This window comes from Campylobacter gracilis (genome assembly GCF_001190745.1).
GTDB classification, from domain to species: domain Bacteria; phylum Campylobacterota; class Campylobacteria; order Campylobacterales; family Campylobacteraceae; genus Campylobacter_B; species Campylobacter_B gracilis.
Genome location: NZ_CP012196.1, coordinates 334,711 through 390,488 on the forward strand (window position 1 = coordinate 334,711; position 55,778 = coordinate 390,488).

The window sequence follows — 55,778 nt, forward strand, 5'->3', positions numbered from 1 at the left end:
TGCAGATCAAAAAGATGGTCGAAGCGCGCGTGCCGATTTTTGGAATTTGCCTAGGTCATCAGCTGCTAAGCAACGCGATGGGGTATGAGACCTACAAGCTGAAATTCGGCCAGCACGGCGCAAACCACCCAGTGCAAAATCTGCGCACCAAATCGATTGAGATCACCGCGCAAAACCACAACTACAACGTTCCAGAGACGATTGCGCAGATCTGTGAGATCACGCACCGAAATCTTTTCGACGGCACGATCGAGGGGGTGCGCTACAAAGACTATCCCGTATTTTCGGTGCAGCATCACCCAGAAGCCAGCGCGGGGCCTACCGAGAGCAAATATATCTTCAAAGAATTTCTTGAGATTTTATGATTTTTAAAATTTTGCCCGTATGAAATTTTACCGCGGTCGCGCGGTAAAATTTTAAATTTACGGCAAGCTTTAAATTTTAATGCGGTCTTTGCGTCGTAAATTTAAAGCCCGTCGCAGTCTGGATGATTGCAGGCTGGAGCGGTACGCAAAGTGTGCTTTTGCGGGCTGAGGATTGCCGCGGTGATTTTGGATTAAGCAGCTTTTTGGATGAAACGAATCTGTGCTAGTCGCGGTTTTAAATTTAAACCAGCTGCGCGCTGCATGCTTTTCATTCGTGTGATTTCGTGTCCGTATAACTTCTAAGCTCGCAGCTAAATTTCATGCGTTTTAAATTTAAAAATTGGGCTTGGTGCGCTTAGCCCTTTCAAAACAGATCCTGCGGTACATTTAGCATGGCTTCAAGCTCTTAAATTTGACGAACCATTTTGTTGCCGTTAAAAGTTACGCTAGTAAGCTGCCTTGCCGTCCGTAAAATTTTATCTAACGCCGTTTACCCACTAAAACCTTATCAGTGCTGTTTCATTTCCCTCTAAAAGCCATTTGCCTAAAATAAAATTCCGCTCCGCCGCGTAGTGAAATTTTACCTGCGCTAGCTTTAAAATTTTACTTTCAGTCGTTATTAAATCTCTTTCGCACCGATAAGATTTAGCCCGCATCACTTTAAATTTTGCCCATTCCTAGGCTGCAGTTTTTATCCACGCTTGTTTTTTAATCCCGCCCATATTTGCGCCTAAAATAAGAGTTGTGTTACTTTATGAAATTAAATTTTTAACTTAACATTATTTTAAGCTCAATAAAAGAGAAAATTTGAAAGAATTTCGTTTGAAATTTCGCCTTGAGGGGTCTGCTATGAGCTGCGCTTTAAAAGAGCTGGACGTCTTGCTAGTCGAGGATGATACTAAATTACTAGCCTCGCTGCATAAGGCGTTTGAGGGTATTTTTAATAACGTTTACAATGCCCAAAACGGGCTTGAAGGTGTAAAAAAATTCAAAAAATTTAGTCCTAATCTCGTCATTACCGACATTCTAATGCCGATCGAGGATGGGCTTGAGATGATACGTCAGATTAAGCAGATCTTTCCACATGCCCCTATCGTGGTGCTTAGCGGCTTCAGTAGGGAGGAGCAGCTAAAAGGCGTTATGGAGATTGGCGTCGAGCGGTATTACTTTAAACCGGTAGATATCGCCGCATTTGTGTTAGAGATAAGTGCGCTAATGAAGTCTAAGCTGGACTCTGTACGAGTCGTAAATATGGGCGCAGGCTACGTATTTGACGGGCTTCGCTGTATTTTGCTGAAGGATGGCGAGCAGATCGTGCTTACTAAAAAGGAGCTTTCTTTTGTCTCGCTGCTAGCCAGTCGCGTGGGCGAGCTGGTGCTTTACGACGAGATCAAGCATTATGTCTGGACCGAAGGAGCCGTGAGCGGTACGGCGCTTCGTACCTTCGTCAAGCGTATCCGCGATAAAGTGAGTGGAGAAATCATAAAAAACGTCCCGAGCCTGGGATACAAGATCGAGCTTGAGCCCGCTTAAATTTGATCGCGTTTTTGCCGCTTTGTAATTTATCGAATTGCACTCGTAAAATTTTGCGTTTAAATATGCCGCGATTAATGCGGAGCGAGGTAGAATTCCGCGCTCAAAGCGCCATAGATTAAAATTTTACGCTCATCCGAAATTTGCTAAATTTGACTTGATAAAATTTAGCCTCTCAAGCTTTTCAAAAACTTCTTTGCTTAAAAGCCCAAACTAAAAATTTCTTGCTAAAATATCGCAAAATTCCGCGTTCTGCGAATCGCTCTAAAGGATTTGTTTTGAAAAATTTGCCCTCTAAAAATCTCTTTGTCTACACTAGCTCGCGTGCGCTACGCGCGGCGCTGCAAAACGAGAGCGGCGGCGTGTTGGCGCCCAGGATTACGTTGGCGGAATTCTACGAAAAGGCGCTTTTTGTGCCGGATCTTGTCGCTTGCGGTGAGATAGACCGCGCGCTTTTTATGAAACAAGCGGTGAGCGAGAGCAAGCGCGCGGGCGAGAGGCTTAAATTCCCTAACGAGCTTTACGAGTTTATGCGCAACCGCGAGTATCTTTTCGGTTTTTTCAAGGAGCTTGCGACGGAGCGCGTGAGTATCGATGCGCTCGATCTTAGCGACACCTACGCGTGGTACGCCGAGCATTTTGAAATTCTGCGAAAGCTAGCGGGGGCGTATGCAAGGATTTTGCGCGAGCATGGATTTTACGACGAGATCACGCTGCCCGCGCTTTATGAGCTAAACGAGTCCTATCTGCGCGGATTTGAACGGATAGAAATTAACATCGACGGCAATCCTAGCGCATTTGAGTTCGAGGTTTTTAAGCGCGCTGCGGAGCTGAGCGAGGTCGTACTGAGCTTTAGAGCCACGACTTTAAATTCCAAGCCCGTGCGCGCGGTGGAGGAGCTTTGCGGCATAAGCCTAGAGTTAGGTTTTGCCTACCGCGTAAATCTTAGTACGGGTGAAATTTCAAGCCGAGAGCTGCTAAGCGTGGGCGGAGCGGTTGTGTGTAGAGGCTTTGAGCTGCGAAGCTTGCAGGCGAGCTACGTTTTTGAAAAAATTTCATCCTTTGTGCGCGCGGGCATCGCGCCGGAGAGCATCGCGGTGATTTTGCCCGACGAGAGCTTTGCCGGCACGCTGCGGCTTTATGACGAGCGCATCGCAAGGGCTCGCGGCTCGCACCGCATGCTAAATTTTGCGATGGGAGAGAAGCTTAAAGATAACCTATTTTATGTAACGCTAGAGAAAATTTCGCAATGCTTAAAAGAAGCACGCACGCCGAAATTTGGCGTAGATTACCGCGCATTCAAAAGTCCGGATGGAGGATTTTTGGATGCGGAGGATTCCGCAGTACAGCAAAATTTAGCGCTAGGGAATTTCGCTTCTGATAATTCTGCATCGCAAAATTTCGCACAGCAAAATTCCGCGTTTGATTGCGAAATTTTTTCAAATTCTAAAACGGATTTAAATTTTATGTCTGCACGAGAGTTTGAAAATACGGAAAATTTTGAAATTCTGCGCGAAATTTCGGCGGAACGCGCGAATAGCGCGGAGGAGCAAAGTTTTTCGCTAGATCTTGCAGAGTTTCAAGAGCCCTTGGAGTGTGCGCAGCAGCGCGATTATTCGGTTAGTGCAAAACGGCAGGAGCCTTCAAGGAAGCAGCAAGGGAGCCTACGATACTCTATGCAACTGGAGCATATAGAGCTTGAGGAAGAAGATGGGTATTCAAAAAGCCCTAAACAGCGCGATCGCTTTAGGCGCTCTAAAATACGCGAGGGCGCAGATGAGTATCCGCAGCGCTCAAACCCACAGGAGCTTGATCTATTTTTTGCGAGTGTGGGCGTGGATGAGGCACTTTTTGGTGAGTTCGCATGCGATTTTGCAAAGCAAGTAAGCTTCGAGCATTTCGAGGCGCTAATTACCAAGCTCGCCTGTTTACCCAAAATTAGTGACGCGCTGCTGCAAGAAAAGCTAAAAGAGCCGCTATATCTAATTAAAATTTTGCTTCGAAAATTTAAGGACGAAAACCTAAGCTTGGGCAATCTAATCGATCTTTTTTTGTTAGAAATTTCGCGCATTAAGCTTGATGATGTTCGTGGCGGAAAGGTCACGGTAATGGGGCTTTTAGAGAGCCGTGGGCTACAATTTGACGGCGTGATAATCCCCGATTTTAACGATGATCTGGTGCCAAAGCGCAGTAGCGGAGAGATGTTTTTAAACTCCGCTTTGCGCGCTAGAGCGGGGCTCATCAGCCACGCAGACCGCGAAAATTTGCAAAGATTTTACTACGACGGCTTGCTAAGAGGCGCTAAAAAAAGCGCGATTTGCTATCTGCAAAGCGTCGAGAAACTGCCTTCGCGGTTTTTGAAAAGCTTTGAAGTGCAACAAGACGCGGAATTTTCGCAGGAGGATTATTTGCGGCTTTTTGGGAGAGAGGAATTTAAGCCCGCCTTATGCGGACAAGAAGATCCCGTGGCTCGCCATGATTTTTTTGCCGAGGAGCTGTCGTTTTCGCGGCTGGATACGTTTTTAGAATGCAAGAGGAAGTATTATTACCGCTACGTTTTCGGGCTGAAGGAGGGGCTAAAATTTGGCGAGGATAATGCGCTTTTAGGTAAAATTTTACATACGAGTTTTCAGCGTTTATATGAGCGAGCAGGAATGAAATTTAGTATGGAAAAATTCCGCTCTATTTATTCGCAGCTTGCGCGAGAAGCGGGCATCGCGCGCTTTGATGTGGAGCTTGAGCTAAAAGCTGTAGAAAAGCTAGCTAGGCTTTTGGAAGGGCATGAGCAAATTTGGAGCTTTAGCGGTAGTGAAGTATCGCTAAAAGGCGAGCTTGACGGAGTGCGGCTGAGCGGGCGGATCGACCGTATCGACGAAGATAAGGCAGGGCGGAAGTTCATCATCGATTACAAACGTGGTTCAGCTAAAAAGCATATGGAAAAATTTCAGCTTACGTTTTATCGCGCGCTTTTAGCCCAGGAATGCGAATGCGCCTATCTGTCGCTAAAAGATTGCGCGTTTGCAGCTCCTGGCGACAAAACGCCTAGCTTAGAAAATCTGCGCGAGACGCTAAGCTCTATCGGCAAGGAATTTGCAAGCGAGGTTGCTTTTACGCGCACGGAGGCGGTGCAAAGCTGCGAATACTGCGATTATAAAATCATTTGCAAGGGGCAGATCGATGGCAAAATTTGAAAATTATCTGGCGCTTGAAGCAAGCGCAGGCAGCGGCAAGACCTTCAATCTCGCAGTAAGGTTCATCGAGCTGGTGCTAAAAGGCGAGCCGATCAATGAAATTTTAGCTCTTACTTTTACCAAAAAAGCTGCTGCTGAGATGAAAACGCGCATCGTGGAGAAATTTCAAAATTTGCTTATCGTGCGCGACGGCGCTCTTGTGCCAAGCCCCGAGCTGGCGCAAATTTGCGAGGATCTGAATATGAGCGCGGATGAGGTTTTGGCGGCGCAGCGGCGCCTACTACCTAAATTTTTAAACGAGAGCCTAAACGTCTTTACCTTTGATGCGTTTTTTGCAAAGGCTCTGCGCTCGTTTGCGCTAAATAGCGGCATCGATCCCGGATTTGAAAACGATGAAAGCATACTAGGCGTGCAGCAGCGGGAGTTTTTAAGCGCGATCTGTAAAGACGGCGCCATTTTAAGGGAGGTCGTGGATTATGTAAGCGACTCGGGAATGACAAAGAGCGAGTTTTTAAATAGCTTGCAAAGCATTTGGAGAGGCGATATAAGCATAAATCTGCCCACGCTTCCTGCAAGCTCGGCGCTAGCAGAGATAAATGAAATTTTATCCTGCTTGCAAAAAGCGGCGAGAGATGCGGGCGTAAGCGCTGGAGCCGTAAATGGGCTAAGCCCTGTTAGCGATTTGTCAAAATTATCTTCGGGTTTCATTCTTTCGGCTCTTGCCAACGGCAGCTTCGATTATCCGCGCTCGCAGCTTAAAAAAATTTCGCATTTTGACGGCGAGTTAGCAAGGCTAAAAGACGCCGTAGCTCGCGAAATAGCGTGGATGGATGCGACATATGCGGTTAAGCTGGCAGGACTAATTAAAATTTATGCCGAAGCGCTTAAATCGGTGCAGCGCAAAAGCGGCAAGCTCACGTTCGGTGATGTCACTGCAGCCGTGCACTCGCTGCTAAATCCAAGCGCAGAGGCGTTACAGGGCAACCGCGAGCTTTTGTATTTCAGGCTCGATTCTAAAATCACACATATTTTAATTGACGAATTCCAAGATACCGACATTTGCCAGTATGAAATTATGCTGCCGCTAATCTCTGAGGCGCTTGCTGGCAAAGGAGCGGAAGAGCGCTGCGGTAGCTTTTTTTACGTAGGCGATAAAAAACAGAGCATCTATAAATTTCGCGGCGCAGAGAGAAAAATTTTTGATATTTTGCGCGAGCAGTTTAGTCAAATCAAAACGCAGAGCCTGCCGCGCAATTATCGCAGTTTAAAACTTATCGTAAAATTTGTAAATGAGATCTTGCGCGATAAATTTGCGTCTTATGAAGATCAAATCGCGGCAAATAAGCTAGATAGCGATCTGCCTGCTTCGGTGCTGCAAAAAATCAAGGACTATCCGCTTTCTCATCCGCGAATGCCGCTATTTGAGGTACAAAGCGACGATTACGGCTATGTAGCAGCGTTTTCATACGACGACGTGCTAAAGGGGGCTGCGGAGCAAGCGCGCAGGCTTGTTGAGGAGTGCGGCGTGAGAGCTGATGATATCGCGATTTTATGCTGGAAAAACGAGCATGTAAGCGCACTAAAAGAGATGCTATCAGAATTCTGCGAGGTTTGCAGCGGCTCAAATAAGGCTCTGCGTTGCAGCGAGCAGGTAAATGCCGTAATTCAATACGCGAAATTTTGCGTAGGTGGCGATGAAATTTATCTACGAAACGCCGAAGCGATTTTAGGGAGGCGGCTTAAAAAAATAGCGGCCGATCTGCATAAAAATGCGCAAAAAACGGCAGAATTTATCGCTAGCGCGCTGAAATTAAATTTTGTCGATCCGGATCTACTGCTATTTTTTGAGACGCTGGCAAAATTTAATAGTTTTAGCGAGTATCTGTTTGCAAACGACGAAACGGAGGTATTTGCCAAGGAAGAAAGCGGCATTAAAATTATGACCGTGCATAAGTCCAAGGGGCTTCAGTTTCCGCATGTAATCGTCTGCGACCGCATCGGAGGAAAAGACCGGGGCGAGAGCTCAAAGCTCGCGACGGACTATGATTTTACCACGCATAAGTGGAGAATTTTTTATAAATTTGCGAGCAGAAAGAGCCTGGATGCGGAATTTGCAGCATTAATGGATGAAAACGATCGCTCTGCGCATGAAGAGGACATAAACAAGCTCTACGTGGCATTTACTCGCGCTGAACGCTCGCTCATCATCGTAAAACGCTCCGAGTCAAAAATAGATCAATACAATTATAGCTTTTTTTCGCCTTACGCCAAAAAGACCAAGGGTGCGGGCGTCGTGGAGTGGCTGGATATCCCGGATTTTCAATACGGCTACGTAATCCCAAGCTCCGTAAAATCAGAAGAGAAGCCGCCGCAAAAAAAGGTCGCGCTCGTAGTGGGCGAGCCTCAAGGCGCGCAAGAAAAAGCAGGCGGTGGCGAAACGGAGGCGCTAAGCGCGATATATTTCGGCGAGGCGCTTCATTATGCTCTGGAGATGAGCGAAGGCTTTGCCGCAGATGAAATTTTACGAGGAGTAAGCCTGGCAAAAGGTCGCTACGCTAAATTTTTAAATGACGCGGATTTTGAAAATATCGCTGCGCGGGCGCTAGGACTAAGCAAAAACGAGGAATTTTTGACTCTGATAAAGGGCGCTCAAGCTTATAAAGAGATGCCGATAAAAAGCGCGGAGGGTGAACTTTTGCGCGTGGATCTGGCGTGCTTTAGGCGGGATGAAATTTTGCTTTTTGATTACAAGAGCTCCGAAAAATACCTCGCGCAAAACAAAGCTCAAGTGGCGCGATATAAAAGCGTGATCCGCGAGTTTTATCCGCATGCGCGAGTGTGCGCCTTCGTGCTGGCTCTCGAAGCTGCGAGTGCTAGGCTGATCGAAGTGAATGATGAGGGATAAAATTTTAAAGCTTAGATGAAATTTGAGCGCAGATATATTAAAGATAGCTTAAATTAAGCTATACGTAAGGATATTTCTATATAATCACAGCTCAAATTTTAATAAGGCGGAAACCATGACAGAAATTACAAAGCCTAGCGAAGTTAAGCGCGACTGGGTCGTTATCGACGCGACCGACAAAAGATTCGGTAGGATGCTTACCGAAGTTGCGGTATTGCTACGCGGCAAACACAAACCAAGCTACACTCCAAACGTGGATTGCGGAGACTACGTCGTTATCATCAACGCTTCAAAAGCCGTATTTACCGGCAATAACAAAGGCGACGATAAACTTTATCACAGCTACTCGGGCTATTTCGGAAGCGTAAAGAGCGTGAAATTTCAAGACCTGCTTAAAAACAATCCCGCAAAGCTCTACAGACTTGCGGTTCGCGGCATGCTTCCTAAGACGAAGCTCGGCAAGGCGATGATCAAAAAGCTATTCGTATATGAAGGCGGCGAGCACCCTCATACTGCGCAAACAACTAAAAAAGGAAAATAATCATGGCGACAATTTATGCAACCGGAAAGAGAAAAACTGCCGTAGCTAAGGTTTGGGTAAAACCTGGAAGCGGCAAGATCGTAGTAAACGGTATGGATCTAAACACCTGGCTAGGCGGTCACGAAGCGATCAAGCTAAGGGTTGTTCAGCCGCTTTTGGCGACTAAACAAGAGACCTCGATGGACATCACCGCGCAGACTTTGGGTGGCGGATATTCGGCTCAAGCGGATGCGCTAAAGCACGGAATTTCAAAAGCGCTTGCCGCGATGGATAAGGATTTTAGAGCGGCTCTTAAGCCAAAAGGTCTGCTAACTCGCGATAGTCGCGTGGTCGAGCGAAAGAAATTCGGTCGCCGCAAAGCGCGTAGAAGTCCGCAGTTCTCTAAGAGATAATGTTTTTTACAAATTTGTGGCGAAATTGTCGCAAATTTGTAAATTCTTTAAAAATTTTATGGTAATATCGAATTACAACTTTATTTGAAAGGATGTTTAATGAAGAAAGTTCTACTTGCATTAAGCTTATGTGCATCCGGCGCATTGTTCGCTAGCGATGCTGATTATCACTGGGAGATCACCCCTACTGTTGGCGGAATGACTCATGAGGGCAATATGGATTTAGATTCGAATTTTATGTTCGGTCTACGCCTTGCTAAAAACCTACAGAATTCATTCATCGATCAATTAGAGGCAGGTTTCGATTACTCTCGTCATATCGGGGTAGAGGATCTAGCTTACAGAGCTGGTAATGCTAAGCCTAGCGCTAGATACTACCACATCAATGCTGTAAAAGACTTGGTAAATTTCACCGATAATTTCAAGCTATACGGTTTGCTAGGTCTTGGATATATGGATTACACTAAAGATGTTTACAACGATGGTGATCAAGATAGCGGCTTCGGTCAATACGGCTTGGGTCTAAAGTACTACATTACCGACAATTTCGCTACAAAACTTGAGGCACGCGATGCTATCAGATTTGACGACGGCAACCACGTATTGTTCTATACTCTAGGCTTTGCAGTTGATTTTGGCAAGAGATATGCTGATGCAGCTCCAGCTGCCGCTCCGGCTCCTACAGGCTGCAAAGATGCAGATAACGACGGCGTATGCGATAATGTCGATAGATGCCCAGGCACACCTGCTGGTGTAGTTGTAGATGAATATGGTTGCGAGAAGGTTATTAGATTAAATTTGGGCGTAAATTTCGCTACAGATAGCTCAAAAATTTCCCCTGAGTTTATGAATCAGATCAAAAACGTAAGTGACGTGCTAGTAGCTCACCCTGATTACAAAGTAATCTTAGAGGGTCACACCGATAGCACCGGTTCGAACGCATATAATCAAAAGCTTTCCGAGCGCAGAGCTGCTGCAGTTGGAGGTGCGCTTAAGAGCTTCGGCGTAGATGCCAGCAGAATCACCACTGTAGGATACGGCGAGACTAAGCCTATCGCTACAAACGCTACTAAAGCAGGTCGCGCTCAAAATAGACGCGTAGATGCTAAATTTAGAAAATAATCTTTTCTAAATCCACATAAGCGGAGCTTCGGCTCCGCTTTTTTTATATCCAAATTAAATTTTAAAATGCTAAAATTCCAAACCACTCTGCTTTTCGATCTCGATGGTACGCTCATAGACTCCACGCCCGCGATACTGGACGGCTTTCACTACGCGTTTGCGCATTTGGGCGTTGCAGAGCCTAGCGATGAAGCGATTAAAAAGCTTATCGGACATCCGTTAGAGGTAATGTTTGAGCGTCTAGGTGTGACGCGCGATGTGCAGAATTTCGTGCTCGCCTACAAACAGCGATACGCGCAGACTTTTTTGGATCAGACCGTTCTGCTAAGCGGTGCGTTCGAAGCGGTTCGCACGGCGAGCGAGTTTACAAATTTAGGCGTCGTGACAACCAAGACGTCGAAATTTTCTAAAATTTTATTGCAGCATCTTGGTATCGCGGAATTTTTTGGCACCATCGTCGGACGAGAGGACGTGCAAGATCCCAAACCAAGCGCCGAACCGATCTTAAAGGCGCTCGAAAATTTAGGAATTTGCGGCGCGACCGCTAGCAAAAGCCCGCATGCGGCTCGCGGTAAAACTCACGACGCGACTGCCGATGAAAATACAAGCGCTGCTAGCAGGAGCGCGATTTTGAGTGAAATTTCAGTGCCTGATTTAAAGAGTCTTCCTGCGCTTGATCCTAATCCTAGCAAAGTTTACGAGCAAAATTTAAGTAGCATCGCGAGTCAAAATTCCGATAGAATTTCGTTTAAAAATTTAAGCGAAGCAAAGAGCGATGGATACGAGGCTGGCGATAAGGGTCAAAAGAGCGGTGTCAGCATCGAGGGCGAGAGCGATAAAGGCGGCGCGCGCGGCGGTGAAATTTATGATGCACATGAGCTAAATTCCACTACTTGTTATGACAAAATTTGCAGTGACGAAATCCTGCCTTCTGTAAGCCAAAATATCTTTATGATCGGCGATACGCTACTTGACGCCATCGCGGCAAAGTCGGCAGCGGTGCGAAGCGTGGGCGTAAGCTGCGGCTACGGCAATGCCTCGGAGCTACGGGCGTATTTCGAGTTCGTATGCGCGGACGCAAAAGAGGCGGTTGAGTTGATACGCGAAATTTCATCGAAATTTTAGGCGCGACGGAGCGAAATTTTTCTAGCTTCGATGCGTTATTTTTGCAAATACTTATAAGCGAACCCGCGCCCGAAATTTAAAATTTGAAATTTTCAATTAATTTTGAGTTTTAAACAGCGCGCGATATAAATGTCCGCGCTATTTAGCTGAAGGGACAAGGCGCCTTCTAAGTGTTCAAGCGATACGCGGAGTTAAATTTCGCATCTTTCTGCTCTGGTCTGGCAAAATAGCCCGTGTGCCGTATCAACGATGTATGAGAAAATTTTACCACAGTCAAATTTTATGCAATTTTGCAATGTTTTTTGAGCCTGCGAACGGCTTTTGCAAGAAATTTTATACAAGCTTCGCGCTCAAATTTTGGCTTTGATTTTAGTTTATACTCCACCTTATCGTGATAAATTCTACGCGCCGCTTGAGGCAAGTATTTGACAGACTTATTGCGCGATCCTGTTGCAAGCCTATTTGGTGCTTATTTAGGCGCCGTATTCAGGTTTAGTCGCAATTATGCTCGCTACGGATTTTCGGTTTGATTTATAGCATTTAAGGCCACGCCCGCGCCCAGCGAGCGCTAAACATATATGTTTTGAAGGCAGGCTTATATGCTAAAATTTCATCCTGCAACAAATAGCTCGCAAAGGCGTAAATATAGGATAAACTAGCCAAATTTTAAAATATGGCTCCGCGGCGAGTAGCCATATTTTTTTATCGGAACCTATGAAAGCAGCGTTAGCTTTTGCGTTTGAATTTTATCGTTTCGGCGTAGCAGGGCTTTAAATTTGATCTAAAATTTTGCAAAATTTTAAAATTCCACCCGCTCTTATGCTTTTTTAAAGCAAAATTCTATAAAATACCGCTTTCGCAATGGGCTATCGTCTAATGGCAGGACAACAAACTCTGGATTTGTGAATATAGGTTCGACCCCTATTAGCCCATCCACTTAAATTTTTTAATCCCCTTTATCATAGCTAGCGTTTGAAATTAATTTGCGCGGCGCCTTTGCAGATCGTGGCAGCATTCGCCAGCTAAAGTAAATTGCGCCAAGCCATAAATAGGCAAAATTTTATCGAACCAATAAGTAAGCGTGCCGCTTTAAAGCCGGCGGATTATTTGATTTTTTCTTTGCCTTTGTAAGTGGCGATGCTTTGATACGAGCCGTCTTTTTTAAACGCTACCACATCATAGACCTCGGGCTGTGAGCCTTGCTCCATACCTGGCGCTTCTAGCGGCATGCCAGGTACTGCTATGCCGATAACGTCTTTAGGCTTATTTTTTAGTAATGTGCGGATCTCACCTGCTGGCATATGCCCTTCGACTACATACCCATCTATGATCGCGGTGTGGCAGCTAGCGAGCTCCAGCGGAAGCTTGAGCTCATTCTTCTTCTGGATAAGCGGCTCGTCGGCAAGCGAAATCATCTCGACTTCAAAGCCATTTTGCTCCATATATTTTGCCCAGTTGTGACAACAGCCGCAGCTCTCGCCGTGATAGACCTTGATGTGTTCGCCCGCCGCCGCATAGCTACCTAATGCCGCTAAAAGCGCACCTGCAAATAAAATTTTCTTCATATTTTACTCCAGTGATTAAAAGTTCTCGATTATACAATACGAATAGTAAATTTTTAAGAGTGAACCGTAGGATTTTAAGATTAGATTTGGCGAAGCATACCCGCTAGTAAGCCGAAATTTTACGAAATTTTAAAATTTCGGCGTCGCGGATAAATTGGTTATAGGCACTGAGAGAGTGCTGATTTGATAGCGGATTTTGATACGTAGCCTTCCGAGTCGCTGGTAAGTGATACGTCGCAGCCCGGCTTATAGTTTTTCCAAGTGTAGATGTTGCCGTTGTCTTCGGTTGTTTTGATGGAGTCTGGCTGTTTATTCCATGCAGAAATTACTTGGTTGATATGAAATGCATCGCTGCGATCTTTCGGCGCATTAGTCATACCTGTGCTATCGGGCAAGGTCGTTTCGACCATATCGGTGGTGCCTGCGGTGGAGACCTCTTGGACTTTATCATTTACGCCACCGATATTTGTTTTACTGCTTTGGGATTTTGTTTGATTGCGTACTCCGCTTGGTTCGTTGGATATATTCCAGTTGGAACAACCGATAAAAAATACCGCTGCTACGAGCGCAGCTATTAAATTTCTCATAAAATTCTCCTTCAAAAATTTCGTTGCGATAGTAGCACATTTATCTTTAGTTTAAAATAAATCCGAGCCCTTGAAATTTGAAATTTCGCAGGAATTTTGCGAGGCGTTTCAGTAGGAATTTATAAAATTTCGGATAATATTCAAAGTTTCATACCAAACGGGCTTTTAAATTTTGCACGGCAAATGCCTTTTTGGCTACCAAATTTTAAAGGATTTTTGATGTATGCTATCATCAAACACGGCGGCAAGCAGTATAAGGTCGAAGAGGGCAACTACCTAAATTTAGACCATTTTAATGCTGAGCCGAAAGCAAAGCTCGAGCTTAGCGAAGTTTTAGCGCTAAACGACGGCGAGTTAAAGGTAGGAGCACCGTTCGTAAAGGGTGCCAAGGTGGTTTTGGAAGTCGTTTGCGAAGGCAAGGATAAAAAAGTCGTTATCTTCAAAAAACGCAGACGTAAAGATTCAAAAGTAAAACGCGGCTTCAGACGCCAATACACCCGCGTCAAAGTCGTTTCGATTAACGCATAAAGGATAGGAAATGGCACACAAAAAAGGTCAAGGCTCAACCCAAAATAATAGAGATAGTATCGGACGCCGCTTGGGCGTCAAAAAATTTGGCGGCGAGTTCGTTCGCGCAGGCAACATCATCATCCGCCAGCGCGGCACTGCGACGCACCCGGGTTGCAACGTAGGCATGGGTAACGATCACACTATTTTCGCGCTGATCGACGGCGTCGTAAAATTTGAGCGAAAAGATAAAAACCGCAAAAAAGTATCGGTTTATCCAGCCGCGTAATTACCGCTAAAATCTTCGGGGGCGCAAGCCCCTCTTTTAAAATTTCATCCGTTTAAAAATTATCTTCAACTCATTTGGCTATAATTGCCGTTTAAAATTTAAGGATAGCTATGTTCATAGACAGCGTAAAGCTTAGCGTCAAATCAGGTGACGGCGGCGCAGGTTGCGTCAGCTTCCGCCGCGAAAAATTCGTCATCTCAGGCGGTCCCGACGGCGGCGACGGCGGCGACGGCGGCGACGTGTATTTTAGGGTCGATAAAAACTCCCACACCCTCTCATCCTACAAGGGCAAGCGTGAGTTTAAAGCGCAAAACGGCGCGCCCGGCGAGGGTCGCAAAAAGACGGGCAAAAGCGGCGAGGATCTCTATCTCATCGTCCCTCCAGGCACCAGCGTTTACGACGAAGATAGCGGCGAGCTAGTGCTTGATATGCTAAATGACGGCGAGACGAGGCTGTTTTTGCGAGGCGGCAAGGGCGGGCTCGGCAACGTGCACTTTAAAAGCTCGATCAACCAAGCCCCCGAATATGCGCAAAAAGGTCTCGAAGGGCAGACGCGAGAGGTGAGATTGGAGCTAAAACTCATCGCCGACGTGGGGCTCGTGGGCTTTCCAAACGTGGGCAAAAGCACGCTTATATCGACCGTCTCAAACGCCAAACCTCAGATCGCAAACTACGAGTTTACCACTCTCACGCCAAAGCTCGGTCTCGTCGAAGTGGACGAATACAGCGGCTTTGTAATGGCCGATATCCCTGGCATCATTGAGGGTGCGAGCGAAGGGCGTGGGCTTGGCGTGCAGTTTTTAAAACACGTCGAGCGCACGAAAATTTTGCTTTTTATGCTCGATCTTGCGAACTACCGCAGCCTTGAGGAGCAGTTTGACGCGCTGCGAGCCGAGACGGCGAAATTTTCAGAGGGGCTTGCAAAAAGAGATTACGCTATCGCCCTAACTCGCGCGGACGCGGCTGAAAATTTGCAGGAAAAATTTGACGCATTTTTAGCGCATTTGGGGCTCGCGGGCACGGTGGGCGAGATGAAATTTAAGCAAGATATTTATGAGCTTGACGCCGCCAAGCCGTTTTTCGTGATGCCGATATCTTCTGCGACGGGACAAAATATAAACGAGTTAAAATTTAACCTGCTTGAGCTGCTTAAAAAGGAGCTGTAGGTTGCGCCAAAAGCCGCGTCGCAGAGGGCTTTTGCGAACTTAGGCCTTAAGTGCGCCCGTATATGTGGGTAAATTTTATGTTTATCGCTCGCAAACGTCGCAAAAGATAAAATTTAAGAAGGCGAAATGAATAAAATTTTATTCTAGTATTTTTATGCTTCGGCGCATACGGTTGCGATCCCGCCGATCCGGTGCCGAATTTTATGGACTTTAACGATAAAGATCGCGACGACGCGCTGAGCTTGCAGGAGTGGACGACGAGCGAGATGCCGTCTGGGCTGAGAGCAGAGCTAAATCTGCGCTCAGGCTCGGAATTTAAGAGGTTGGACTCTAATCGTGACGGCAAGATTAGCCTTGACTAGCTGGGGGCGAAACCGTCTGCAAAGATTTATTGGTCCGAAGATCCGTGCGCTTTTTGGCCTTGGCCGGACGGATCCGAGGATAAAAATCAATCCGCCGTCAAATAAGGCGCGGGCGAGTATAGACCAGGTTTGCTTCGCGATCTGCGTAAAATTTATTTCGCTTGCGGCCGGCGCCTGCATGATCGCTCGCGCCGTGATTTGGCTAAATTTAAAGGAAAAGAATGAATATAGTTTTTATGGGAACGCCTGAGTATGCGGCTAAAATTTTACGCGCGCTTGCCGAGGCGAAATTTGAGATCGCGGCCGTCTTTACGCAGCCCGATAAGCCCGTCGGCAGGAAGCAAATTTTAACGCCTAGCGAGGTTAAAGTTTACGCGCAGCGGCATTTGCCCGCCGTGCCGATCTTTCAGCCCGCGACACTCAAAGACGAGGCGGTTGCAGCGCAGATAAAAGAGCTAAAGCCTGATTTTATCGTGGTTGCCGCATACGGTAAAATTTTGCCGCAGGCCGTCCTTGATATCGCGCCTTGTATAAATTTGCACGCCTCGATCCTGCCTAAATACCGCGGCGCGAGCCCCATTCAAAGCGCGATCTTGGCGGGCGAAAAGCAGACCGGCGTTACGGCGATGTTGATGGACGCGGGGCTTGATACGGGAGATATGCTTGATTTTGCCTACACGCCTTGCGAGGATAAAACGGCGGCGCAGCTGTTTGACGAACTGGGTGATCTAGCGGGCGAGCTGATCGTGCGAGTGTTGCGAAATTTTACAAATTTGATGCCGCTTAAGCAAGAGGGCGCGCAGGCTACACACTGCAAAAAAATAAGTAAATCTGACGGGCTTTTTAGCTTTGAGGAAAGCGCACGCCAAATTTATAACAAATTTCGTGCGCTAACGCCCTGGCCGGGGATTTATCTAGCTAGCGGGTTAAAAATTTTAGAACTAGAGCTTTTGCACGAATCTTGCGGGCGTAAATTTGAACGCGCGGGCGAAATTCTACACATTGATAAGCCTAGTTTTTGCGTCGCATGCGGCGAAGGCGCGGTTAAGATCATAAAGGTGCAAGAGCCAGGCAAAAAGCCCGTGGACGCTAGCGCATATCTAAACGGTAAACGGCTAAAGATTGGTGATCTGCTATGCTAAGCAGGATTTTAAATTCTCGCGTTTTGCGCCGCGCTTATGATGCTACGCGGAAATTTTATTTGCGCCGCACTTTTGGCGTTACGACGGAAATTTGCCTCAGGTATCGCCGCGATCGTGAAGTAAAATTTTGCCGTGCGGAATTTCGAAGCGAAGCTCCAAAACCAAGGCTTTATAAAATTTTAAAATTTTACTTCTATGCTCTAAAATTTTACGCTCGCAGGAGCTTTAAATTTCGCTTTGGCGGTTGCGGACTTTACGGCGCTACACCGAACACGCACCATTTAAAATTCTATGATCGTGCCGCAGAATTTTTGCGAGACAGGGCTTTAAAATTTTATCGAAATGCCGCTGGGAAAATTCGCGTTGCCAAAAAATTTAGCAAGATCGTAAAATTTCATCGCATAAAATTCCGCTACGCCATAAAATTTAATCGTACTAAATTTTATCTTGTCTCAAAACTCTATAGCTACGCGGAATTTAAACGCTTGCAATATCGTAAGGTGAGCCCTTCGTCTTACGCAAGGAGTGAGCTATGAAGATAAAATTCGTAGAACAGATAGCCTCGACACAGGAGTTTTTAGTAGGCGCCGTGCGCGAAGGCAGGATAACGCCGCCTTTTGCGATAGCCGCAAATCGCCAAAGCGCCGGTATCGGCTCACGCGGCAATGATTGGGAGGGCGTAAGCGGCAATCTCGCATTTTCGTTCTGTGTCGCTCAAACGGATCTGCCCGCAGATGTGCCGCCTCAGTCGGCGAGCATATATTTTGCGATGATTATGCAGGAGCTTCTCGCATCGCTCGGCTCTCAGCTTTGGTTAAAATGGCCTAACGATTTTTATCTAGGCGAGCGTAAAATCGGCGGAGCGATGACAAATAAGATCAAAAATACCCTCGTCTGCGGCATCGGCATGAACCTACTCGGCGCGCCCGAATATGCGGGAATTTTAGATATAAAAATCAGTGCAAAAGACGCTATAGATGGCTTTTTCGCACTATATGAAAATAAAATCCCGTGGAAGCAAATTTTTAGAAATTTTTCGTTACAATTCCAAAAATCGCAAAATTTTAGCGTTCATCTAGGCGGCGAAAAAATTTCACTCGCGCAGGCTAAACTTTGCGAAGACGGATCGATCATAATAAATGAAGAAAGGGTTTATGCTTTAAGATGAGTGAAGTAATTACGATTGCCAATCAAAAAGGCGGCGTCGGAAAGACGACCACAGCGGTTAATCTTGCTGCGTCGCTAGCGATAAAGAAAAAGCGGGTCCTACTGATCGACGTAGACCCTCAGGCGAACGCTACGACCGGGCTTGGCTTTAACCGCAGCGACTTTGAATTTAACATTTATCACGTCTTAACGGGGCGTAAGAGCATGTCCGAAGTGATCCAAAAGACCGAACTTGAGTTTATGGATTTAGTGCCGTCAAACATCGGACTTGTAGGTATCGAGCGCGAAGTAAGCGAAGAGAAAGACTTCAAACTAATGCTAAAAAACAGAATTTCCGAGGTTAAGGACAGATACGATTTCATCATCATCGATTCGCCGCCGACGCTCGGTAGCATCACGGTAAATGCCTTGGTCGCAAGCGATAGCGTCATCATCCCGATTCAGTGCGAATTCTACGCGCTTGAAGGCGTCGCGTTGATCCTAAATACCGTAAAAGTCGTCAAGCAAACGCTCAATAAAAATTTAAAAATTCGCGGATTTTTGCCTACGATGTATAGTTTGCAAAACAACCTCGCTAAAGAGACAGTCGCGAATTTACGCGAGTATTTCGACGATAAGCTCTTTCGTATCGGTAAGAGTGATGATCTAGTCATCATCCCGCGCAACATTAAGCTAGCCGAAAGCCCAAGCTTTGGCAAGCCGGTGGTTTTATACGATATAAAATCCGCCGGCTCCATCGCCTATCAAGACCTCGCTAAATCCATAATGGAGCAAAAATGGGCAAGGTAAAAAGAGCGCTCGGGCGCGGGCTCGGTGCGATTTTAGACGACGTAGAAAGTTCTTATAACAGGGAGCTAGAAAGTGGAAATGCCGATAGCTTAGTTATCGAAATCGATGTCGATAAAATCGAGCCAAATCCATATCAACCGCGTCAAAGCTTCGATGAAGAGGCACTTAGGCAGCTAAGCGAGAGCATCGCCCGCCACGGGCTTATTCAGCCTATCATCGTTATTCAAAAGGACGATTCTTACGTCCTGATCGCCGGCGAGCGACGCCTAAGAGCGACGAAGCTTTTGGGCGAGAGTAAAATCAAAGCCGTAGTTGCAGATATAAAATCTCAAAATTTAAGAGAACTTGCCCTCATCGAAAATATCCAGCGCGAGGATCTAAATCCTATTGAGCTTGCCAAGTCCTATAAGGAGCTTATCGGTGAATATAGGATCACGCAAGAGGAGTTAGCCGACATCATCAAAAAGTCCCGCACGCAGATTACCAACACGCTAAGACTTTTAAATTTATGCTCCGAAGTGCAAGATGCCATAAGCGCAGATAAAATTTCGCAAGGGCACGCCAAGATAATGGTTGGACTTGAAAAAGAGGATCAAATTTTAGCGCTAAATACCATTTTAGGACAGCGCCTAAGCGTAAGAGATACCGAAACTTTAGTCAAAAAGCTCAAAGATAAAACCGTTCCAAAAGAGAAAAAGCCTGGCGTGGAATTTCAAAGCTTCAAGCCTGAACTTTTAAAGCTAAAGGCTAAGCTTGATCAATTTGGTAAAATAAGTATCAAAGAGCGTAAAATTTCGATCGAATTTAACGAAATTTTACAAATTTCCGAGTTTTTAAAGAAAATCGGATGATTTTTTATAGTGTATTTTAATTTTTCATATTGTAAAATACGCATTTTGTTTAAAACTAACCTGGAGGAGGTGCGATGCTAGACGTAAGTTTGACCGCCATGATAACGACCATCGTCGTATTTTTAGCTTTGATTTACTTCTTAAATATCAAGCTTTATAGACCGCTACTTTTGCATATGGAAAAGCGAGAGGCTATTATTAAAGAAGATGAGGCAAATGCGATGAAAAATGCACAGGATGCAGATGCCGATAAAGCAGAGATCGTACGAATCATGGATGCTGCGAAGTTGCAAGCTGTTAAAATAAAGCAAGAGGCGATGGATAGCGCGAAGCAGGCTGCCGCCAGAGAAATAGCCGAGAAAAAGACCGCAATGGAGGAAGATTTTGATCAATTTTTAGGCGGTTTGGATGAGCAAAAGCGCAACCTAAAAAATGATTTGCAAGCCAAAATTCCGGAATTTAAAAATGCTCTAAGCAGCGCTGTGGCTAAAGTATGAGGATTTCAGTATGAAAAAATATCTATTTTTATTTATAATTCCCGCGCTTGTTTTAGCAAGTGGCGAGCACGATGGAGTCAAAGACTACGACGTGCTGTGGCGAAGCATAAATTTCATTTTGTTCTTCGGAATTTTGTTTTATCTTTTAAAAGGTCCCGTAAAAGCAGCATATCAAGGTAGGATCGACGGCATCGCATCTAGGCTTGAAGCTAATCAGAAAATTTTAAAAGAGTCTGCAGCTCGCAAGGAGCAAGCTAAAAAAGATCTGCAAGATGCTAAGGTTCAAGGCGCAGCTTTAATCGAAACCGCTAAAAAAGAGATCGTATTCGCCGCCGAAAAGATAAAAAATGCAACCGAGCAAGAGATTTCAAATCTACAAAAGTCTTTCGACGAGCAGAAGGATTTCGAAGCGCGTAAGATCAAAAAAGAGGTCGTAAGCGAGATACTGGATGATGTTTTTGCATCGGACGACATTAAATTCGGTCAAGATAAGCTGGTTAAAATCGTAGAGAAAAAGGTCGGATGATGATAAATAACACCTCAAAAAGATATGTAAACGCCCTGATACTGAGCTATAAAAAAGATGAACTATGCTCTGTTTTGCAGACGCTCGAGAGCGTTGCGAGTGCATTTAGAATTCCAAAATTCCAAGATATTGTAAAATCTCCGACGCTAAAAGAGGAATCCAAAGTGGAACTTATCGCGTCATTTATAAAAAATCCAAGCGAAAAAATCGTAAATTTTATTAAACTTTTAGCTAAGAATAGGCGTATTGCACTAATCCCGCAGATAGTCGAGGAACTGCGCAAGAATATTGCGGCACTGGATAATAAATATTTGGGTAAAATTTATTCTGCTACCGAAATAGACGCCGCGAAAATAAAAGAGCTAGAGGCCAAAATTTCAAACAAATTTAATGCAGATATTACTCTGCAACCCGTTAAAAGCGAGCTTGAAGGCATTAAGATCGAAGTCGAGGATCTTGGATTTGAGATTAGTTTTTCAGTTGATAGATTGAAACAAAAAATGAGCGAATATATTTTAAAAGCAATTTAAAGGAGTAAAGCGTGGGTGCGAAAATTAAGGCAGACGAAATCAGTAGCATAATCAAAGAGCGAATCGAAAATTTCGATCTTAGCGTTGATATCGAAGAAACCGGTAAGGTCGTTTCGGTCGCAGACGGCGTTGCTAATGTTTACGGCTTAAAAAACGTAATGGCTAACGAGATGGTCGAATTCGAAAACGGAGCTCGTGGTATCGCGTTAAATTTAGAGGAAAGCAGTGTCGGCATCGTTATTTTAGGCGATACTAGCGGCATTAACGAAGGTAGTAGCGTTAAAAGACTGGGTAAGCTTTTGCGCGTTCCGGTAGGTGATGCATTAATCGGTCGCGTAGTAAATGCCCTAGGCGAACCGATCGACGGCAAAGGCGCGATAGAGACCAGCGATACTAGATTTGTCGAAGAAAAGGCCAAAGGCATCATGGCTCGTAAATCCGTTCATGAGCCACTTCAAACCGGTCTTAAAGCGATAGACGCGCTAGTGCCGATCGGTCGCGGACAGCGCGAGCTCATCATTGGCGACCGCCAAACGGGAAAAACCACCGTTGCTGTTGATACTATCATCAATCAAAAGGGCCAGGATGTCATCTGCATATACGTAGCAATCGGCCAGAAGCAATCCACCGTCGCACAAGTCGTTAAAAAGCTTGAAGAATATGGTGCGATGGACTATACGATCGTAGTTGCAGCTGGTGCTAGCGAGGCGGCTGCGCTTCAATACTTGGCTCCGTATTCAGGCTGCACGATGGGTGAGTATTTCAGAGATAACTCCCGCCACGCGCTTATCATCTACGATGATTTGAGTAAGCATGCGGTTGCGTATCGCGAAATGTCACTTATTTTACGCCGTCCACCTGGACGCGAGGCGTACCCTGGCGACGTATTTTATCTACATTCCCGTTTGCTTGAGCGCGCTAGCAAACTAAGCGATGCACTCGGTGCAGGTAGCCTAACGGCGCTTCCTATCATCGAGACGCAAGCAGGCGACGTTTCGGCGTATATCCCTACAAACGTTATCTCCATTACTGACGGTCAAATTTTCCTAGAATCTGGTCTATTTAACTCTGGAATTCGTCCTGCGATCAACGTAGGCCTTTCCGTTAGCCGCGTCGGCGGTTCCGCGCAGATTAAAGCGATCAAAAAGGTCTCGGGAACCTTGCGCCTAGATCTTGCTCAATACCGCGAACTTCAGGCGTTTGCGCAGTTTGCGAGCGATCTGGACGAGAGTAGCCGCAAGCAGCTGGATCGCGGACAAAGAATGGTCGAAATTTTAAAGCAGCCTCCTTATTCGCCGCTTCCGGTCGAAAATCAAGTGGTCATCATCTTTGCGGGAAGCCGCGGATTTTTGGACGATGTGCCTACGAGTTCGATTGGTAAATTCGAAGCTGAGCTCTATCCGTATATCGAGGCGAAATATCCTGAAATTTTTGAAGAGATCAGAAGCAAAAAGACCATCGAGAAGGATTTGGAAGAAAATTTAATCAAGGCTCTAAATGACTTTAAAGCGACCTTTGCCGCTTAAGAAGGCTAAATTATGGCAAATTTAAAGGATATAAAGCTTCAAATCAAAAGCGTCAGAAATACAGAGAAGACTACCAAAGCTATGAAGCTGGTCTCCAACGTCAAGCTTAAAAATACAAAAGAAGCGGCGATGCGCTCGCGAGCTTATGCGGTGAAGATTAACGAGGTCTTGGGTGAAATTTCTGCGCGCGTTAAAAATTACGTAGGCAATAATTCGGGCAACGACGAAAAACTTAGAATTTTTGATACCACGCGGGAAGTAAAGGTGGTTGATTTGCTGTTTATCACCGCAGATAAAGGGCTTTGCGGCGGTTTTAATATCAACACCATCAAAAAGATCAAAGCTTTGATCGAGGAGCTTAAAGCTAAAAAGATCAAGGTTCGCCTTCGCGCCGTCGGCAAAAAGGGGATAGAGTATTTTGATTTTCAAGGCATTGAGCTTTTGGAGCGATATATCGGCGTGAGCTCATCTCCATCGTCCGAGAAAGCTAACGAGATCGTCCAAGCCGCAGTTAAGGATTTTAACGAAGGCAAGACCGACGAGGTCATACTTATCCACAACGGCTATTTGAATATGATTACTCAAGAGATGCGGGTAAATACGTTGGTGCCGATCGGTGAGCCTGCGATTAGCGAGGATGCTTTAAAAACATCTACATTGGAAGTAGAGGTTGAAAGTCCTGAGGACGAAGAAACATTGATGTTAAATTTAATCCAGAGCTATCTTAGCTACAGCATGTATTACGCGCTTATTGACTCTTTGGCAGCGGAGCATTGCTCGAGAATGAATGCGATGGAGAATGCGACAAACAACGCCAAGGAGCGCGTATCGCAATTAAATTTAGCATACAACAAAGCCAGACAAGGCTCTATCACGACTGAGCTTATCGAGATCATAAGCGGCGTCGAATCAATGAAATGAAAGGAAAACGGATGAAAGGAATAATTTCTCAGGTAATGGGTCCCGTGGTCGATGTCGATTTCAAGGACTATTTACCGAAGATTAACGAAGCTATCGAGGTTAAATTTGACGTCGAGGGCGCTCATCGCAGGCTGATCCTAGAGGTAGCCGCGCACCTTGGAGACAATCGCGTCCGCACGATCGCTATGGATATGAGCGATGGACTTAGGCGAGGGCTTGAGGCCGTCGCTTTGGGCGCGCCTATTACGGTGCCTGTGGGCGAGAAAGTTTTGGGTAGAATTTTTAATGTTACGGGCGATCTGATCGACGAAGGCGAGGATGAAAAATTTGAAACCCGCTGGTCGATCCACAGAGATCCGCCTAGCTTTGAAAATCAAAGCACGAAGAGTGAAATTTTTGAAACCGGCATTAAGGTAGTCGATCTGCTCGCCCCTTATGCAAAGGGCGGTAAGGTAGGACTATTCGGCGGTGCTGGCGTCGGTAAGACCGTCATCATCATGGAACTGATTCACAACGTCGCTTTCAAACACAGCGGCTACTCCGTATTTGCGGGTGTCGGCGAGCGAACGAGAGAGGGAAACGACCTTTATAACGAGATGAAAGAATCGGGCGTTTTGGATAAAGTCGCCTTGACCTATGGTCAGATGAACGAACCGCCGGGAGCGAGAAACCGTATCGCGCTAACCGGTCTTACGATGGCCGAGTATTTCCGCGACGAGCTAGGGCTTGACGTTTTGATGTTTATTGATAATATCTTCCGCTTCTCGCAGTCGGGTTCGGAGATGTCCGCGCTTTTAGGACGAATTCCGTCCGCGGTCGGTTATCAGCCTACGCTTGCCAGCGAAATGGGTAAATTACAGGAGCGCATTACTTCTACTAAGAAGGGCTCCATTACCTCCGTTCAGGCCGTTTATGTACCTGCGGATGACCTTACTGACCCCGCGCCGGCAACCGTTTTCGCGCACCTTGATGCGACGACCGTTTTAAACAGAGCGATTGCCGAAAAAGGAATTTATCCTGCCGTTGACCCACTTGATTCGACCTCAAGAATGCTCGATCCGCAAATCATCGGTGAGGAGCATTACAAGGTCGCTCGCGGCGTCCAAGCGGTGCTTCAAAAATACAAAGACTTGCAAGATATCATCGCGATTTTGGGTATGGACGAACTTAGCGAAGAGGACAAGCTCGTAGTCGAGCGCGCTAGAAAGATCGAGCGCTATCTATCTCAGCCGTTTTTCGTAGCCGAGGTATTTACCGGAAGTCCGGGCAAATATATCTCGTTAGAGGAAACTATTGCTGGCTTTAAGGGAATTTTAGAAGGCAAATACGACGATCTGCCGGAGAATGCCTTTTATATGGTGGGAAATATCGACGAGGTGGTAGCAAAAGCCGAAAAGATGAAAGCATAGGAATTTTAAGATGAAAGAATTTTTGCTTTTAGATATCGTTACGCCCGAAGGGATGGTCTTTTCGGGTGAGGTCAAATCCGTCCAGCTCCCCGGCATTACTGGCGAAATGGGTATTTTGCCAGGGCATGCGAGCTTGCTAACAGGACTTAAAGACAAAAGCGAAGGCGGAGTCGTTGAGATCGTAGATAAAGACGGCAAAAAGCAGCTTGTTTTGGTAAACGACGGATTTTTGGAAGTTACCGAAGAAAAAACTACTATCCTAGCCACTCAAGCCGTAGCTATCGGAGGCGATAGCGAAAGCGCCGTAGCAAAGTCTTTGCAGCGCGCCAAAGATATGCTTACGTCCATTAGCTCCGATGCGGCAAATTCCGCAGCAATCATGGCTAGAGTCGACGAATTCGCAAGGCAAAGTTAAATATGCTAGATCTAATTTTAAGTTATTTTACGAGAAGTACGTTTATTACGATATTCGTACTTTCTTGGCTATCCGTCTATTTTGTCGTTACTTTTACGATTTTGATCTCCAGATTTGTAGGGCTTAGTGCGTGGCAACACCGCGAAGCAAAGGCACTCGAATCCTTGCTGATGGGTGGTAGGATTTCGCTTTCGGGCTCTATTTTTCAAAAAGTAAATACCGATAAAATTTCAAAAGAGGCCTTGGAAATTTATAAAGGCAAAGCCGAACGCGACTCCACTAGCGGACTTACCTGGCTATCTATCGTTGCCTCTACTTCGCCATTTATCGGGCTATTTGGTACGGTTGTTAGCATACTTCACACATTTTCCAAGCTTGGCGGCGGAAATTCCGGCATCGACACCATCGCTCCTGCGATCAGCGAGGCGCTAGTTGCCACAGGATGTGGAATTTTTGTAGCGATCCCCGCATACACCTTCAGCTTACTTATAAAACGCAAAGCATACGAAGTTATGAGCATTATAAATCGTACAGCGGATATTTTGCTATTTAAAGCAAATACTGGAAAAGCTATTTAATGTATAATTTCGACGAAAATCCAGAGCTAAATATCACTCCGCTCGTCGATATTATGCTTGTTTTGCTAGCGATTTTAATGGTCGCACAAACGGCGATTATCTACGATGAAAAGATCGAACTGCCTAGTGGCTCAAAAGCACAGGTTTCGGAAAATACCGCGGAATTCTTGCTTGTGCGTATCGGCGAAGATCGCAAGGTTTATATCGATAAAAGCTCGATGAGTCTGGCAGAATTCCCGGATAATCTCGTGCTGCTTAAAGGCACCGGCAAGTATAGCTTGGAAAAACCCGTCTATATCCAAGCCGATAAGAGACTCGTTTATGACGATGTAATGTTTGTCTTAAAGAGCTTAAAGCAAGCGGGTTTTACTAAAGTCGCGCTTCAAACAAATGGCTAATTATTCAAATTTTACGGGGGTTAAATACGATAATTTCAAATCGTTTTTAATCGCCCTTTTTGCCTATTTGCTGGTGATTTTTGTTCTTTTATATCAAATTTCAAAGCCGCAGGAAAAATTTAAAAAATATACTGACAATCCCAACGATTATATGGATGTTACTTTTGATTTCGAAATAGATGATAAACTTCCGTCCGCGCCTGAAATCGCTAAAGAAACAAAGCAAGGCGAGTTTGACAATAAGAATGTGAAGGATGTGCCGGAGGATAAAATTAAGACTACGGCGCAAGTAGTTCCGCCATCTCCGGTGGAGGCAAAGCCGAAAGAGCCCGAAAAGCCGAAGGAAGAGCCGAAGCCGGAACCTAAAAAGGACGAGCCTAAAGCTGAGCCCAAAAAAGAGGAGCCCAAGCCTGAGCCTAAGTTGGAAGATAAACCTTCCGAAAAAGTAGTAGAGAAAAAAGAGGAAGCTAAGCCGGAGCCGAAAAAAGAGGAAAAACCGAGCTTGAGCGATCTTTTTTCGGATACGACTAAGGACAATAAGAAGCTTGAGGAGAGTGCTAAAGCTAGCGACGCCGTTCAGAGTAACAAAAAGTCCGATAAAGAAACCGCCACCTCTAGTGCTAAGGATAAAGCGGCATCTAAAAATGCTGTCGTCAAATCCGATAAGCTTGGCGGCAGGACGCAAAGGACGGGCGAGTATAACGCTTATTACGGCGCTATCGAGAAGAAGCTTCAAGTTCTATGGAGCAGATATGTGGCGACCGCGAAGGACGACGCAAGGATTAAGATAGTCTTTAGCGCAGATGGGCGAGTAGCGGATTATACTATTATAGAGTTGGGGCGAGAGACTGAATTTAACCAGAAGTTGCGAGATTTTTTGGATAATCTATCGACTCAGACTTTCCCGAAGTCTCCCGACGGAGCGTCGCATGAGATTGATACTAGGATGTCCGACGTGATGAAGACAAATTAGAATTCGTAAGGGAAAAAAGTGAAGAGACTTTTTTGTATTTTTGCGTTTTGCTGTATGCTTTTTGCGGCGGATTTGGAACAGAATTTTATTTATGAAAGAAATTCCGTTTCGCAAAAATCTGGTAAAATTAAAATTTCAAAGGAGTTAGATACTTATTTTTCGCAGATGACGTCGAAATTACAAACTCTATGGACGGAGTATCAAGTAGGCATTTCCGATGAAGCTAGAGTTTGCGTAGAATTTAGCACCGATGGACGAGTGACAGATTATCAAATTTTAGAGCTTGGGCGTAGCACAGAATTTAACCAAAAGCTAAGGAAATTTTTAGATGAGCTTCCTAAGCGAAGCTTTCCAAAATCACCGGATAATAAATCTCACACATTTGAAATGGTATTATCCGACGTAACAAATTAAATTTAAGGAGAAAAGATGAAGAAACTACTTTTGATTCTTGCATTTTGTAGTAGCATTTTCGCGGCAGATGCGACTATGTCTATCGTAAACGAAGGGGTAAATCTACCTAAAATCGTCGTTCAAGATGCATCGAACCTTGCGAATTCAGAATTTGGCAACAAATTCTTTAAACTTATGGTGGGCGATCTAAAGGTCGGCGCGACTTTTGAAGTCAGCGACGAGTATCTACAAAGCAGCTACGATGCGGACGCTTCCAGCAATTCGGGTTCTAGCGGTGCCGCTCTTATCGTGCGCTACGCGGTAAGTGATAAAAGTTCGCCGATGAGCCTAAAAGCCAAAGTGCTCGAAGCAAACAGCGGCAGGGTGATGTACGAGAAGAGCTTTACGCTTTCAAATGCCGAGAAATATCCGTTTTTAGCCCATATGGCGGTATCTGAGATCGTCAAGCAGCTAGGGTACTCAAACGTCGATTGGATGAAGGAGATGATTTTGCTCTCTCGCTACACTTCGACGCGCGAGAGCGAGATCATGGTGGCTGACTATACGCTTACCTACCAGCAGGTGGTGCTTCGCGGCGGATTAAATATCTTCCCTAAATGGGCAAGTGCAGCACAGAACGAATTTTATTACACCTACTATGTCAATAAAAACACCCCCGCTATCTATAAATTTAATCTATCCAACGGTAGCAAAAGTAAAATTTTTACCGGTCACGGCATGACGATAGCTTCAGATGTAAGCGCCGACGGCAGAAAGCTTTTAATCACCAATGCGCCTAAAGATCAACCCGATATTTATTTGTATGATATAGCCTCGGGCAGCGCTAAGCAAATTACCGATTACGCTGGCATTGATGTAAATGGAAATTTTATCGACGGCGATTCGCGCGTGGCTTTTGTGAGCGATCGTCTGGGTTATCCAAACGTATTTGCCACTAGCATAAATGGCGGCAACGTTCAGCAGCTCGTCTATCACGGCAAAAACAATAACTCCATCAGCACAAATGGCAATTACGTTACTTACTCCAGTCGCGATGGCGGGGGCGGATTTAATATATATTTAATCTCTACTCAAACCGATATGATACGCCAGTTAACGGCTAGCGGCAAAAATATGTTTCCTAGATTTTCTAGCGATGGCGGCAGCATTATGTTTATCAAGCAAGACGGCAGCGGAAGCTCGGTAGGTATTATCAGAGTTAACGAGAATAAAAGTTTTCAATTTCCGTTAAGAGTGGGTAAAATTCAATCGGTTGATTGGTAAAATATTAAAAAATCTCGTGATATAATGACTTCAATTTTTTTTGAAAGGATAGAAAATGAAACATTTAGTTTTATCTTCGATAGCAGTTGCTGCTCTATTATTGAGCGGTTGTTCTAAAAAGACCCCAGAGGCCGATACTACAAGCACAAGTGGTGCAGATAGACTAGCTGCTTTGGCATCTCAGATCCAAAGTGAAGTTGGCACTGTTTATTTCGACTTTGATAAATTTAATATTAGAGCCGATCAGCAAGGCACAATCAATAATAACGCAGCTCTATTCAACCAAGCAGGCGCAGAGTCCCTAACCGTCAAAGTTGAGGGTAACTGCGATGAGTGGGGTTCTGATGAGTACAACTATGCTCTTGGTCTAAAGAGAGCTACTGCAGCTAAAGACGCATTGGTTGCTCAAGGCGTAAATGAGAGCAGAATTTCCGTAGTAAGCTACGGCGAGAGCAATATGGCTTGCACAGAGCATTCTAAAGAGTGCGACGCTCAAAACAGACGCGACGAATTCAAAGTTGGATTCTAATTTGAAATTTAAAAATTTCACGGTGGCGGCTCTTTTGGGGGCTGCCACTTTTTTAAATGCAGAAACTTCTGCATTTGATGCTGGCAATATTGATTCAGGTAGCTCTTACGGGTTAACTGAAAACGAACAAGTATTACGCGATAACCGCAAGCGTATAAGCGAGATGCAAACTAGTGTAGATAATACACGCGAGAGCGTCGAAGGTTTGCGAAGCGTCCTTGAAGGAACAAGTTCTAAAATTTCGAACCTGGAAAACAGGGTAGCGGATCTAGAAATTCGTACTACGGGCAAAAGCCAAGGCAACAGCGAGCTAGATCAGATGAAACGAGATATCGCAACTATAAAAGCCCAAATCGCTGAAATTAATAAAAAATTAGGTAGCGGCAGTAGCGTAAAAAAAAACGCTGAATTAGACGCAGGCACTGCTTCAGTCCCTGCTAGTACAAAATCAGACTCCGATTTTAAATCAAAAGATCAAGCTTCAGTATTGAAAGAGGCTGACACTTTATATGCCAAAAAAGACTATTCCGGCGCAAAAGAGCGCTACAATTATCTAGTATCCAAAAATTACAAGCCCGCAAAGGCAAACTATATGCTGGGCGAAATTTCATATTTCTCCGGCTCATACGCAGAAGCGATAAACTATTATAAAAAGAGCATCTCGCACAACGAGAGCCAAGACTACACTCCAAAGCTACTTTATCACACCGCGATCAGCTTCGATAAGATCGGCGATAAAGACAGCGCAAATAAATTCTACAAAGCGTTAAAGGCTTCATACCCAGATTCCAAAGAAGCTAAAGCCGCGCCCGCTAGATAACCTAAATTTAAATATAAAATCAAAAATAAAATTTTAAATAGGAGAAAACTATGGCTAACAACCGAGTTATAAAGATGCATTATGAGCTAAAAGACGGCAAAACCGGTGAAATTTTAGAGTCAAATTTAAACTCCGACCCGATCGCCTTTCTTAGCGGCAAGGATCAAATCATCCAAAAGTTGGAAGATGAAATTTTAAATCTACAAGCGGGCGAGAGCAAAACGGTTCGCATAAGCCCGAGCGACGGGGTCGGCGAGTATAGAGAAGACGCCGTGCAGATCCTGCCTAAAGAGCAGTTTGCGGGCATCGATCTGGCGGTGGGCATGGAGCTTTTCGGTCAGGCGGAGGACGGCGCGACTACCCGCGTGAGCGTCAAAGCTATCGGCGAGCAGGACGTTACTATTGACTTTAACCACCCATATGCGGGCAAGGAACTGGAATTTAATATAAAAATCGTCGAGAACCGCGAAGCGACGGCGGACGAAATTCTTACCGGACAGCCGGAGAGCGCGCACAGCTGCGGCTGCGGACACGACCATCATCACGAGGGGCACGAGTGTTGCGGCGGGCACGGGCACGATCACGCTAGAGATCATGAATGTTGCGGGGGCCACGATCACGGAAAAGATCACGAGTGCTGCGACGGGCACCACCACGAGCATTAGGATTTTTTATGAAATTTGCTTTTATCTTCCCCGGACAGGGCAGCCAAAGCGTAGGCATGGGCAGGGGGTTTTACGAAAACTCCGCATCTGCGCGCGCGCTTTTGGATGGGGCTTCAGAATTTACCGGTATCGATTTTAAAAATTTACTGTTTGAGCCTAACGACAAGCTCGACGTTTCGGAATTTACGCAGCCTGCGATTGCATTAAATTCTATGATGGCGCTTGCGGCGCTACAAGAAAGGCTGGATCAAGAAAAGCTTAATATCGCTCCGCAGTTTTTGCTCGGACATTCGCTGGGCGAGTTTAGCGCACTAAGCGCTGCGGGAGGCATAGAGCCGAAGCAGATGTTAAAGCTCGTAAATATTCGCGGCAGGCTCATGCAGAGCGCCTGCGAGGGCAAAGGTGCCGGAATGATGGTAATTTTGGCTCTTGCCGACGAGGCGGTCGAGAAAATTTGCGCGGATGCGAGAAGCGCCGGTAAGCAGGTTTGGGCGGCGAATTATAACTGCGACGGACAGATCGTAGTCGCAGGCAAAAAAGATGATCTCGCGGCACTCGAGGGCGAGTTTAAGGCCGCAGGCGCAAAGCGCGCGATGTTACTGAATATGAGCGTCGCAAGCCACTGCCCGATGCTAGGGAGTGCCAGCGACGAGCTTTTGGAATTTTTACGCCCCGCGCTAAAAGAGAGCTTTGCCCCAGTCATCGCTAACGCCACCGCGCGAGCATACAGGACAAAATCCGAAGCGCTGGAGCTGCTTAAAGCCCAGCTTATCAGCCCCGTGCTTTACAAACAAAGCATCAAAAATTACGAGGGCGAGACGGACTGCTTCGTCGAGTTCGGCGCAGCGGTTTTAAAAGGTATAAACAAAAAGATCACGCAGAAGCCGACCTTCAGCATCACGGATCTTGCGAGCTTAGATGAGTTTGTAAAATTTGCAAAGGAGAATGGATGAAAGTTGCGATCTTAGGCGCCATGCCCGAAGAGATCGAGCCGCTGCTATCTGCGCTGCGCGAGCGGGGTGTAAGCGTGGAAGCCGTGGAGCACGCGAATAATAAATTCTACGCCGCTAAGCTTAACGGTCACGATCTCGTGATCGCGTATTCGAAGATCGGCAAGGTAAATTCCGCCCTGACCGCTACGGTTATGATCGAGAAATTCGGCGCGCGCGCTCTCATTTTTACGGGCGTTGCGGGGGCTTTGAAGCGCGGCATTAAAATCGGCGAAATTTTATACGCCACCTCGCTCGTGCAGCACGATCTTGATATCACGGCGTTCGGTCATCCGCACGGATTCGTGCCTGGAAGTAAAATTTCAGTCCAAACCGACGCGAGGCTAAATTCCATAGCGCAAAGCGTCGCCGAGCAGCTAGGCATCACGCTAAAATCGGGCGTCATCGCTAGCGGCGATCAGTTCGTAAGCGGCGAGGAGCGCAAGAGCTGGATCGAGCGGATGTTTGACGCGAGCGCGGTCGAGATGGAGGGAGCGAGCGTGGCGCAGGTATGCGACGCGCTGGGCGTGCCGTTTTGCGTGCTGCGCGCGATAAGCGACGAGGCGGGACACAAAGCCGAGTTCGACTTTGACGAGTTTATGGTAAAAAGCGCGCAAACGAGCGCAAATTTCGTCCTAAAAATGATCGAAAGGTTATGATAAACCTCTCCAAAAAACTACTGCGCCGGGTCGGACAAACCAACGCCAAATACAAGATGTTTGAGCGCGGCGATAAAATTTTACTAGCTCTTAGCGGCGGCAAGGACAGCATGAGCTTGGCGCACGTGCTGAAGCACTTCCAAAGCGTAAGCCCGCTAGATTGGGAGTTTCGAGCCGTTACCGTCACCTACGGTATCGGCGAGGATCTGCGCGAGATAAGCGCCCATTTTAAAGAGCACGAGATTCCCTACGAGATAATCGATACTAAAATTTTTGAATTCGGCAAGGAAAAGATCCGCGCAAACACCACGTTTTGCAGCTTTTGCTCGCGTATGAGGCGCGGATACATCTACTCCTACGCGCTCGAACACGGCTTTAATAAGATCGCCATCGCCCACCACCTCGACGACGCTGCGGAGAGCTTTTTTATGAATTTCACCTTCAACGGCGCGCTTCGAACTCTCGCTCCGCGTTATGTCGCCGAAAATGGGCTTGTGATCATCCGCCCGTTCATTCTCGCGCGCGAGCGCCAAATCGCCGCCTGTGCTAGAGATAATAAGCTTCCGATCATGCGCGAGGAGGAGGTCTGCCCCGCGAGGCAATACGGCGGCAAGGAGCCTACCGCGCGTGCCGCTACGAAGGAGCTTTTGGCGCAGTACGAAAAGACCCATCCGAGGTTTTTTATCAGCCTGCAAGCCGCCTTTGCCAATATCCACGAAGAGACCTTTTTTGAGCCTAAATTTTAAAATTTAAACCGCGATGCTAGGATTAAAATTGCGCCTTTTTCGACATAAGAATTAAATTTTCGTTGCGAGGGTAAAATTTGCAGCGCAGAGGTAAAATCCTTGACGTCGTGCGGCAGAATTTGCTACGCTCTTGCTAGGTGGCAAAATTTATCGTTTAAATTTACGCGAATTCTATCTTTGTAAAATTTGGCGCGATCCCTCGTCGAGGTGAGCTAAATCTTACGTACAGCCCCCACCGCGTGGCTTTAGGCGGCAACTCTTACGGCGTCGCGAGCTAAAATTTATGCAAAGAGACTCTAGGCGGCAGAAATTCGTGCGGCGCGCCCGCGCCCTTTCGCCGCTATCAGCACTTGACGTTTTTGGCCTTGCTATCTTGCATCGAGCGGAAAAATTCCGCCTTGCTTAGCGGGACTTCGTCTAGATGAGCGCTTGCAAAATGCTGCAGACGGCCCTCGTAATCCCCAAGCCCGATGAGCGGGGCAGGCGTCCGATCCGCCGCGATAAAAGCTTCGCCACGGCTCCCAAAGGCGCGAGCAGTTGCCCGTTACGTGCTCGAGCGGCTGCGTGAGAGCGGGCTGCGCCCTGCATTGCTTTTGCAAAACAGCCGCGGCTGTTTTCGGCGCCGCCCTCTCGTCCTGCTCAAAAGCCGCCCGTACCAAGCGGAGCCTTACGAGCAAGCGTTATGGGCTTGCAAAGCTCGCGCGAAAGATAGTTGTAGAAATTTCATTTCAAAAAAATGTTTCAGAAATTTTACTTCACAAAATTTTAAAATCCCAACCAGACTAAATTTTAAAATTTTAACGAAGCCCGATTCAAAACTCCGACGAAGCCGAATTATGAAATTTTACCCCACAAAATTTTAAAATTTTATCGGCAGGCTATAGTTTAAGGCGCATTCGCAGATCCGCCCGCCGTGCGCCGTAAATTAAACCGCCCGCCCGCTCCGCAAAATGTTTCAAAAATTTTACTTCACAAAATTTTAAAATTTTAACGAAGCCGAATTTAAAATCTAGGTGGAGCCAAATTTTAAAATTTCAACGCAACCGAATTTTAAAATTTAGCAAAGCTGAATTCTGAAATTTTATCGCAGCCGAATTTACGCTCTCATTCCATAAACGTTACCTTTTGAAATTTATCCGCTTGCGCCGGGTCAAATTTCATTCCGCTTCAAAGCCGTTTCAAACCTCCGCTGTTGCGCGCGTAGATTAAATTTTAAAATTTCGCGCACGCCGCATTGCTTCTCAAATTTACACACCGCGAAATTTTAACCGATTTTCGCTCCGAAATTTATGCCGCATTAATCGCCGCGGATATATAATAGCCAATGTCATATTTCACGTAAGGAGTAAGCATGGCTACAATCCAACCAAGCTATAAGCTTTTCATCGACGGCGAGTTCGTTGATGCCGAAGGCGGCGCGAGCCTAGACGTTTTTAATCCCGCTACCGGCGAGAAAATTTCAAAGATCGCAGACGCTAGCAAGGCGGACGTCGATAGAGCGGTCACCGCGGCGCGCAAGGCGTTTGAGAGCTTCCGCCGCACTAGCGTTTATGAGCGCAGCGCGCTGCTAAATAAGATCGCCGACGTCCTAGAGCAAAACGCCGAGTTCATCGCGACCGTAGAGACTATCGACAACGGCAAGCCGATCCGCGAGACGCGCGCGGTCGACGTAGCGTGGTCGATCGAACATTTCCGCTATTTTGCGGGCGTGATTTTGGGCGAAGAGGGTAGCGCCAATATGCTAAAAGAGCGCTATCTATCCGTCGTCTTGCGCGAGCCGATCGGCGTAGTAGGACAGATCGTGCCGTGGAATTTCCCGTTTTTGATGGGCGCGTGGAAGCTCGCTCCGTTACTTGCCGCGGGCGATACGTGTGTGTTTAAGCCAAGCTCCGAAACCAGCCTTAGCATTTTGGAGTTTATCCGCCTAATCGCGCCGCTGCTTCCAAAGGGCGTCATCAACGTCGTAACCGGCAAGGGAAGCAAGGCAGGCGAGTTCGTCCGCACTCACAAAGGGCTCGATAAGCTCGCATTTACGGGCTCGACCGAGGTCGGCAGAGGCATAGCGCTAGCCGCAGCGCAAAAGATCATCCCCGCTACGCTTGAACTTGGCGGCAAGAGCGCGAACATTATCTTTGACGATTGCGACTTCGACGTTGCGATCGACGGCGTGCAGCTTGGGATCCTTTTCAACCAAGGCCAGGTCTGCTGCGCGGGAAGTAGAATTTTCGTGCAGGAGGGCATCTACGATAAATTCGTACCGGCGCTCGTGGAGAAATTTAAGCGTATCAAGGTGGGCGATCCGCTCGATCCGAACACCCAGATGGGATGCCAGATCAACAAAAAGCAAGCCGATAAAATTTTAGAGTACGTAAAAATCGGCGTAGAGGAGGGCGCTAAGATCGCCGTAGGCGGCAAGCGACATAGCGCGGGAGAGGCTTTCGTCGAGCCTACGCTACTCGTGGACGTACGCAACGATATGCGCGTGGCGCAGGAGGAGATCTTCGGTCCCGTGGGCGTCGTGATTAAATTTAAAGATCAAGACGAGCTCGTCCGCATGGCAAACGACAGCCTCTACGGACTCGGCGGTGCCGTATTTACGCGCGACATCGCAAAAGCACTCACGGTCGCACGCCTGCTTGAGACGGGTCGCGTGTGGGTCAATACCTACAACCAGATCCACGCTGGCGCGCCGTTTGGCGGCTACAAAGAATCGGGCATCGGTCGCGAGACGCACAAGATGATCCTGGAGCACTACACCCAGACCAAAAACATCTACATCGACACGATCTCCAAACCGAGCGGCTTTTACGAGCAGTAAGGGCTTAGTGCGGTATCTCGGGCGGTTTAGGCCGCCCGAAATTTTATTCTGTTTGACTTGTAATTCATCAAAATCCTCTTTATATAATATATGGCTGCAAAAAGACAATATAAAAAACGAAAATTAAGTTTAACGAATATATAATTAGTCACCATTTAAAAGGAGAGGAAATGAAACGAATTTTTTTATTGAGCCTTATGGCTATCGTAGGCTTAGGTCTTACTGGATGCAAGGAAGACGAGCCTAAAAAAACGGTTGCAGATTATCTGCTTGCGCCGCTAGAAGCAAAAGCGAAACTAGAGCTTTGCGAGAAAATGGAGCCAAAGGATGTGATCAACGATAAAGAATGCAATAATGCAAACCGAGCGAAAGGGTTTTTGAGGGATCAAAATTTAGATCCAAATGGTCATTGGTATGAAGTAGATTATTATATAAAGCACCCTGAGCGAATTAGCGAAGAGTATAAAAAATAACAATCAAATTTTTGAAAGTAGTAGCGCAAATACGCTAATAATTTTTTCCCAAAGCGGGATTTGGAGAGAGAAAGAGAGTGGAAGTCTTAACGGCGAGCATTAAGTAGCTTCAAATTTTTCAAATTTCTTTGCAGCTTTTATAGCCGCGTGCGTTCAAATGTCCGATATGACTTTTGTCGTAGGCGGCTCGATAAAAACCTTACTTGACTTACTGCGCTTACGCAGCGTTTAAATTTAATCTCGCTGTAGCCGCGCTAAATTTTAAAATTTCAAACTCGCCGTTTTAAAGACCCGTTATCTGCGCGAGTGTCGTAGGCGGACGCATGCAAGAAATAGCCTCGGGCGCTGTTTTATCGCGGGCCTCCGTCCATACCGAACCGCATTGAAGTCTTAAAACCCATGCGATTACTTTTCGCTATCAAGCCGCACCGAACCGCAGCCAAACTCGCGCGGCGAAAATCTAAATTTACGCTATAATCTTGCAAAGCGGAGCGTAGTACTCCTGCTGCGCGTGTGCGACGAAATTTAAACAAAGGCCCGCAAATTCGGGTTTCTTAGCTTTTGCGCGGCTGCGGCGTAACGCTAAATTTAACGGAGGGAGCATGGATAAGGAGCGGTATATTTTTGAGAAATTTAGATCGAAGCTTAACGGCGATGATTGCGCCGTAATCGGCGAGCGGGCGTATTGCAAGGACCTTTTTGTCGAGGGCGTGCACTTTCGCCGCGGCTGGCTGAGCCTGCGCGAGATCGGCGCAAAGGCGATGCTCGTAAACATCTCGGATATGATCGCGACGAATGCGCGCGCCAAATACGCCCTGCTGGGGCTTGCGCTGCCGCGCGAGATCGGCACGCGTGAGATCGACGAGCTGTGCGCAGGCGTGAGCGAAACGGCGCGCGAGTGGGGCATACGGATCATCGGCGGCGACACGATCGGCTCGGATCGCATCGCGCTTAGCGTGAGTCTGATCGGCAAGTGCAAGCGCCCCGTGTTTCGCAGCGGCGCGCGCGTGGGCGATCTCATCGCGCATACGGGCGAGCTAGGCAGCGTCGGGCGCGATCTGGCGGTGCTTTTAAGAGATGAAATTTCGCCCGCTAGCTCGCAGACGCAAAACCGAAACGATAAAATTTCGTCGGTGCAAAGCTCAAGCACCGCGCCGCAGGGCCTAAACGCCGAGACTTCGACGGCACAAAATCCTGGCGATGAGGTGCGAAGCCCGGACGATAAAATTTCGCTCGCTCATGCTAGGCTACAGAGCCTGGATAATGAAACTTCGGCAATACAAATTTTGGATCTTGAGCCGCAAAGTCTGGACGATAAAATTTTGCCTGCGTACGTCGAGCCGCTGAACCTGGATGCCGAAAATTCGGCAGAAAATTCCGTGTCGCAGAGCAGAAAGAATCGCAAGGATTCTACGTCGCAAAGCCTCGCATGTGAAAATTCCGCGCCTCAAAGCCAGGCATACGAAGGCTCCGTGTTTGATCTGCGCGCAAAAATTTCAAAGAATTCGCGCTTCGTCAGACCCGTTTTGCGCGATAAGTTTTTTTACAAGGCAGCGAAGTTCATCAGCGCGGCGATGGACATTAGCGATGGGCTTGCGCAGGACTTGCCCCGCCTGCTGGAGGCTAGCGGCGTTGGTGCGCGCTGGATAGCCCGCCCTAGCGAGGCTGCGTTGCAAAGCGGCGAGGAGTATGAGATTTTGTTTAGCTTCGCGCCGAAGTTTTTGCCTAAAATCTACGCGATTGCCGCTAAAACGGGCGTCGCGATCAATATCATCGCCGAGGTTTGCCCGCGCACGCCGCAAAGCTCGATGGAATTTCGCGGCAGCTCGCATCACTTCGCGCCTTGAAATTTTGCCGCAGCCGCTTTAAATTTTAAGGCATGGGATTTGAATTTAAATCTGAAACGGCACGCAAAGCGAGTAAATTTTACTTAGCAAGTGAGCTACGGCGTGCTTTATACCAAAGAATTCGCGGTTTTTAGCATTTTCCGAATGGGTGAGATATGGGGCGTGGCTCTTGCGGGTGCTGCAGCTAACGGGCATGAGCCTCAAATAGGTAAATTCCATATCCAAAGCGTTCGGCGCCTCAAGCCTTACGTTTAATTTAATCCACAACTGCAAGCCGAATTTTAATCTGTCCAATTTAAATATCCGCGCAGACGGCGTACATCGCGGCTCCGTCGTTTGCCACGGCGTAGAGGCGCCCGCCGCTAGCGAGCATGATCTGATCCGAGCCGAATTGAAACTTGCCGAATCCCACCTCTTTTAAGATCGAGCCGTCGTCCGCGCTAATCAAAACGGGCTTGCCGCGGCGGTCTGCGAGTAAAATTTTATCCTCGTACCACGCAAAATACTCGGTGCCGCCGGTGTCAAGTTTAAAGATCACCTCGCCGCTTGCCGCGTCTACGGCGTATAGGTGCCCGCCCTTGCCCGTGGTGCCAAAATACAGCGTCTCGCGACCCTGCCGCTTGTCTTGCGCATCAAAATGCAGTGCTCCGCCGCGCAGGCAAACAGGCGTATATAGATACGCTCCTAACTTCAGCCGCCAAAGAGTTTTGCCTTTTGCGGCGGATTTTTTGCGGGCTTGCTTGCCGCTGTTTGAAATTTTATCTTTCGTCTCGCTCGTTTCATTGCGCGGATTGCTTTTGTGCGCTTTGTAAACAGTCGCCGCATCGTCATTTTCGGAGGAATTTTTCAAATTTTCGCCCGCCGCGCCGCTAGAATTTGGCGTACCGCCTAAATCAGCTGCCGCGCCGTTTAAATTTGACCCGCCTTGCGAAGCTATACACTCCATCATAAAGGGCGAACTCATCCGCACGCAAAAGCCGTCAAATTCGTAGGTTCGCGCATCGTTGTAGATCTGCTTCACGGGCGCAGGAGCGTCGCCAAGCTCGCTCATTTCGCCGTCTTGTATTTTGATGAGCTTTGCGGGCGAATTGACGAAGCCCTCGTAGTATCTCGTATTTAGCACGAAGTGGCCGTCCTGCGGGTAACAAAGCGCAGAGGCGGCAGAGAAAATTTCGCACTGCTCGTAGGCAAGCACCGATCTTTTGCATTCGCTAAAATCGCGCGAAAATGTATCTAGCAGCACGTAGCCGGGCGTGCTTCGAGAGGATGTTTTGCTCGCTAGGGGCTGCAAAGGCAAAGTGGACGAAGGAAATCCGCTTGCTCATCTCGTAAATGCCCGTCACGCCGTGTCCGCGAAACTCCACGCCCTGCATCGCAAGAGGATATGATTTTAGCATTTTGGCTCCTTAAAATTTGAAGCGATTATAGCTTAAATTTGGACGCGAATTTTAAAATTTTGTATGCGCGTTGAAATTTTACGGCGTGCACGTTAAAACATATGATGCGCACGCTAAAATTTTACGGCGCGCGGCATGGAATTTTAAATTTCGCGGAGCCGTAGATTTGAAATTTCGCCCCTTCACGTAGCCTACACGCAAGCTCGCTATCATACCGCTACACAATCTACAAAGGAGCCGTATGAGGGAGATCGTAAAAAAATTTGTCGCAGGCGACGCGGATATTGTATTCGCTAGACTTTCCGTTATCATTGTGCTTGCCGTGATGGGCAACTACAAGTGGTTTGAGTTTGAGGTAGAGGCTTTAAAGCCGCTCTTTTCGCAGACGTGGCTTTCGTTTTTGCCGTCAGCGCTCGGGGACGCCGGCGCGAGCTATTTTTTGGGCGTGGTGGAGACCGTGGGTTATCTCTCGCTCATCGCGGGCTTTTTCAAGCCGAAGGCGGGCATCGTGGGCGATCTCATCGTGATCGCTATGGCGCTTACTACGCTCAGCCTACTGCCGCAGTTGGGCAAGATCGACGGCTTTATCTTTAAAGACCTTTTCTTGCTAGGCCTTGGCTTGGTGCTGCTAAAATACGACCTGGCGCGCCTTTGCCGCGGAGAAAAAAGCTGCGATTGAGCCGTCAAAACATACTGGCGTCGGTTCCGACGCAACACTAAATGATCGCGCACGGCGAGCTTGAAGCGTTTTGATTTAAAGCCTGCTTTGCCGGCGGGTGCGTGCTTGAGATTGCTTGCTTACGTAGCGCCGTTTAAAATACGGCGGCGCGCTAAAATTTTATGACGTGCGGTTGAAATTTATCGAGCTGCGGTAATTAAATTTTGCCAACGCTTAAACTCAAAATTATAAAATTTAAATCAACCTATCAGATTGTGCCACAAATTGAGTCGCGTTAAATTTTGACAACGGAGGCTTAATTTTAAGCTCAAAGCATTAGATTTAGGTCCAGCCGAATTCGCATTTGATTAAGCGAAACGAAAAGCGCAAAGTTATATCATTCCTTAGAAATTCTCCAATTTTTTCGAAAGGATGAGATATGAAGCACTTTTCACTCTCAAAGGCCGTTTTTATGGCGGCGAGTTTGGTCCTGCTCGGGCTAACGGTTGCGAATGCGCAGGAGAAATTTTCCCCCGTTATCGTCATTCACGGCGGCACAAGCGGGCTTGATCTAACCAAGGAGGAGTTTAAAATCCGCGAAGAGCCGATGAACCGTGCGCTTTTAGCGGGTCAAGCTGTGCTTGAACGGGGCGGCACCGCAATGGATGCCGTAACGGCGGCCATTATAGTGCTTGAGGACGATCCGAATTTTAACGCGGGCAAGGGTGCGGTATTTACCGCCGACGGATTTAACGAGCTTGATGCCTCGATCATGGACGGCTCGACTAAAAAAGCGGGCGCGGTCGCGATGGATAAAAACGGCAACCTAGCCGCGGCGACCAGCATCGGCGGCATGATAAATAAAATGACCGGTCGCATTGGCTCATATCAAAGATGCAGCGACAAGGAGCTAGACCTTGCTATCTCGAAAAAAGAATTTATAGATAACTTCCTCAAACAAGACGCCGAAGAAGGCTTTAGCTTTGAACAAAACGCAAGAGCTGATAAGTGGGATAAATTAGCCTCAAATTTACAAAAAGGGCAAAAATGAAAAAAATTTTAGCGGTGCTGCTCTTAGGCTTGCTCGGTCTTGAAGCTAAGATAATCGGGCAGGGCGAGCTAGCGGACTACGGGCTGGTTTTTGCGGACGGCAATGCCGTGGATAAAGACGGCAACATAAAAGCCGTAGGTAAAAATTTTATGGTCACGGGAACCTTTTCCGACGGTCTTACCGTGGTTTTTATAGGCGAACAGACATTTTTTATGGACGAAAGCGGCAGACTTGCCTTACGTTTGGCGCCCGGTACGGGCTTTAAAACTAGCTTTACCGAGGGGTTAGCAGGCATCGCCAAAAACGGTAAATTCGGTCTCATAGATAAAACAGGTAAGGTCGTAGTAGAACCCAAATTTGACGATATGGGTATAGCCTTCAGAGATGGCGCGATAGTCGTGGGTGAGATGAAATACGGCAGGATGAAATACGGTTACGTGGATAAAAACGGCAGAACAATCATTACTCCGCGCTATGACGAGGTAAGGTCGTTTTCCGATGGACTAGCCTCGGTGCGCATCGGCGATAAATGGAGCGTGATAGACAAAAGCGGCGCTACCGTTTCAAAGCTAAATTTGGGCCGCCCGGTAACTTTTACGGAAGGCTTGGCGCCCGTAAAATTTAACGGACTTTATAGCTTTGTGGACAAGGACGCAAGCGTCGTTATAGAGCCTAAATTTGAATTAGCGTCGCTCTTTAGCGAAGGACTAGCGGCCGTAAAATCGGGCGGCAAATGGGGTTTTATAGACAAAAGCGGAAATTTCGCGATAGAACCGCGTTTTGACGAAGTAAATAAATTTAAAGAAGAACGTGCCGTAGTGAGGGTCGGCGAGCTGTGGGGTATCATAGATAAAAGCGGTAAATTTATCCTTGAGCCACAAAAATTAGACTATATATTTGACGAGTTTTACGGCGGAATGTTAAATTTCAGGGTAAATAGAAAAAGCGGTTGCCTAGACATAGACGGCAAGGTCGCCATAGAACCAAAATTCGATAGTATATCTGTTTTTGAGGGCAACGCGACGGCCGCTAGTGTAGACTACAAAAGCGTGTTTATCGATAAAAAGGGCCGAATTTTGCCTATTTCTTACTACTTTGAGATAGAAGATTGAGGTAAATTTGCGACGGTTTTGGCGAGCGCTTTGCTTCTTTTGAACCAACAAGCTGCATTCAGTCGCTAAAATTTCTCGCCTTTATGTCACATAAAACCCAATAGACCTATTTTGCCAAAAAATAACGTAAATTTAATTTTTGCACATGATAGCAAAATATGCAAATTTCAGGTAGAATATCGCCACATAAAATCAAGGCGGTAAAATGAGAAAATTTATAGTCGTTCGCGGACACGCGGGCTCTGGTAAAACGACTTTCGCAAAAGAGAAAATTAAAGAATTTAAAAACGAATATCCGCAGGCGCAAATTTATCATCTGGAAAACGATATGTTTTTAACTGATAAGGCGGGGGTTTATACTTGGTCGCCGAAGCTTTTGGAGGACGCGAAGCGCAAGGTCGCTCGCGAGATAAAGCAGGCGTATAAATTTGCTCTGGAAAACAAGACCAAAGACGTTCTTATCGTGCTTAGCAACGTGAGCGCGCGCACCAAAGAGCTGCTAAGCCTAAAAGAGCAAGCCGCCCAGAATGGATTTATTTTCGAATGCTTTAGAATGCAAAATTTCTTCGCTTCCGAGCACGACGTCGATGAAAATACGGTAATAGCGATGTTTATCAAGGTCACAAACAACAAAATAGAGGGCGAAATTTTAATCCCGCCCGTTAATCCTATGAGCCAAAGCGTAGCGCAAAAGATTAAAGACGCGGCGGCTCTAAACAGGCGCGATCTGCCCTTTGATGCGGCGCAAAATACCTACGTAACGAAAAAATATATCGCCGCTACGCAGGATAAAAGGCTCTGGAGTGCGCGTCAAAGCGAGCTTTATCCCGAGCTTCGCACCTACAAATACTCAAAACGCGTCTTTTTCAAAGCCGATTGGGATAAGGCGCTACTTGAGATGCGCGGGCTCATAATGGACGATAATCTAAATATCATCGTGCGTCCGTTTAAAAAAGTCTATAACTATTCGGAATTTACCTCGCGCAAAAGTCTTTATCCTATCGATATCACAGACGATACGCCCGTGCTTGCCGTACGAAAGGTAAACGGCTTTTTGGGGTGTTGCACCTACGTAGATATTGGCGAGAGCGGCGCGAGTTTTAACCGCCGCGTCATCTACTCCACGACGGGATCGACCGATAGTAGATTTGCACAGATGGCGCGCGAGCACTGCTGCAAATTTGAAGAGATTTTCAAACGCTATCCAAATAAAACTTTTTTATTTGAGATCACCGACGAGAGCGACCCGCACATCGTAGAAGAGGAGCTTGGAGAGACTTTTATCGGACTTATCGACGTTAAAACCGGCGCGCAAGCAAGCGAATTTGAGCTGGATAAAATCGCCGCAAGTACCGCTGGCGCGCTAAAAAGACCTTTTTATAAGGAGGGCGAGCAGTATCTAAAAACGAGCTTTTCGGAGCTAAAAAATATAGTCAAAGAGGCGAAATTCGAGGGCTTTATGGTGTATATCCCGAGCCAAAACGATTTTTGTTTTAAGATGAAAACGCCTTATTATCTCGTGAATAAATTTTTCGCTCGCAGTAAAAACGAGGCGCTTTCCGGCAAACTGGATAAAACCAAGCTCGATGAGGAATTTCACCCATTGGTTGATCACATCAAAGCAAATGAGCGAGAATTCAGATCCCTTGACGAGCAGGGCAAGCTAGGCTTTATAAAAGAATTTTTAGAAAAAATTTAACGATTAGCGCGAATATTTGACGCCGCGCAAATTTGCGTAAAACTCAAATTTAATGCAGCGATTAAAGCTTAAAGGAAAAATGATGATATTTTTTACCTCCGATTTGCATTTTTATCACGGCAATATTATGAAATACTGCCCTAAATTTAGGAATTTTAACGACGTAGCCGAGATGAATGAAAAGCTAATAGAGCTTTGGAATGCCGTAGTGGGGCCCGAGGATACGGTTTATGATCTGGGCGATTTTGCATTTTGCAATAAATTAAAGGATCTAAAAAGCGTCGCGCGTAGGCTAAACGGCTCGCATGTGCTGATTTTAGGCAACCACGATACGCTCATTAGCCAAAACAAAGAAGCGCTGCTACGCGAGCTAAAAGACGACGGAAATCCTATCTTTAGCGATATCTTGCACTACAAGGAGCTAAATTTTGACGGCGGCGCGGGCGCGATAAAGGACGGCAAGACGGGTATGAGCATCTGTATGTTTCACTATCCCGTAGAGGAGCACAACCGCGCCCAGAAAGGCTCTTTTATGCTTCACGGACACTTGCATGACCGCGCTTCCAGCCTAGAGGGGCGCATACTAAACGTAGGCTTTGACTCGCACGGCAAAATTTTAAGCCTAGATGAGATCGTGCAAATTTTAGGGCAAAAGCAAATCGCCGCAAGATATTTGTGATCCTGGCTAAACACGGATAGCCACAGCATTGATTTAAGCGCAGTTGCGAGTGTTTGGCTCGTCCTTGTTACGCAAAATTTTATTTGCGCCGCCATAAAATTTATAGAATTCGCACGAAAGCTTACCATCAAGCACGTGCTAGCTTAATCCGCGCTGCTACGAAATCCGTTTACGACTAAATAAAGCCTTGCTTGCCTCGCTAAAATTTTATCTCTAATCTTGGCAAATTTTGCTTGCATTGTTACGAATTTTACAAGTTCTACGTGCCATTATTAGGCTATGGCGGCGTAAATTCTTTACGAAATTTGAGGGATAAATTTATCCAAAAAATTCAAGTGCAAAATTTGAACTATGGATTTTGTGCGCGGATTTGCGCCGCAAAATTTGTGTGCAAAATCGTGTTTGAAAATTCTATTTAAATTTTTGGCGCCGCATTCTGCCAAGGCGCGAAAAATTTCGAAGCTTTTAGAATTTTGGCGCGCCCTTACACGCCTAGCGTTTAAAATTATATGAGGGCGACGTCCGCTAGCTCTAGCGCGCACGTATCTGTGCGTCGCGAAGCAAAAAAGCTCATCGCTACCATCTATGCTTAGCGTAAAAATCTGGCTAAACGGCGTGACGTAAAAATATAGCGTGATATCTCCGTAGCGGTTGGACAAAGCGCTAAAGTGCACTTTTTCAATCGGGAATTTTGTGCCGTTTTGAGTGATTAAATTTTTATCGCTCACATAAATTCCCTTGTGCACGGCATCCCAAAAGACCTACAAAAACACCATTATCATGCAAAAGCCGGCTAGCAGGATAGTTATATTAAAAACTACGCCGTATTCTGCTTTAAAGCATAGCGCAAGCACGCCTAAAACGGGGATTAAGACTAGCAAAGCAGCGATTAGTTCAAGCCCGCTTCCGCGCTTTTTATACTCGCATAGGATGCATTCATCTGCGTCCAGCTGCGCTTTGGGCGCTAGCTGGATACGCACTGCGTAGCGAAAGCTAGCCCCATAGCCATGTAGCAGCTTCTCGCTCCATGCTTCAAAGCCGCTTTTTGCCGAGATTCTTACGCGCCTTGGCGCACTAGCGTTTGCCGCGTCGCTTGCCGCCGTATCGCCTCCCGATGCGGCCTCTAAACCCGCTTGTCTAAACTTGGCTCTTTTATAGCTTACCTCATCAATATTTATCATTGTTCCATCTGGTGAAATTTATCGCCATTTTAGCGAACGGCTACGTAATTTCGGATAAATTCCACGGCGAGAAATTTTATAAAATTTAATATGACTTACGCTATGTATTTTGCAAACCGACGAGCGAAATTTTTCGAGCGCGATCGAATTGCATGCGCAAATTCCGCCGTCAAATTATAACCTAGCGCAAATTTTTACGAACGAATCGCTAGCTAAATTTAAACCCGCGCGGTTAAGCCTAACAAGCCCGCCTGCTAAAATTTCGTTCGCGCAGAATTTCGTTTGGGTAAAGTTAAAATTTCACCTCAAATTCCGTCCAGTCCTCGTTGCTATCGCACGAAATTTTAAGCCCGAGCTCGTCGCAGTATTTTTTGGCGATAAAAAGCCCGATGCCAAAGCCGCCGTTGCGTTCGTCAAAGCGGGTGTAAAGCTCGAAAATATGCGGCAGATTTTGTCGCGCGATGCCCGCGCCGCTGTTTTTGATGCGAAGCGAACGCTCGCGCAGGCCCACCTCGACGCAGCCGAGCTCATCACAATATTTTATCGCATTGCCAAGCAGATTATCGATGATCTTTCGCAGCTTAAACTCATCCGCGCAAAAGGCTACCGGGCGCAGATCGGCGCTTAAGCTTATTCGCTTTTGCTCCGCAGCGATGCCGAAATATTTGATGCGGCTTTGCACCAGCTCGCCTAAATTTACCTCTCGCCCGCTGCCGCTTTTGTTTAAGCTTAGCGCGGTTAGATCCTCAAATAGCGCGTTTATCGTATTTGCGCCCGCCTTGATATTGCCTAGATATTTTTTCGGCTCGGTATCAAAAAGCTCGATACTCATCAAAATCACGCTAAGAGGAGTTTTTATCTCGTGCGTCGTATCGCGGATGAAGCCGCCAAGAAACTCGATCTTTTCATAAAGCGGACGCAGCGAAAGGCGGATGATAAAATACGCGATCAGCAAAATAAGCGCCAAAACAAGCGCGCTTGCGGCTAAAATTTTAAGCTTCAGCGCCGCGAGCTTGCCCTCAAGCGCCTCCGTTTTGATCGCCACGTAATACTCCGTGCCGTCCTTGCCGGTGAGATTAAACTGCTCAATCCTGCTGGTCCCCTCCATATACACGCGCGGCGCGTCGTCCCTCGGCTCAAAATCCCGCGCGATCTCATCGCTGCTATTCAGATCCGCCGCGTATGCCTGCATGGCATCGAAATCGCTCTCGTTTAATCGCCCGCCGCGAGCGAGCTTAGCCTCTAAGCCGTGTTTAAAATCCCTGATCGCAAAGGCATCGCGATCCGCGATAAAAAACTTCTCTCGCTCGTAAAATATGCTGCTTACCAGCGCTAAAAACAAGACGCTAGTAAGAGTGTAGAGTAAAAAAATCGGTAAAATTTGACGCATTTTGGACACGGCGCGCTCCTAAATATATTTATAACCGAGCTTGGAAGCGTTTATGATGCGATCTTTGCCTAAAATTTTTCGCAGCTCGGCGATATAAACGCGCAGACTAAGCTCGCTCGGGCTTTCGTCGTAGTCCCATAGCGCGGCGAAAATTTCATCTTTGCTAAGGAGCTTATCGCGGTTTTTTAGAAGTAGCGCGAGAAGCCTCGCCTGCTTTTGCGGCATCGGCACGAGCCTGTCTGCATGATATAGCGCGCGCTGAGCCATATCGAAGCTAAAGTTTCCTCCGATATTTTCGCGTCTGGCGGCGTTGTGAACGAAGGTGCGCTTTAGTAGATTATCCGCGCGCAGAGCCAGCTCTTTTAGCTCGAAGGGCTTTTTGAGGTAGTCGTCGCAGCCGCTTCTAAAGCCGCTCTCGACGTCTTGCAGAGTGTTTAGCGACGTCGTGAAAATGCACGGTGCGCCGCGCCCGGCCTCGCGCAGCTCGCGAAGTAGCGCAAAGCCGTTGCCGCCGATGATTTTGACGTCGAAGATCCACAGATCAAAGCTCTTTTCGTATGCTAATGAAAGCGCCTCGTCGTAGCTTTTGCTGCCGCCTACCTCGTGCCCCGCGCCGCGCATGTAGGTGCACATCATGTCTAGCAGCATCCCCTCGTCCTCGACGATCAAAACTCTTGCCATAGCTCACCTCCTCGCGTAGAATTTTTGAAATTATACCCTGTGAAATTCCACGTAAAATTTAATTGCAAAATTTCGCGGCAAATTTTATCTTGGCGAAAACGGCGCGTCTTAGCTCTAAGGTGCGCTTCGTAAATTTAGATTGTTCGCCTAGCAATTAGTATTCGCGCAGTGCGCAAAGCGGCGCAAGAGGCTAAAATTTTACGATATAAAATTTTCGCGCCGCGGAATTTTAAAATTTACAGGCAAAACGCCGGAGCTTTAAAATTTCGCCGCGCAGAATTTCAAAACCTCGCCTGCACCGATAAAATTTTACGAAATTTCATCGACGCTATGCCGCATAGGCTCCAAAGCTAAATTTTAAAATTTATACGCCGCGATCTGTTAAAACAAAATTCCGCGCAAATGCTGCGCGGAACTAAATAGCTTGCGCGGGCGGCTATTGCTGCGTCATAGGACACGCAGCGGCGCCCGCGTTTTGATTACACGGCATCGCGTCCCTCGGAGGCATTGCTCGCTCCGCGCCTCCGCCCATTCCTTTATGCGGCATATGACCGCACTCGCCGGGTGCCATCTGCGATCTGTGTGGACCAAACCCGCAAGCAGGCCTTTTAAATTTGCCGAAATTACCGCGGTCTTTAAGCTCGATATCCAGTCTATCCGCCTGCTCGACGCTTAGCTTGCCCGCCTGGGCGTTATAGTTTTTTCTAAACTCGTCTAGGAATTTCTCGCGATCCTCGACGCTCATAGCGTCCAGTTTCTTTTTAAACTCCGTCTTAAATCCACGCTTGAGATCCCTTGCCTGCGCCCTTAGCTCGCCTGCGCGCTTATCGATCTCAAACGCCGCTTCGCTTAAGCTCTTGGCGTCTGCGCTAGCAACTGAGGCATTGATCTGCTCGGGAGTACTATTTTGAAAATCTGCGGCGAACAGCACGCCCGCGACTAAAACGCTTGCTAAAACAATCTTTTTCATTCTCTCTCCTTTGTGAAAGTTGGCGTGATTGTAGGAAAAAGTCGTGAAGAAAAAGTTAAGTAAAGCAGCCGCGCCGTCAAAATAACTCGGCGTCGTAAATTTAAAGCTTTGATTTAAATTTAGAAAACTTTACGCCTCTGCGGCAAAAACAAAGCGGAAGCGCAATGCGTGCAAACAAGGCTAAATTTTAAAATTTTAAGCGGAAGGCAAGAGGTGCGCAGCGCGTAAATTTAGCATAAATTCGCGCTGCATAGATTGCATTAAAAGCCCGCCATGCGTAAATTTAACGGCAGAGCGGGCATGTCTCGGCGCTGCGGGCGGCGAAATTTCGTCGCGTAAATTTAACCGCAAGGCGAGTAAATTTAGAGATCGCGGATGATTAAATTTTATCCACAACGAAGCCTATTTTATAACGCCGCAGACCATTCTAGCGCCGCCGCCGCCGAGCGGCTTCGGATGGTCGCTGTGGTTATCGCCGCCTACGTGAACCATTAGCGAGTGCCCCTTTAGCTCATCTAAGCTCTTGATCTTCGGAGCTAGCACCGGATAGACCGCATTGCCCTCGGCATCGACGAAAAGCGCAGGCAGATCGCCCTTGTGGCCGCTATCGTCCCAAGCAAACGAATGCTTTTTGGTGTCGCTCGGATCCCAGTGACCGCCAGCTTTCATGCCCAAGCCCTTCTCGGTCGCGCCGCAGTCGGCGTTTTGATGTACGTGAAAGCCATGCACGCCGCTAGTAAGACCCTTTAAATTCGGGAAAAATGCCACGCCGTAGTTTGTCTCGACCGCTACGACCTCGCCTACGCTCACGTTACCCTTCTCGCCTAGCTGCTCCATCGCGATGACGAGGTGCTTGCCGGTCTTAGGGTCGAAATTTTGCATATCGCCGTGCTCGTGAGCGATCAAGGCGCTTGCGACTAAAATCGATGAAATTAGAAATTTCTTCATGATAAATCCTTTAAAATGAAATGCGAGTGCAATTTTATCCAAAAATACTTAAAAAATAATTTTTCTTATTTAGATAAATTTCGCTTTTTATCTAAAAGACTTATCGCGAAGAATAAAATCAAGCTGAAAATTACGAGCAAAACGCTTAAAATCAGCGCCCGCTCGTTCTCACCGTCATACACGGCATTGTAGATCGCAAGGCTTAGCGTGTCGGTTTTACCCACGATATTTCCGCCCAGCATCAGCGTGATACCCACTTCGCCAAGCCCGCGCGAGAGCGCTAAAATGAGCGCGGAGCCTAGCGTTTTAAGCGAGCTAGGAAGGATGACGAAGAGGAAAATTTGAGCTCTGTTTTTGCCTAAAATTTGCGCGGCTTCGATTAGGCTCTTCGGAAATAGCTCGAAGCTCGCGCATACGGGCTTTACAAACAGCGGTAGCCCGACCAAAAATGCGGCGATTACCAATGAAGAGAAGTTAAAAACGATGTCTAAATTTAGGGAAGAGCCGATAAATCCGCTCTTTCCAAAAACATAAAGCAGCAAAAATCCCGTCGCGATCGGCGGGAAGATGAGCGGAAAAATCACTAAAATTTCGACGATCTTTTTAAATTTAGCTTTGCTGAAAGCTAAAAAATACGCAATCGCAAGCCCTGCCGTAATCAGCAGCAAAAAGCTGCAAAATAGGGCTTTGACGCTTAAAAGCAAAGGATGCGCGATCCAAGCGATGTCGCTCATTTAAGACCGAATTTTGAAAAAATCTCTTTTGAGCGGTCCGATTTAAACTCCTCCATCACCTTTTCGCAAAGCGCCTGCTCGCCGCACGCGCTAAGCCTTGCGATACCGATAAATGCGGGGCTGTAGAGGCTCTCGTCGATGTAGATGATCGAGCCGAACTCATCTTTTTTGGCGACCGCTTCGGTGCTGTTGATAAAGCCTGCTTGCACCTCGCCGTTGATGACGTATGCGACCACCTGCGGCACGCCCGCGACGGCTAAAATTTTATCTTTTACCGCATCCATCTTGGCGTTTTGTAAAAATTCGTTCGTCCTGATACCGTAAATCGCCTTTTTAGGATCTGGCATCGCGATTTTATCGAACTTTGCGATCTCCGAGACATCGTTTATTTCGATATTTTTCGGCGTCACCAAAACAAGCGTGCCGCGGCCGATGCGTTCAAATTTAGTGATATTTAGATCGCTTTTTTTCAAAAACGCCTCGTCGCCCACGATGAATGAAATTTTATTCTCGCGCGATTGAATGACGAGCTGGCCGAGGTTGGCAAACGATCCTGCCACGTCCATGCCCTCTTTTTTCAAATTTTCGATCACGGCCGAGACGGGCTTTTTGTATCCGCCGCCGGCCGCGATTATCAGCTGATCCGCGCAAAACGAAACGCTTGCCGCAAGCGCCAAAATAAAAGCAATTTTTTTCATGAAAATCCTTTTTTGAAATTTTAAGAATTTTACAAAATATACTCTTATTTATTAATAAATTGCGTTTTTATGCCCTTTTTTAGACTTTCGCACCTTAAAATTTAAAATTTAATATTTAGATAAGCTCTATCTTTCCGCTAAGATCGCACACGCCTTGATTCCAAACCGCCGAGCTTACGAGCACGTCCGCGCCGGTAGCTGCAAACTCTGCGCAGTTATTTTTATTTATACCGCCGGCGGCGCAAATTTTAATCTGCGGCGCCGTCTCATCTCGCTTCAAAACGCAGGCTCTAAGCTCGCTAAGGCTCATCTTATCGCATATTATCGCATCGGGTGCGTAACCTAAGAGCTCGCTAAATTCGCGCTCGCTCGCCACTTCGATCATGATCTTTCGCTCGGGCGCGCGCTCTTTAAATTTAGCGATCTGCGCGCAAAACTCGCTAAAGCTTGCAAACGCGCGGATATGGTTTGAAAAAAACAGGATGCTGTCGTGCAGCCCTAGGCGGTGCATGCTCCCGCCGCCCGCGATCAGCGCATTTACACAAAGCTCCTTCGCAAAAGGAAAACTCTTGCGCGTCGCACCCAGCACGCAGCGCGGATTTGCCTCGCGCATCAGCGCGACCATCTCGTGCGCGTAGGTTGAAATTTTGCAGGAGTACTCAAACATGATCTGAACGATCTTCCAAGCTTTATGGAGGCTCTCGAAGCTTCCTCGCGCGCTAAAAATTTCATCCCCCGCGCTAAATGCGCTTCCCTCGCGCGCTAGCCGCTGCGTCTCGCAGCCAAGGCACGCCGCTACTTCGCGCGCGATCTGCCCGCCGCTAAAAATAAGATCCTGCCTCGTTACGATCGAAAGCCGCGCGGGCGCGTTTAAATCCACGAAGTCCTGCAAAAGCTCGGTCGTAAGGTCCAAAAATGCGCCGTCGCTAGCGATAAGATCGTCAATTTTACTCTGAGAAATAAACATCTCTAGCCTACGAAGTGAATTTTAGCGGGCTCAAAGCGTGAATGTGCCTTTGTGACGCGAGACGGAAAGCCCAAAGGCATAATGCAAAACGCCTCTAAATGCCCAGGCAGATCCAAAATTTCTCTTACGCGCTCCATCGCGTAAATATCGGGCGCTACGCCCAGCCACGTGGTGCCAAGCCCCAAATGATGCGCCGCCAGCCAGAGATTTTCTGCTGCACAAGCGCAGTCGTAGCGAGCGTAGGGCTGGAATTTTAAGCCGCTTTTGCGCGTGCAGACCACGATCGCAAGCGGCGCGTCCTTCGTGCAGCCGCCGTAGGTGCCAACGCTGCTAAGTAGCGTAAGCGCGGTGCGATCGCGCACTACGTAAAACTCCCATGAGCGTTGGTTACCCGCGCTAGGGGCTTGCATCGCTGCTTTTAGCACGAGTTCAATCTGATCGTCGCTCGGCATTTTCTCGGTAAAGTTTCGCACGCTCGTGCGTGTAAAAATTTCATTCATCGCTGCTCCTTTAAATTAAATTTCTAAATTCCGCTTTTTGCGAGCGGTAAAAAATGGAATTTAGAAGTAAGCTTGCCGCTGCGTTTGCTTGAGCCTTGCTTACGCTTTGCGCTATTTAGGCGCTACGCGGCGGCCGATACGCGCAGATTTGGTTTATTTGTCCGGGTGTACCTCTTTTTGCATCAAAAAGCGCGCGAAACTGCGATAAAATTTTACCGCGCTGCTATGAAAATCCGCCGCAGAGGATAGCTGCGCGAACTTGATTCAATCAAAATTTCGCTCACGAGCAAGCTCGCGACCCGCCTATTTAAATTTTAATCCTAGACCGCTATTTGGCGCCCGCTAAAACGGCGCACCGCATACTATAGATATGCACGCGTAGCTTGCGTGATCTTTAAATTTTATCTCTTGCCGAGCCTGCGCTGATCTTTGCGGATAAAATTTTTATCATTCGCGGCAAAATGAAATTTCGCCTGCACGCCGAGCAAATTTTATCTTCGTCGATGGGTAAAATTCCGCTTTCGCCGCTTTGAATTTTAACCGCATGCGCGCTGCAAATTACCCGCCGCGCCGTACCGCATGCAAAGCGCGCTCGGATCAAAAGCTCAAAATATCCAAAATTTAACCGCAAAACACGATCAGGCGGAGCCGCACGTCGAGACGATATGAAATTTTAACCGCTCAAGCCTGATCGCCTATCAGCCTGCGTACGACGTAGCTTGCGATGAAAAGCCCGAAGCTAGCGGTCACGCCCATGAAGCTGCCCATCGATTTGACGCGCGGCGGCTCGCTTGAGCAGACGACGTCAAAATCGCCCGCAAAGCCGCGCTTTCGCAGCTCATATCTGATCTTGCGCGCGAGCGGATCGCCTTGCGTCCGCCAGATTGAGCGGATTTCGATTTTAGCGGGATCGAGCCTCTTTGCGCCGCCCATCGAGCTTATGAAGCCCGAGCCCGCCTCGCTACAGCGCAGCGCAAGCGCGATCTTAGCGCCCACGTCGTCTATCGCGTCGATTACGAAATCAAATTGGGCCAGGTCAAATTCCGACAAAAATTCCTCGCCGATCCTAGCGGCGATCGGCGTCACGCCTTTAAATTTGCGCGCGAAAACCTCGCATTTTAGCTCGCCTACGTGCTCGCTTCCAAGCTGGCGGTTTTGATTGGTGATCTCGAAGCGATCGCAATCGATCACGCTTAGATTTACCGCGCCGCTGCGGTATAGCGCCTCTATCGCCGCTCCGCCCACGCCGCCGCAGCCGCAAATTAAAATTTTAGCGCTTTGTAGCCTTGCAAAATCCTCGCTGAAAAGCAGGCGCGAGCGCGAAAAGCGGTCTATTACGACATCACTCATCGTTTCTAATCCACCTTTCTAGCGCGCTCATCTGCTCGTGCGCGGTCAAATTTAACTTAATCGGGCTTAGCGTCGCTCGCCCCTCAAAAAGTGCCGAAATGTCGCTATTTTCGTTTCTGCTCGCATCAAAGCTGAGCGTAGATTTGCCGAGCCAATAATACTCTATTCCGCGCGGATTGCGATTTAGCTGCGCGTCGGTATCGTAGAGCTTCTCGCCGCATGGTGCGATCGTTAGTCCCTTAAAATCTTGCTTTGAAACGGCAGGAACGTTTAAATTTAAAAACTGCTTGGGCGGCAGCGGAAAGCCGTTTTTAAAGATTTTTCCCACCAGATCAACCGTGAGCTCGCACGCAAGATCAAATCCATATCGCTGCAGCGAGTCCGCGACGTAAAACTGGCTCACTGCAAGCGCTGGAATGCCTTGCAAAACCCCCTCCATCGCGCCTCCGCAAGTGCCCGAATAGGTCACGTCCTCCGCGACATTGGCGCCGTGATTTATGCCGCTTATCACAAGATCGGGCTTGCGGTTATACAGCGCGCGGAGCGCCAAATACACGCAGTCTGCGGGCGTAGCGTCGTCGAGCTTGAAAAATCCGTCGTCGAGCTTTACAAATCTAAGCGGGCGCGTGAGCGTGAGCGAGTGCGAGCATGCCGATTTTTCCGAACTTGGCGCTACGATAGTGACGTTTGCGACCGATCTTAGCGCGCTTGCGAGCTCCAAAAGCCCGCGCGCTTCGAATCCATCGTCATTGGTGATTAAAATTTCTTTCATATTCTCTCTCTAGCTAAAATTTCACGACAGGCCTATCGGAACGGAATTACGTCTGTAAAAATCTAACGCTCAATTCTTTACTATGCAAAAATTTCTACTTAGCTTGCGTGGCATAAAATTCCGTCGCGCCAAATTTTTTCGCAAAAATTCCATCACTAACTTAGATCACAAAATTCATAGAAAAATTCCGTCTTTTTGCTACGAAATTTTATCTTTTTTCGCTACAAATTTTATAGCCTACCGCGTAATTTCATCGCCTAAATTTCGCTTTCGAAATTTCTTAAATTAAATTTTGCGACCGCACTCCGCAACTCGCTACAAATTCCGCCTTTTAAATTATCACAGATTTTACACCATAAAATTTCGCTTTCGCGCCGATATAAAACCGCGGCATAA

Annotated in this window: 60 protein-coding genes, 1 tRNA gene and 2 pseudogenes (1 of these 63 running past the window's edge); 44 read left to right on the forward strand and 19 right to left on the reverse strand. The window is 47.1% G+C overall.

What is annotated here, in order from left to right; translation table 11 throughout:
* From carA to CGRAC_RS01830, 9 genes are all read left to right on the forward strand, one after another.
* On the forward strand, positions 1–365 hold the final stretch of the coding sequence (gene carA / locus CGRAC_RS01790) for a glutamine-hydrolyzing carbamoyl-phosphate synthase small subunit (protein WP_005869683.1). 754 nt of this gene lie to the left of the window's left edge; 365 of the gene's 1,119 nt are visible here — the last part of the coding sequence; the start codon falls outside the window, past its left edge; its stop codon occupies positions 363–365.
* An 849-nt stretch (positions 366–1,214) separates the two neighbouring features.
* The gene (locus CGRAC_RS01795) at positions 1,215–1,898 is read left to right on the forward strand and encodes a response regulator transcription factor (protein WP_040303376.1); all 684 of its coding nucleotides are present in this window, start codon (positions 1,215–1,217) and stop codon (positions 1,896–1,898) included.
* A 278-nt stretch (positions 1,899–2,176) separates the two neighbouring features.
* Positions 2,177–5,089: a RecB family exonuclease gene (locus CGRAC_RS01800; RefSeq protein WP_005869677.1), complete on the forward strand. Its 2,913-nt coding sequence runs from the start codon at positions 2,177–2,179 to the stop codon at positions 5,087–5,089.
* Positions 5,076–7,994 (forward strand): RecB-like helicase, encoded by a 2,919-nt coding sequence (locus tag CGRAC_RS01805; protein ID WP_050346288.1) that lies wholly within the window; start codon positions 5,076–5,078, stop codon positions 7,992–7,994. The genes CGRAC_RS01800 and CGRAC_RS01805 overlap by 14 nt, the downstream gene beginning before the upstream one ends.
* 115 nt (positions 7,995–8,109) lie before the next feature.
* Entirely contained in the window at positions 8,110–8,535 is a 426-nt protein-coding gene (gene rplM / locus CGRAC_RS01810) for a 50S ribosomal protein L13 (protein ID WP_005869672.1), read from the forward strand.
* 2 nt (positions 8,536–8,537) lie between these two features.
* Positions 8,538–8,927 carry a 30S ribosomal protein S9 gene (gene rpsI, locus CGRAC_RS01815; RefSeq protein ID WP_005869670.1) on the forward strand — a complete coding sequence of 130 codons (390 nt, stop codon included), beginning with the start codon at positions 8,538–8,540 and terminating at the stop codon, positions 8,925–8,927.
* A gap of 99 nt (positions 8,928–9,026) precedes the next feature.
* Positions 9,027–10,049, forward strand: a complete 1,023-nt coding sequence (locus CGRAC_RS01820) for an OmpA family protein (protein WP_005869668.1) — start codon at positions 9,027–9,029, stop codon at positions 10,047–10,049.
* 66 nt (positions 10,050–10,115) lie between these two features.
* Positions 10,116–11,174, forward strand: coding sequence for an HAD family hydrolase (locus tag CGRAC_RS01825; protein WP_005869665.1), 1,059 nt, complete (start codon positions 10,116–10,118; stop codon positions 11,172–11,174).
* Between the two features lie 862 nt (positions 11,175–12,036).
* A tRNA-Gln gene (locus CGRAC_RS01830) sits at positions 12,037–12,110 on the forward strand.
* A 167-nt stretch (positions 12,111–12,277) separates the two neighbouring features.
* On the opposite strand, the gene CGRAC_RS01835 is transcribed toward CGRAC_RS01830, so the two are convergent.
* Positions 12,278–12,739: a DUF411 domain-containing protein gene (locus CGRAC_RS01835; protein ID WP_005869662.1), complete on the reverse strand. Its 462-nt coding sequence runs from the start codon at positions 12,737–12,739 to the stop codon at positions 12,278–12,280.
* A gap of 158 nt (positions 12,740–12,897) precedes the next feature.
* A complete protein-coding gene (locus tag CGRAC_RS01840) occupies positions 12,898–13,326 on the reverse strand; it encodes a hypothetical protein (protein ID WP_040303372.1) in 429 nt (142 codons plus the stop codon).
* Positions 13,327–13,545: 219 nt separating this feature from the next.
* On the opposite strand from CGRAC_RS01840, the gene rplU reads away from it, so the two are divergent.
* The 26 genes from rplU to CGRAC_RS01975 all read left to right on the forward strand — a co-directional run bounded on the left by rplU (position 13,546) and on the right by CGRAC_RS01975 (position 33,457).
* Positions 13,546–13,854, forward strand: a complete 309-nt coding sequence (rplU, locus tag CGRAC_RS01845) for a 50S ribosomal protein L21 (RefSeq protein ID WP_040303368.1) — start codon at positions 13,546–13,548, stop codon at positions 13,852–13,854.
* Positions 13,855–13,864: 10 nt separating this feature from the next.
* Positions 13,865–14,122: a 50S ribosomal protein L27 gene (gene rpmA, locus CGRAC_RS01850; RefSeq protein WP_005869658.1), complete on the forward strand. Its 258-nt coding sequence runs from the start codon at positions 13,865–13,867 to the stop codon at positions 14,120–14,122.
* Between the two features lie 110 nt (positions 14,123–14,232).
* A complete protein-coding gene (obgE, locus tag CGRAC_RS01855) occupies positions 14,233–15,288 on the forward strand; it encodes a GTPase ObgE (RefSeq protein WP_005869657.1) in 1,056 nt (351 codons plus the stop codon).
* A 203-nt stretch (positions 15,289–15,491) separates the two neighbouring features.
* Complete coding sequence (locus tag CGRAC_RS12165; RefSeq protein ID WP_169748461.1) at positions 15,492–15,650, forward strand: hypothetical protein; 159 nt, start codon at positions 15,492–15,494, stop codon at positions 15,648–15,650.
* Positions 15,651–15,871: 221 nt separating this feature from the next.
* On the forward strand, positions 15,872–16,792 hold the full coding sequence (gene fmt, locus CGRAC_RS01865) for a methionyl-tRNA formyltransferase (protein ID WP_005869654.1): 921 nt from the start codon (positions 15,872–15,874) through the stop codon (positions 16,790–16,792).
* Between the two features lie 532 nt (positions 16,793–17,324).
* The gene (locus CGRAC_RS01875) at positions 17,325–17,960 is read left to right on the forward strand and encodes a biotin--[acetyl-CoA-carboxylase] ligase (RefSeq protein ID WP_005869650.1); all 636 of its coding nucleotides are present in this window, start codon (positions 17,325–17,327) and stop codon (positions 17,958–17,960) included.
* On the forward strand, positions 17,957–18,748 hold the full coding sequence (locus tag CGRAC_RS01880) for a ParA family protein (RefSeq protein ID WP_005869648.1): 792 nt from the start codon (positions 17,957–17,959) through the stop codon (positions 18,746–18,748). Before CGRAC_RS01875 ends, CGRAC_RS01880 begins: the two co-directional genes overlap by 4 nt.
* Entirely contained in the window at positions 18,736–19,599 is an 864-nt protein-coding gene (locus CGRAC_RS01885; protein ID WP_005869646.1) for a ParB/RepB/Spo0J family partition protein, read from the forward strand. The genes CGRAC_RS01880 and CGRAC_RS01885 overlap by 13 nt, the downstream gene beginning before the upstream one ends.
* A 74-nt stretch (positions 19,600–19,673) precedes the next feature.
* Positions 19,674–20,096 carry a F0F1 ATP synthase subunit B family protein gene (locus CGRAC_RS01890; RefSeq protein WP_005869644.1) on the forward strand — a complete coding sequence of 141 codons (423 nt, stop codon included), beginning with the start codon at positions 19,674–19,676 and terminating at the stop codon, positions 20,094–20,096.
* Positions 20,097–20,106: 10 nt separating this feature from the next.
* Positions 20,107–20,622, forward strand: coding sequence for a F0F1 ATP synthase subunit B (locus CGRAC_RS01895; protein ID WP_005869642.1), 516 nt, complete (start codon positions 20,107–20,109; stop codon positions 20,620–20,622).
* The gene (locus CGRAC_RS01900) at positions 20,622–21,152 is read left to right on the forward strand and encodes a F0F1 ATP synthase subunit delta (RefSeq protein WP_040303365.1); all 531 of its coding nucleotides are present in this window, start codon (positions 20,622–20,624) and stop codon (positions 21,150–21,152) included. The genes CGRAC_RS01895 and CGRAC_RS01900 overlap by 1 nt, the downstream gene beginning before the upstream one ends.
* Before the next feature lie 11 nt (positions 21,153–21,163).
* A complete protein-coding gene (gene atpA, locus CGRAC_RS01905; protein WP_005869639.1) occupies positions 21,164–22,678 on the forward strand; it encodes a F0F1 ATP synthase subunit alpha in 1,515 nt (504 codons plus the stop codon).
* A gap of 12 nt (positions 22,679–22,690) precedes the next feature.
* Positions 22,691–23,599, forward strand: a complete 909-nt coding sequence (gene atpG / locus CGRAC_RS01910) for an ATP synthase F1 subunit gamma (RefSeq protein WP_005869637.1) — start codon at positions 22,691–22,693, stop codon at positions 23,597–23,599.
* Between the two features lie 11 nt (positions 23,600–23,610).
* A complete protein-coding gene (gene atpD / locus CGRAC_RS01915; protein ID WP_005869634.1) occupies positions 23,611–25,008 on the forward strand; it encodes a F0F1 ATP synthase subunit beta in 1,398 nt (465 codons plus the stop codon).
* 10 nt (positions 25,009–25,018) lie between these two features.
* The gene (gene atpC / locus CGRAC_RS01920) at positions 25,019–25,423 is read left to right on the forward strand and encodes an ATP synthase F1 subunit epsilon (RefSeq protein ID WP_005869632.1); all 405 of its coding nucleotides are present in this window, start codon (positions 25,019–25,021) and stop codon (positions 25,421–25,423) included.
* 2 nt (positions 25,424–25,425) lie between these two features.
* Positions 25,426–26,001, forward strand: coding sequence for a MotA/TolQ/ExbB proton channel family protein (locus tag CGRAC_RS01925; protein ID WP_005869630.1), 576 nt, complete (start codon positions 25,426–25,428; stop codon positions 25,999–26,001).
* On the forward strand, positions 26,001–26,399 hold the full coding sequence (locus CGRAC_RS01930; RefSeq protein ID WP_005869629.1) for an ExbD/TolR family protein: 399 nt from the start codon (positions 26,001–26,003) through the stop codon (positions 26,397–26,399). Before CGRAC_RS01925 ends, CGRAC_RS01930 begins: the two co-directional genes overlap by 1 nt.
* Positions 26,392–27,372 carry a TonB C-terminal domain-containing protein gene (locus tag CGRAC_RS01935; protein WP_005869627.1) on the forward strand — a complete coding sequence of 327 codons (981 nt, stop codon included), beginning with the start codon at positions 26,392–26,394 and terminating at the stop codon, positions 27,370–27,372. The genes CGRAC_RS01930 and CGRAC_RS01935 overlap by 8 nt, the downstream gene beginning before the upstream one ends.
* 18 nt (positions 27,373–27,390) lie before the next feature.
* The gene (locus CGRAC_RS01940) at positions 27,391–27,786 is read left to right on the forward strand and encodes a TonB C-terminal domain-containing protein (protein ID WP_005869626.1); all 396 of its coding nucleotides are present in this window, start codon (positions 27,391–27,393) and stop codon (positions 27,784–27,786) included.
* A 15-nt stretch (positions 27,787–27,801) separates the two neighbouring features.
* Positions 27,802–29,049, forward strand: coding sequence for a Tol-Pal system protein TolB (tolB, locus tag CGRAC_RS01945; RefSeq protein ID WP_005869624.1), 1,248 nt, complete (start codon positions 27,802–27,804; stop codon positions 29,047–29,049).
* A gap of 55 nt (positions 29,050–29,104) precedes the next feature.
* Complete coding sequence (locus tag CGRAC_RS01950; RefSeq protein ID WP_005869621.1) at positions 29,105–29,578, forward strand: OmpA family protein; 474 nt, start codon at positions 29,105–29,107, stop codon at positions 29,576–29,578.
* A 163-nt stretch (positions 29,579–29,741) separates the two neighbouring features.
* On the forward strand, positions 29,742–30,398 hold the full coding sequence (locus tag CGRAC_RS01955; protein ID WP_227940497.1) for a tetratricopeptide repeat protein: 657 nt from the start codon (positions 29,742–29,744) through the stop codon (positions 30,396–30,398).
* A gap of 50 nt (positions 30,399–30,448) precedes the next feature.
* Positions 30,449–31,063 carry an FKBP-type peptidyl-prolyl cis-trans isomerase gene (locus tag CGRAC_RS01960; RefSeq protein WP_050346289.1) on the forward strand — a complete coding sequence of 205 codons (615 nt, stop codon included), beginning with the start codon at positions 30,449–30,451 and terminating at the stop codon, positions 31,061–31,063.
* An 8-nt stretch (positions 31,064–31,071) separates the two neighbouring features.
* On the forward strand, positions 31,072–32,016 hold the full coding sequence (fabD, locus tag CGRAC_RS01965; RefSeq protein ID WP_040303356.1) for an ACP S-malonyltransferase: 945 nt from the start codon (positions 31,072–31,074) through the stop codon (positions 32,014–32,016).
* Positions 32,013–32,711: a 5'-methylthioadenosine/adenosylhomocysteine nucleosidase gene (locus CGRAC_RS01970; RefSeq protein ID WP_005869616.1), complete on the forward strand. Its 699-nt coding sequence runs from the start codon at positions 32,013–32,015 to the stop codon at positions 32,709–32,711. Before fabD ends, CGRAC_RS01970 begins: the two co-directional genes overlap by 4 nt.
* Positions 32,708–33,457, forward strand: a complete 750-nt coding sequence (locus tag CGRAC_RS01975) for a tRNA 2-thiocytidine(32) synthetase TtcA (RefSeq protein WP_005869615.1) — start codon at positions 32,708–32,710, stop codon at positions 33,455–33,457. The genes CGRAC_RS01970 and CGRAC_RS01975 overlap by 4 nt, the downstream gene beginning before the upstream one ends.
* A 343-nt stretch (positions 33,458–33,800) precedes the next feature.
* On the opposite strand, the gene CGRAC_RS11710 is transcribed toward CGRAC_RS01975, so the two are convergent.
* The gene (locus tag CGRAC_RS11710; RefSeq protein WP_100067304.1) at positions 33,801–33,959 is read right to left on the reverse strand and encodes a CstA-like transporter-associated (seleno)protein; all 159 of its coding nucleotides are present in this window, start codon (positions 33,957–33,959) and stop codon (positions 33,801–33,803) included.
* Between the two features lie 849 nt (positions 33,960–34,808).
* Here CGRAC_RS11710 and CGRAC_RS01985 point away from each other — a divergent pair.
* The 3 genes from CGRAC_RS01985 to CGRAC_RS12395 all read left to right on the forward strand — a co-directional run bounded on the left by CGRAC_RS01985 (position 34,809) and on the right by CGRAC_RS12395 (position 38,595).
* Complete coding sequence (locus CGRAC_RS01985; protein WP_005869611.1) at positions 34,809–36,275, forward strand: aldehyde dehydrogenase family protein; 1,467 nt, start codon at positions 34,809–34,811, stop codon at positions 36,273–36,275.
* A 170-nt stretch (positions 36,276–36,445) separates the two neighbouring features.
* Positions 36,446–36,748 carry an EexN family lipoprotein gene (locus CGRAC_RS01990; RefSeq protein ID WP_005869609.1) on the forward strand — a complete coding sequence of 101 codons (303 nt, stop codon included), beginning with the start codon at positions 36,446–36,448 and terminating at the stop codon, positions 36,746–36,748.
* 602 nt (positions 36,749–37,350) lie between these two features.
* On the forward strand, positions 37,351–38,595 hold the full coding sequence (locus CGRAC_RS12395) for a thiamine-phosphate kinase (RefSeq protein WP_005869606.1): 1,245 nt from the start codon (positions 37,351–37,353) through the stop codon (positions 38,593–38,595).
* Positions 38,596–38,640: 45 nt separating this feature from the next.
* On the opposite strand, the gene CGRAC_RS02000 is transcribed toward CGRAC_RS12395, so the two are convergent.
* Genes CGRAC_RS02000 through CGRAC_RS12170 form a run of 3 tightly spaced genes read right to left on the reverse strand, consistent with a single transcriptional unit; the run spans position 38,641 to position 39,992 of the window.
* Positions 38,641–38,889: a hypothetical protein gene (locus CGRAC_RS02000; RefSeq protein WP_005869603.1), complete on the reverse strand. Its 249-nt coding sequence runs from the start codon at positions 38,887–38,889 to the stop codon at positions 38,641–38,643.
* 1 nt (position 38,890) lies between these two features.
* On the reverse strand, positions 38,891–39,838 hold the full coding sequence (locus CGRAC_RS11430) for an outer membrane protein assembly factor BamB family protein (RefSeq protein ID WP_005869601.1): 948 nt from the start codon (positions 39,836–39,838) through the stop codon (positions 38,891–38,893).
* The gene (locus CGRAC_RS12170) at positions 39,807–39,992 is read right to left on the reverse strand and encodes a hypothetical protein (protein ID WP_005869600.1); all 186 of its coding nucleotides are present in this window, start codon (positions 39,990–39,992) and stop codon (positions 39,807–39,809) included. The genes CGRAC_RS11430 and CGRAC_RS12170 overlap by 32 nt, the downstream gene beginning before the upstream one ends.
* 241 nt (positions 39,993–40,233) lie before the next feature.
* Here CGRAC_RS12170 and CGRAC_RS02010 point away from each other — a divergent pair, with 241 nt between their 5' ends.
* From CGRAC_RS02010 to CGRAC_RS02030, 6 genes and pseudogenes are all read left to right on the forward strand, one after another.
* Complete coding sequence (locus tag CGRAC_RS02010; protein WP_005869598.1) at positions 40,234–40,671, forward strand: DUF417 family protein; 438 nt, start codon at positions 40,234–40,236, stop codon at positions 40,669–40,671.
* Between the two features lie 451 nt (positions 40,672–41,122).
* A pseudogene (locus CGRAC_RS12865) lies at positions 41,123–41,494 on the forward strand (isoaspartyl peptidase/L-asparaginase); the annotation flags it as partial.
* 15 nt (positions 41,495–41,509) lie between these two features.
* Positions 41,510–41,672, forward strand: a pseudogene (locus tag CGRAC_RS12870) (EscN/YscN/HrcN family type III secretion system ATPase); the annotation flags it as partial.
* Between the two features lie 25 nt (positions 41,673–41,697).
* Entirely contained in the window at positions 41,698–42,813 is a 1,116-nt protein-coding gene (locus CGRAC_RS12875; RefSeq protein ID WP_005869595.1) for a WG repeat-containing protein, read from the forward strand.
* A gap of 205 nt (positions 42,814–43,018) precedes the next feature.
* Positions 43,019–44,512 (forward strand): RNA ligase, encoded by a 1,494-nt coding sequence (locus CGRAC_RS02025; RefSeq protein WP_005869592.1) that lies wholly within the window; start codon positions 43,019–43,021, stop codon positions 44,510–44,512.
* Positions 44,513–44,594: 82 nt separating this feature from the next.
* Positions 44,595–45,191, forward strand: a complete 597-nt coding sequence (locus tag CGRAC_RS02030; protein WP_005869591.1) for a metallophosphoesterase — start codon at positions 44,595–44,597, stop codon at positions 45,189–45,191.
* Between the two features lie 296 nt (positions 45,192–45,487).
* Here the strand turns inward: CGRAC_RS02030 and CGRAC_RS02035 are convergent, their stop codons facing one another.
* The 13 genes from CGRAC_RS02035 to surE all read right to left on the reverse strand — a co-directional run bounded on the left by CGRAC_RS02035 (position 45,488) and on the right by surE (position 55,382).
* A complete protein-coding gene (locus CGRAC_RS02035) occupies positions 45,488–45,919 on the reverse strand; it encodes a hypothetical protein (protein ID WP_005869589.1) in 432 nt (143 codons plus the stop codon).
* A 33-nt stretch (positions 45,920–45,952) separates the two neighbouring features.
* Positions 45,953–46,372, reverse strand: a complete 420-nt coding sequence (locus CGRAC_RS02040; RefSeq protein ID WP_005869587.1) for a hypothetical protein — start codon at positions 46,370–46,372, stop codon at positions 45,953–45,955.
* A 292-nt stretch (positions 46,373–46,664) separates the two neighbouring features.
* Positions 46,665–47,762 (reverse strand): sensor histidine kinase, encoded by a 1,098-nt coding sequence (locus CGRAC_RS02045; RefSeq protein ID WP_040303434.1) that lies wholly within the window; start codon positions 47,760–47,762, stop codon positions 46,665–46,667.
* Between the two features lie 18 nt (positions 47,763–47,780).
* The gene (locus CGRAC_RS02050) at positions 47,781–48,443 is read right to left on the reverse strand and encodes a response regulator transcription factor (RefSeq protein ID WP_005869585.1); all 663 of its coding nucleotides are present in this window, start codon (positions 48,441–48,443) and stop codon (positions 47,781–47,783) included.
* Positions 48,444–48,879: 436 nt separating this feature from the next.
* A complete protein-coding gene (locus tag CGRAC_RS02060; protein WP_005869583.1) occupies positions 48,880–49,413 on the reverse strand; it encodes a DUF1104 domain-containing protein in 534 nt (177 codons plus the stop codon).
* A gap of 402 nt (positions 49,414–49,815) precedes the next feature.
* Positions 49,816–50,361, reverse strand: a complete 546-nt coding sequence (locus tag CGRAC_RS02070; protein WP_005869581.1) for a superoxide dismutase family protein — start codon at positions 50,359–50,361, stop codon at positions 49,816–49,818.
* A 65-nt stretch (positions 50,362–50,426) separates the two neighbouring features.
* Positions 50,427–51,095: a molybdate ABC transporter permease subunit gene (locus CGRAC_RS02075; RefSeq protein ID WP_005869579.1), complete on the reverse strand. Its 669-nt coding sequence runs from the start codon at positions 51,093–51,095 to the stop codon at positions 50,427–50,429.
* Positions 51,092–51,793, reverse strand: a complete 702-nt coding sequence (modA, locus tag CGRAC_RS02080; protein ID WP_005869578.1) for a molybdate ABC transporter substrate-binding protein — start codon at positions 51,791–51,793, stop codon at positions 51,092–51,094. The genes CGRAC_RS02075 and modA overlap by 4 nt, the downstream gene beginning before the upstream one ends.
* 115 nt (positions 51,794–51,908) lie before the next feature.
* Entirely contained in the window at positions 51,909–52,760 is an 852-nt protein-coding gene (gene modD, locus CGRAC_RS02085) for a ModD protein (protein WP_005869577.1), read from the reverse strand.
* Between the two features lie 2 nt (positions 52,761–52,762).
* A complete protein-coding gene (locus tag CGRAC_RS02090) occupies positions 52,763–53,260 on the reverse strand; it encodes a nitroreductase family protein (protein WP_005869576.1) in 498 nt (165 codons plus the stop codon).
* Positions 53,261–53,654: 394 nt separating this feature from the next.
* On the reverse strand, positions 53,655–53,891 hold the full coding sequence (locus tag CGRAC_RS02095; RefSeq protein ID WP_005869574.1) for a hypothetical protein: 237 nt from the start codon (positions 53,889–53,891) through the stop codon (positions 53,655–53,657).
* 50 nt (positions 53,892–53,941) lie between these two features.
* Complete coding sequence (locus CGRAC_RS02100) at positions 53,942–54,610, reverse strand: tRNA threonylcarbamoyladenosine dehydratase (protein ID WP_005869572.1); 669 nt, start codon at positions 54,608–54,610, stop codon at positions 53,942–53,944.
* On the reverse strand, positions 54,603–55,382 hold the full coding sequence (gene surE, locus CGRAC_RS02105) for a 5'/3'-nucleotidase SurE (RefSeq protein ID WP_005869570.1): 780 nt from the start codon (positions 55,380–55,382) through the stop codon (positions 54,603–54,605). Before surE ends, CGRAC_RS02100 begins: the two co-directional genes overlap by 8 nt.
* Between the last annotated feature and the right edge of the window lie 396 nt (positions 55,383–55,778).

Excerpts from the sequence above, each read along its gene's own strand:
- CGRAC_RS01795 (WP_040303376.1), top strand. The coding sequence starts at position 1,215 with ATGAGCTGCGCTTTAAAAGAGCTGGACGTCTTGCTAGTCGAGGATGAT.
- CGRAC_RS01805 (WP_050346288.1), top strand. The coding sequence starts at position 5,076 with ATGGCAAAATTTGAAAATTATCTGGCGCTTGAAGCAAGCGCAGGCAGC.
- rplM (WP_005869672.1), top strand. The coding sequence starts at position 8,110 with ATGACAGAAATTACAAAGCCTAGCGAAGTTAAGCGCGACTGGGTCGTT.
- rpsI (WP_005869670.1), top strand. The coding sequence starts at position 8,538 with ATGGCGACAATTTATGCAACCGGAAAGAGAAAAACTGCCGTAGCTAAG.
- CGRAC_RS01820 (WP_005869668.1), top strand. The coding sequence starts at position 9,027 with ATGAAGAAAGTTCTACTTGCATTAAGCTTATGTGCATCCGGCGCATTG.
- CGRAC_RS01825 (WP_005869665.1), top strand. The coding sequence starts at position 10,116 with ATGCTAAAATTCCAAACCACTCTGCTTTTCGATCTCGATGGTACGCTC.
- CGRAC_RS01835 (WP_005869662.1), bottom strand. The coding sequence starts at position 12,739 with ATGAAGAAAATTTTATTTGCAGGTGCGCTTTTAGCGGCATTAGGTAGC.
- CGRAC_RS01840 (WP_040303372.1), bottom strand. The coding sequence starts at position 13,326 with ATGAGAAATTTAATAGCTGCGCTCGTAGCAGCGGTATTTTTTATCGGT.
- rplU (WP_040303368.1), top strand. The coding sequence starts at position 13,546 with ATGTATGCTATCATCAAACACGGCGGCAAGCAGTATAAGGTCGAAGAG.
- rpmA (WP_005869658.1), top strand. The coding sequence starts at position 13,865 with ATGGCACACAAAAAAGGTCAAGGCTCAACCCAAAATAATAGAGATAGT.
- obgE (WP_005869657.1), top strand. The coding sequence starts at position 14,233 with ATGTTCATAGACAGCGTAAAGCTTAGCGTCAAATCAGGTGACGGCGGC.
- CGRAC_RS12165 (WP_169748461.1), top strand. The coding sequence starts at position 15,492 with ATGGACTTTAACGATAAAGATCGCGACGACGCGCTGAGCTTGCAGGAG.
- fmt (WP_005869654.1), top strand. The coding sequence starts at position 15,872 with ATGAATATAGTTTTTATGGGAACGCCTGAGTATGCGGCTAAAATTTTA.
- CGRAC_RS01875 (WP_005869650.1), top strand. The coding sequence starts at position 17,325 with ATGAAGATAAAATTCGTAGAACAGATAGCCTCGACACAGGAGTTTTTA.
- CGRAC_RS01880 (WP_005869648.1), top strand. The coding sequence starts at position 17,957 with ATGAGTGAAGTAATTACGATTGCCAATCAAAAAGGCGGCGTCGGAAAG.
- CGRAC_RS01885 (WP_005869646.1), top strand. The coding sequence starts at position 18,736 with ATGGGCAAGGTAAAAAGAGCGCTCGGGCGCGGGCTCGGTGCGATTTTA.
- CGRAC_RS01890 (WP_005869644.1), top strand. The coding sequence starts at position 19,674 with ATGCTAGACGTAAGTTTGACCGCCATGATAACGACCATCGTCGTATTT.
- CGRAC_RS01895 (WP_005869642.1), top strand. The coding sequence starts at position 20,107 with ATGAAAAAATATCTATTTTTATTTATAATTCCCGCGCTTGTTTTAGCA.
- CGRAC_RS01900 (WP_040303365.1), top strand. The coding sequence starts at position 20,622 with ATGATAAATAACACCTCAAAAAGATATGTAAACGCCCTGATACTGAGC.
- atpG (WP_005869637.1), top strand. The coding sequence starts at position 22,691 with ATGGCAAATTTAAAGGATATAAAGCTTCAAATCAAAAGCGTCAGAAAT.
- atpD (WP_005869634.1), top strand. The coding sequence starts at position 23,611 with ATGAAAGGAATAATTTCTCAGGTAATGGGTCCCGTGGTCGATGTCGAT.
- atpC (WP_005869632.1), top strand. The coding sequence starts at position 25,019 with ATGAAAGAATTTTTGCTTTTAGATATCGTTACGCCCGAAGGGATGGTC.
- CGRAC_RS01925 (WP_005869630.1), top strand. The coding sequence starts at position 25,426 with ATGCTAGATCTAATTTTAAGTTATTTTACGAGAAGTACGTTTATTACG.
- CGRAC_RS01930 (WP_005869629.1), top strand. The coding sequence starts at position 26,001 with ATGTATAATTTCGACGAAAATCCAGAGCTAAATATCACTCCGCTCGTC.
- CGRAC_RS01935 (WP_005869627.1), top strand. The coding sequence starts at position 26,392 with ATGGCTAATTATTCAAATTTTACGGGGGTTAAATACGATAATTTCAAA.
- tolB (WP_005869624.1), top strand. The coding sequence starts at position 27,802 with ATGAAGAAACTACTTTTGATTCTTGCATTTTGTAGTAGCATTTTCGCG.
- CGRAC_RS01950 (WP_005869621.1), top strand. The coding sequence starts at position 29,105 with ATGAAACATTTAGTTTTATCTTCGATAGCAGTTGCTGCTCTATTATTG.
- CGRAC_RS01955 (WP_227940497.1), top strand. The coding sequence starts at position 29,742 with ATGCAAACTAGTGTAGATAATACACGCGAGAGCGTCGAAGGTTTGCGA.
- CGRAC_RS01960 (WP_050346289.1), top strand. The coding sequence starts at position 30,449 with ATGGCTAACAACCGAGTTATAAAGATGCATTATGAGCTAAAAGACGGC.
- fabD (WP_040303356.1), top strand. The coding sequence starts at position 31,072 with ATGAAATTTGCTTTTATCTTCCCCGGACAGGGCAGCCAAAGCGTAGGC.
- CGRAC_RS01970 (WP_005869616.1), top strand. The coding sequence starts at position 32,013 with ATGAAAGTTGCGATCTTAGGCGCCATGCCCGAAGAGATCGAGCCGCTG.
- CGRAC_RS01975 (WP_005869615.1), top strand. The coding sequence starts at position 32,708 with ATGATAAACCTCTCCAAAAAACTACTGCGCCGGGTCGGACAAACCAAC.
- CGRAC_RS01985 (WP_005869611.1), top strand. The coding sequence starts at position 34,809 with ATGGCTACAATCCAACCAAGCTATAAGCTTTTCATCGACGGCGAGTTC.
- CGRAC_RS01990 (WP_005869609.1), top strand. The coding sequence starts at position 36,446 with ATGAAACGAATTTTTTTATTGAGCCTTATGGCTATCGTAGGCTTAGGT.
- CGRAC_RS12395 (WP_005869606.1), top strand. The coding sequence starts at position 37,351 with ATGGATAAGGAGCGGTATATTTTTGAGAAATTTAGATCGAAGCTTAAC.
- CGRAC_RS12170 (WP_005869600.1), bottom strand. The coding sequence starts at position 39,992 with ATGCTAAAATCATATCCTCTTGCGATGCAGGGCGTGGAGTTTCGCGGA.
- CGRAC_RS02010 (WP_005869598.1), top strand. The coding sequence starts at position 40,234 with ATGAGGGAGATCGTAAAAAAATTTGTCGCAGGCGACGCGGATATTGTA.
- CGRAC_RS12875 (WP_005869595.1), top strand. The coding sequence starts at position 41,698 with ATGAAAAAAATTTTAGCGGTGCTGCTCTTAGGCTTGCTCGGTCTTGAA.
- CGRAC_RS02025 (WP_005869592.1), top strand. The coding sequence starts at position 43,019 with ATGAGAAAATTTATAGTCGTTCGCGGACACGCGGGCTCTGGTAAAACG.
- CGRAC_RS02030 (WP_005869591.1), top strand. The coding sequence starts at position 44,595 with ATGATATTTTTTACCTCCGATTTGCATTTTTATCACGGCAATATTATG.
- CGRAC_RS02040 (WP_005869587.1), bottom strand. The coding sequence starts at position 46,372 with ATGATAAATATTGATGAGGTAAGCTATAAAAGAGCCAAGTTTAGACAA.
- CGRAC_RS02045 (WP_040303434.1), bottom strand. The coding sequence starts at position 47,762 with ATGCGTCAAATTTTACCGATTTTTTTACTCTACACTCTTACTAGCGTC.
- CGRAC_RS02050 (WP_005869585.1), bottom strand. The coding sequence starts at position 48,443 with ATGGCAAGAGTTTTGATCGTCGAGGACGAGGGGATGCTGCTAGACATG.
- CGRAC_RS02060 (WP_005869583.1), bottom strand. The coding sequence starts at position 49,413 with ATGAAAAAGATTGTTTTAGCAAGCGTTTTAGTCGCGGGCGTGCTGTTC.
- CGRAC_RS02070 (WP_005869581.1), bottom strand. The coding sequence starts at position 50,361 with ATGAAGAAATTTCTAATTTCATCGATTTTAGTCGCAAGCGCCTTGATC.
- CGRAC_RS02075 (WP_005869579.1), bottom strand. The coding sequence starts at position 51,095 with ATGAGCGACATCGCTTGGATCGCGCATCCTTTGCTTTTAAGCGTCAAA.
- modA (WP_005869578.1), bottom strand. The coding sequence starts at position 51,793 with ATGAAAAAAATTGCTTTTATTTTGGCGCTTGCGGCAAGCGTTTCGTTT.
- modD (WP_005869577.1), bottom strand. The coding sequence starts at position 52,760 with ATGTTTATTTCTCAGAGTAAAATTGACGATCTTATCGCTAGCGACGGC.
- CGRAC_RS02090 (WP_005869576.1), bottom strand. The coding sequence starts at position 53,260 with ATGAATGAAATTTTTACACGCACGAGCGTGCGAAACTTTACCGAGAAA.
- CGRAC_RS02100 (WP_005869572.1), bottom strand. The coding sequence starts at position 54,610 with ATGAGTGATGTCGTAATAGACCGCTTTTCGCGCTCGCGCCTGCTTTTC.
- surE (WP_005869570.1), bottom strand. The coding sequence starts at position 55,382 with ATGAAAGAAATTTTAATCACCAATGACGATGGATTCGAAGCGCGCGGG.